This window comes from Flavobacterium sp. Arc2 (assembly GCF_041431385.1).
Lineage (GTDB): Bacteria > Bacteroidota > Bacteroidia > Flavobacteriales > Flavobacteriaceae > Flavobacterium.
Genome location: NZ_JASMRH010000026.1, coordinates 1 through 57,671, shown reverse-complemented (window position 1 = coordinate 57,671; position 57,671 = coordinate 1). Strand labels below are relative to the sequence as shown.

General features: G+C 33.8%; 44 protein-coding genes (1 of these 44 running past the window's edge). 19 read left to right on the top strand and 25 right to left on the bottom strand.

The genetic code is table 11. The annotated features are described in order from the left end of the window. Window positions 1-1,273, top strand: the 3' portion of a protein-coding gene (locus QO182_RS16220; RefSeq protein WP_371536914.1) for an amidase. It extends 353 nt beyond the left edge of the window; only the last 1,273 of its 1,626 coding nucleotides appear in the window; the start codon falls outside the window, past its left edge; the stop codon is at window positions 1,271-1,273. A 253-nt stretch (window positions 1,274-1,526) separates the two neighbouring features. Here the strand turns inward: QO182_RS16220 and QO182_RS16215 are convergent, their stop codons facing one another. From QO182_RS16215 to QO182_RS16200, 4 genes are all read right to left on the bottom strand, one after another. Further along, a complete protein-coding gene (locus QO182_RS16215) occupies window positions 1,527-2,555 on the bottom strand; it encodes an isoaspartyl peptidase/L-asparaginase family protein (RefSeq protein ID WP_371562767.1) in 1,029 nt (342 codons plus the stop codon). 42 nt (window positions 2,556-2,597) lie between these two features. After that, window positions 2,598-3,212, bottom strand: coding sequence for an endonuclease III (gene nth / locus QO182_RS16210; protein ID WP_371536910.1), 615 nt, complete (start codon window positions 3,210-3,212; stop codon window positions 2,598-2,600). Between the two features lie 120 nt (window positions 3,213-3,332). Next, window positions 3,333-3,722 carry a peptide-methionine (R)-S-oxide reductase MsrB gene (gene msrB, locus QO182_RS16205; protein ID WP_371536908.1) on the bottom strand — a complete coding sequence of 130 codons (390 nt, stop codon included), beginning with the start codon at window positions 3,720-3,722 and terminating at the stop codon, window positions 3,333-3,335. A 15-nt stretch (window positions 3,723-3,737) separates the two neighbouring features. Further along, window positions 3,738-4,613 carry an alpha/beta hydrolase gene (locus QO182_RS16200; protein WP_371562765.1) on the bottom strand — a complete coding sequence of 292 codons (876 nt, stop codon included), beginning with the start codon at window positions 4,611-4,613 and terminating at the stop codon, window positions 3,738-3,740. A gap of 186 nt (window positions 4,614-4,799) precedes the next feature. Here QO182_RS16200 and QO182_RS16195 point away from each other — a divergent pair, with 186 nt between their 5' ends. From QO182_RS16195 to QO182_RS16170, 6 genes are all read left to right on the top strand, one after another. After that, entirely contained in the window at window positions 4,800-6,221 is a 1,422-nt protein-coding gene (locus QO182_RS16195) for a glycogen synthase (protein WP_371562763.1), read from the top strand. Beyond that, window positions 6,218-7,498, top strand: a complete 1,281-nt coding sequence (locus QO182_RS16190) for a glucose-1-phosphate adenylyltransferase (RefSeq protein ID WP_371536900.1) — start codon at window positions 6,218-6,220, stop codon at window positions 7,496-7,498. The genes QO182_RS16195 and QO182_RS16190 overlap by 4 nt, the downstream gene beginning before the upstream one ends. A 66-nt stretch (window positions 7,499-7,564) precedes the next feature. Next, complete coding sequence (gene glgB / locus QO182_RS16185; RefSeq protein WP_371562761.1) at window positions 7,565-9,472, top strand: 1,4-alpha-glucan branching protein GlgB; 1,908 nt, start codon at window positions 7,565-7,567, stop codon at window positions 9,470-9,472. A 197-nt stretch (window positions 9,473-9,669) separates the two neighbouring features. Then, entirely contained in the window at window positions 9,670-12,069 is a 2,400-nt protein-coding gene (locus QO182_RS16180; RefSeq protein WP_371562758.1) for a glycoside hydrolase family 31 protein, read from the top strand. Window positions 12,070-12,158: 89 nt separating this feature from the next. Then, complete coding sequence (locus QO182_RS16175) at window positions 12,159-12,977, top strand: M48 family metallopeptidase (protein ID WP_371536892.1); 819 nt, start codon at window positions 12,159-12,161, stop codon at window positions 12,975-12,977. Between the two features lie 139 nt (window positions 12,978-13,116). Further along, window positions 13,117-14,418, top strand: a complete 1,302-nt coding sequence (locus tag QO182_RS16170) for an MFS transporter (protein WP_371562755.1) — start codon at window positions 13,117-13,119, stop codon at window positions 14,416-14,418. A gap of 71 nt (window positions 14,419-14,489) precedes the next feature. Here QO182_RS16170 and QO182_RS16165 read toward each other — a convergent pair whose 3' ends face one another. Further along, window positions 14,490-15,218, bottom strand: a complete 729-nt coding sequence (locus QO182_RS16165) for a head GIN domain-containing protein (RefSeq protein ID WP_371562752.1) — start codon at window positions 15,216-15,218, stop codon at window positions 14,490-14,492. Between the two features lie 463 nt (window positions 15,219-15,681). Between QO182_RS16165 and lon the strand changes: the two genes are divergently transcribed. The 7 genes from lon (at window position 15,682) to QO182_RS16130 (ending at window position 24,863) form a co-directional block, all read left to right on the top strand. Next, entirely contained in the window at window positions 15,682-18,132 is a 2,451-nt protein-coding gene (lon, locus tag QO182_RS16160; RefSeq protein ID WP_371562779.1) for an endopeptidase La, read from the top strand. A gap of 171 nt (window positions 18,133-18,303) precedes the next feature. After that, window positions 18,304-19,323 (top strand): type IX secretion system protein PorQ, encoded by a 1,020-nt coding sequence (porQ, locus tag QO182_RS16155; RefSeq protein ID WP_371536881.1) that lies wholly within the window; start codon window positions 18,304-18,306, stop codon window positions 19,321-19,323. Between the two features lie 7 nt (window positions 19,324-19,330). Then, a complete protein-coding gene (gene cmk / locus QO182_RS16150; RefSeq protein WP_371562749.1) occupies window positions 19,331-20,026 on the top strand; it encodes a (d)CMP kinase in 696 nt (231 codons plus the stop codon). A 71-nt stretch (window positions 20,027-20,097) separates the two neighbouring features. Continuing rightward, on the top strand, window positions 20,098-21,351 hold the full coding sequence (locus QO182_RS16145) for a nucleoside permease (RefSeq protein ID WP_371536876.1): 1,254 nt from the start codon (window positions 20,098-20,100) through the stop codon (window positions 21,349-21,351). A gap of 408 nt (window positions 21,352-21,759) precedes the next feature. Next, a complete protein-coding gene (gene rpsA / locus QO182_RS16140; protein ID WP_371536874.1) occupies window positions 21,760-23,538 on the top strand; it encodes a 30S ribosomal protein S1 in 1,779 nt (592 codons plus the stop codon). A gap of 110 nt (window positions 23,539-23,648) precedes the next feature. Further along, window positions 23,649-24,116: a hypothetical protein gene (locus QO182_RS16135; protein ID WP_371562746.1), complete on the top strand. Its 468-nt coding sequence runs from the start codon at window positions 23,649-23,651 to the stop codon at window positions 24,114-24,116. A gap of 192 nt (window positions 24,117-24,308) precedes the next feature. Further along, window positions 24,309-24,863, top strand: a complete 555-nt coding sequence (locus QO182_RS16130) for a fasciclin domain-containing protein (protein WP_371562743.1) — start codon at window positions 24,309-24,311, stop codon at window positions 24,861-24,863. A 125-nt stretch (window positions 24,864-24,988) separates the two neighbouring features. Here the strand turns inward: QO182_RS16130 and pheT are convergent, their stop codons facing one another. After that, on the bottom strand, window positions 24,989-27,409 hold the full coding sequence (gene pheT / locus QO182_RS16125) for a phenylalanine--tRNA ligase subunit beta (protein ID WP_371562740.1): 2,421 nt from the start codon (window positions 27,407-27,409) through the stop codon (window positions 24,989-24,991). 264 nt (window positions 27,410-27,673) lie between these two features. Here pheT and QO182_RS16120 point away from each other — a divergent pair, with 264 nt between their 5' ends. Together QO182_RS16120 and QO182_RS16115 are read left to right on the top strand one after the other, a co-directional pair. After that, on the top strand, window positions 27,674-29,179 hold the full coding sequence (locus QO182_RS16120) for an aldehyde dehydrogenase family protein (protein ID WP_371562737.1): 1,506 nt from the start codon (window positions 27,674-27,676) through the stop codon (window positions 29,177-29,179). A gap of 102 nt (window positions 29,180-29,281) precedes the next feature. Then, complete coding sequence (locus QO182_RS16115; protein WP_371562776.1) at window positions 29,282-29,656, top strand: DUF779 domain-containing protein; 375 nt, start codon at window positions 29,282-29,284, stop codon at window positions 29,654-29,656. Between the two features lies 1 nt (window position 29,657). Here the strand turns inward: QO182_RS16115 and QO182_RS16110 are convergent, their stop codons facing one another. From QO182_RS16110 to QO182_RS16065, 10 genes are all read right to left on the bottom strand, one after another. Further along, a complete protein-coding gene (locus QO182_RS16110) occupies window positions 29,658-30,575 on the bottom strand; it encodes an AraC family transcriptional regulator N-terminal domain-containing protein (RefSeq protein WP_371562735.1) in 918 nt (305 codons plus the stop codon). A gap of 330 nt (window positions 30,576-30,905) precedes the next feature. Then, window positions 30,906-31,148 (bottom strand): DUF1059 domain-containing protein, encoded by a 243-nt coding sequence (locus tag QO182_RS16105; RefSeq protein ID WP_371562733.1) that lies wholly within the window; start codon window positions 31,146-31,148, stop codon window positions 30,906-30,908. Between the two features lie 378 nt (window positions 31,149-31,526). Then, on the bottom strand, window positions 31,527-31,949 hold the full coding sequence (locus QO182_RS16100) for a hypothetical protein (protein WP_371562731.1): 423 nt from the start codon (window positions 31,947-31,949) through the stop codon (window positions 31,527-31,529). A gap of 75 nt (window positions 31,950-32,024) precedes the next feature. Further along, window positions 32,025-32,858 carry a hypothetical protein gene (locus QO182_RS16095; RefSeq protein WP_371562729.1) on the bottom strand — a complete coding sequence of 278 codons (834 nt, stop codon included), beginning with the start codon at window positions 32,856-32,858 and terminating at the stop codon, window positions 32,025-32,027. A 301-nt stretch (window positions 32,859-33,159) separates the two neighbouring features. Further along, window positions 33,160-33,810, bottom strand: coding sequence for a peroxiredoxin-like family protein (locus QO182_RS16090; RefSeq protein ID WP_371562727.1), 651 nt, complete (start codon window positions 33,808-33,810; stop codon window positions 33,160-33,162). A gap of 31 nt (window positions 33,811-33,841) precedes the next feature. After that, window positions 33,842-34,756, bottom strand: coding sequence for a septum formation inhibitor Maf (locus QO182_RS16085; RefSeq protein WP_371562725.1), 915 nt, complete (start codon window positions 34,754-34,756; stop codon window positions 33,842-33,844). Between the two features lie 294 nt (window positions 34,757-35,050). After that, window positions 35,051-35,479, bottom strand: coding sequence for a PH domain-containing protein (locus QO182_RS16080; RefSeq protein ID WP_371536841.1), 429 nt, complete (start codon window positions 35,477-35,479; stop codon window positions 35,051-35,053). A 184-nt stretch (window positions 35,480-35,663) separates the two neighbouring features. Further along, window positions 35,664-36,464: a haloacid dehalogenase type II gene (locus tag QO182_RS16075; protein WP_371562722.1), complete on the bottom strand. Its 801-nt coding sequence runs from the start codon at window positions 36,462-36,464 to the stop codon at window positions 35,664-35,666. Between the two features lie 226 nt (window positions 36,465-36,690). After that, window positions 36,691-36,843, bottom strand: coding sequence for a YqaE/Pmp3 family membrane protein (locus tag QO182_RS16070; RefSeq protein WP_371536836.1), 153 nt, complete (start codon window positions 36,841-36,843; stop codon window positions 36,691-36,693). 22 nt (window positions 36,844-36,865) lie between these two features. Next, window positions 36,866-37,891, bottom strand: a complete 1,026-nt coding sequence (locus QO182_RS16065; protein WP_371536834.1) for a hypothetical protein — start codon at window positions 37,889-37,891, stop codon at window positions 36,866-36,868. A 1,079-nt stretch (window positions 37,892-38,970) separates the two neighbouring features. Here QO182_RS16065 and QO182_RS16060 point away from each other — a divergent pair. Beyond that, entirely contained in the window at window positions 38,971-39,501 is a 531-nt protein-coding gene (locus tag QO182_RS16060; protein WP_371536831.1) for a fasciclin domain-containing protein, read from the top strand. Window positions 39,502-40,027: 526 nt separating this feature from the next. Here the strand turns inward: QO182_RS16060 and QO182_RS16055 are convergent. The 9 genes from QO182_RS16055 to recG form a co-directional block, all read right to left on the bottom strand. After that, on the bottom strand, window positions 40,028-40,567 hold the full coding sequence (locus QO182_RS16055) for a hypothetical protein (protein WP_371536829.1): 540 nt from the start codon (window positions 40,565-40,567) through the stop codon (window positions 40,028-40,030). A 133-nt stretch (window positions 40,568-40,700) separates the two neighbouring features. Continuing rightward, entirely contained in the window at window positions 40,701-42,842 is a 2,142-nt protein-coding gene (locus QO182_RS16050; RefSeq protein ID WP_371562718.1) for a DEAD/DEAH box helicase, read from the bottom strand. Then, complete coding sequence (locus tag QO182_RS16045) at window positions 42,842-44,155, bottom strand: ATP-binding protein (RefSeq protein WP_371562715.1); 1,314 nt, start codon at window positions 44,153-44,155, stop codon at window positions 42,842-42,844. Before QO182_RS16045 ends, QO182_RS16050 begins: the two co-directional genes overlap by 1 nt. After that, complete coding sequence (locus tag QO182_RS16040; RefSeq protein ID WP_371562713.1) at window positions 44,152-46,224, bottom strand: tellurite resistance TerB C-terminal domain-containing protein; 2,073 nt, start codon at window positions 46,222-46,224, stop codon at window positions 44,152-44,154. Before QO182_RS16040 ends, QO182_RS16045 begins: the two co-directional genes overlap by 4 nt. Window positions 46,225-46,739: 515 nt before the next feature. After that, window positions 46,740-47,597, bottom strand: coding sequence for a bestrophin family protein (locus QO182_RS16035; protein ID WP_371562710.1), 858 nt, complete (start codon window positions 47,595-47,597; stop codon window positions 46,740-46,742). Window positions 47,598-47,626: 29 nt separating this feature from the next. Continuing rightward, complete coding sequence (locus QO182_RS16030; protein WP_371562773.1) at window positions 47,627-48,937, bottom strand: TolC family protein; 1,311 nt, start codon at window positions 48,935-48,937, stop codon at window positions 47,627-47,629. A 4-nt stretch (window positions 48,938-48,941) separates the two neighbouring features. Further along, on the bottom strand, window positions 48,942-52,037 hold the full coding sequence (locus QO182_RS16025; RefSeq protein ID WP_371562708.1) for an efflux RND transporter permease subunit: 3,096 nt from the start codon (window positions 52,035-52,037) through the stop codon (window positions 48,942-48,944). A gap of 76 nt (window positions 52,038-52,113) precedes the next feature. Then, window positions 52,114-53,172 (bottom strand): efflux RND transporter periplasmic adaptor subunit, encoded by a 1,059-nt coding sequence (locus QO182_RS16020; protein WP_371562704.1) that lies wholly within the window; start codon window positions 53,170-53,172, stop codon window positions 52,114-52,116. A 307-nt stretch (window positions 53,173-53,479) separates the two neighbouring features. Continuing rightward, on the bottom strand, window positions 53,480-55,588 hold the full coding sequence (gene recG / locus QO182_RS16015; RefSeq protein WP_371562701.1) for an ATP-dependent DNA helicase RecG: 2,109 nt from the start codon (window positions 55,586-55,588) through the stop codon (window positions 53,480-53,482). A gap of 212 nt (window positions 55,589-55,800) precedes the next feature. On the opposite strand from recG, the gene QO182_RS16010 reads away from it, so the two are divergent. Beyond that, window positions 55,801-56,997 (top strand): hypothetical protein, encoded by a 1,197-nt coding sequence (locus QO182_RS16010; protein WP_371562699.1) that lies wholly within the window; start codon window positions 55,801-55,803, stop codon window positions 56,995-56,997. 96 nt (window positions 56,998-57,093) lie between these two features. Continuing rightward, on the top strand, window positions 57,094-57,612 hold the full coding sequence (locus QO182_RS16005; protein WP_371562696.1) for a hypothetical protein: 519 nt from the start codon (window positions 57,094-57,096) through the stop codon (window positions 57,610-57,612). Window positions 57,613-57,671 lie beyond the last annotated feature (59 nt).

Here is a 57,671-nt window from a genome sequence, read left to right as displayed (position 1 = left end):
GCATGGTATTCCAATACTGATAAAAGACAATATTGACACAGGGGATAAAATGCAAACTACAGCAGGCTCATTGGCACTTGCAGGAAATATTGCGAGCAATGACGCTTTTGTCATCAAAAAAATAAGAGAGGCAGGAGCCATATTAATAGGTAAAACGAATTTAAGCGAATGGGCAAATTTTAGGTCCACATCTTCTTGTTCCGGTTGGAGCAGTAGGGGAGGGCAAACTAAAAACCCATATATTTTGGATCATAATCCATGTGGCTCAAGCGCAGGTTCGGGAGTGGCTGTGGCCGCTAACCTTTGTGTTGTTGCCATAGGAACAGAAACAGACGGGTCTGTAGTATGTCCTGCTTCCGTAAGTGGAATTGTAGGAATCAAGCCAACGGTTGGATTGGTTAGCAGAACTGGTATTATTCCAATTTCAAGTACGCAAGACACGGCTGGGCCTATGGCAAGGACAGTTACTGATGCTGCGATTTTATTGGGGGCCATGACAGGTGTTGATGATAAGGACCTTGTTACCCTGGAAAGCAAAGGAAAGGCCCATAACGATTATACTGTCTTCCTGGAGTTGGGTGCCCTAAACGGAAAAAGAATTGGAGTGGAGCGTAAACCGCAAGGCAAAAATCAATTTATGCATGCACTTCAACAAAAAACAATTGATTTGCTGAAAAGTAAAGGTGCCACGATTGTAGAAATCGATTATCTGGATGAAATTGGCAAATTGGGGGAAGATGAGTTCGAAGTGATGCAATTTGAGTTCAAAACCGGACTGAACAGTTATTTAAGTTCTTCTAATGCCAAAGTGAAAAGCTTGAAAGAAGTTGTTGATTTCAACAATGCTAACGAAGACAAAGTAATGCCATACTTCAAGCAAGAAACCCTGATCAGTTCAAATGAAAAAGGGACTCTTACCGATAAAAAATACATTGAAGCACTTAAAAGGTGCCATTTAGGTTCAAAAGAAATAATTGATAAAGTTATTGCAGTAAATAAACTGGACGCCATTTGTGGTTTAACTATGGGGCCGGCTTGCAGTATTGATATGATTTATGGAGATCGCTGGGGAGATGTTTTCTTAACAATGCCAGCGGCAGCCAGTGGCTATCCACATATCACTGTTCCCTGCGGTGTTGTTTATGACTTACCAGTTGGGTTTTCATTTTTTGGACCGGCTTATTCAGAGCCTAAATTAATAAGTATAGCTTACGCTTATGAACAAGCGTCAAAAAAAAGGACGCAACCTAGTTTCAAGAAGTCATTTTTGTAATATTTATTTATCCTTTGAAATCTGTAGATAATTAATCCACTCAAAAGCGCTGTCTTGTTTTTGTTGTATCATCTTTAAATACAGATTTCGAGGTTATATAAAGACGAAAAAAGTTATGTCGGAGCGGGGAAATTTTAAATTTGATAAAAAGCGAACTAAATAAGGAGGAGTTTGATACTATTTAAACAAAAAAAAGCCTTTTAAGTCATATTATTATGAGTTAAAAGTCTTTTCAGTTGGTAAGCACTGTTTATTACTTCTTGTAAATTCCAATCATTAATTTTCCTTTGGTATCTATTGAAGCCCTATACATTCCGGCAGTGTTGAATTCCATTGTGATATTCCCGTCTTTGTCCATTGCTACGATTCCACCGTCACCACCAAGTTTCGTTAGCTTTTTTTGAATTACTTCCTTAGCGGCGTTCTCGAGAGATAATCCTTTATACTCCATTAGAGCCGAAATATCATAAGCAACCACGTTGCGAATAAAAAACTCTCCCCATCCTGTTGAAGAAACTCCACAAGTAGTATTATTAGCATAAGTTCCGGCGCCAATTATAGGTGTATCACCGATGCGACCCCATTTTTTGTTGGTCATCCCACCAGTAGAAGTACCTGCAGTAAGATTTCTGTTTTTATCTAAGGCTACGCAACCTACAGTTCCAAATTTATTGTCTTTGATGTACGGGTCATAAAATGAGGTGCTTCCAGAATGATCTAGCTCTGTTTTTTCCTTTTCTTGTGCTTTTAGTAATGATTGGTATCGGTTTTCCGTATAAAAGTATGCAGGGTTTACTATTTCTAGTCCGTTTTCTTTTGCAAAATTTTCAGCTCCTTCTCTCGCTAATAGTACATGTTCTGATTTTTCCATTACCGCCCTTGCCAAACTAATAGGATTTTTAACAGTAGTAACCCCAGCAATTGCACCTGCCTTTAAGGTCTTTCCATCCATTATTGATGCGTCTAACTCATTCTTTCCTTGATTAGTGAACACGGCACCTTTTCCTGCATTAAATAATGGGGAATTCTCCATTACATTAATAGTTTTTTCTACCGCCTCTATACTTGATCCGCCATTTTTTAACACTGCATAACCTACTTTTACAGCTTCTTCAAGCTTTGCTTTATATTGTGCCTCTAATTCTGGAGACATGTTCTTTTTCAATATGGTTCCAGCACCTCCATGAATTACTATGGCAAAATTATCGTTAGTGGTCGGTTTTACACTTTTGCATTGAACAAATACAAAAAGGATTATTAAAAGGGCAATAGCTTTTTTCATAGAAAGTTATTTCATAAGGTTTAATTGTAAATGTATAGATAATCAAAACGTTGCGCAAATTGTTGCTGGCTGTTTTTGTGAGAAGGTGATAACGATTTTAAAATAATGGGGCTGCAGTACTTGTTTACTATTTATAAGATTCACTGTAATATTTACAAATCGAATTAATGGGACATTCAGGCATTTAGGTGTTGGGCGACAAATTTCTCTTCCCAGAAATGAAATTGCCATTCCAATTTCATCCCATATCTCATTAGGGAGCGCTTGCATGAGTTGTTTTTCAAATTTTATTTCGTCTTTGGTTTCTGTGGTTAATCCAACTCTGGGTGCTACTCGAATGACGTGTAGATCAACAATTATTCCTACTGCTGAAATTTTAGCTTCACGCATGATGACATTTGCTGATTTTCGTCCAATGCCTTTTAAAGCAGTCAAAGCATCCATTGTTAGGGGAATATTCTCGTCTTTTTTAATGGTTTTTGCGATTTCTGGTAACCAATTGGCTTTGGTACCAAAATTTTTGACTTTGGAGATATAGGGTATTAATCTTTCTACATTCGAAACTGCCAAACTTTCCATATTTGGATACACTTCAAATAGAGCTTGAGCGATTTTATTGATATTAGCATCAGAATCCTGAGCAGACAGCACTACCATAACTAAATGTTGGTATTGATTATGATAGTCTAAGAGGTGTTTTCTTTCTTTATATTTTTCAAGAATTGGTTCTAGTTTTTTTATCTAATCACTTGATTTTCCGAATAAATCCAATCTTCTTTATTTTTTAAAATCTACTGATACCGAATTTACACAATAACGCTGGCCAGTAGTAGTTGGTCCATCATTAAAGAGATGTCCCAAATGGCTGCCACAATTTGCACAAACTATTTCAGTACGAATCATTCCGTGCGTTTTATCTAAAATATATTTGACTTTTCCGGGAATTGAATCATCAAATGACGGCCAGCCACAGTGTGCGTCAAACTTTGAGTTACTTTCAAATAATGGTTCTGAACAAGCGCCGCAGCAATAGGTGCCTTCTTCGTAATGTAAATTGTAAGTTCCAGTGTGTGGACGTTCTGTTCCTTTTTCACGCAAGACACGGTATCTTTCTTCTCCCAGTTCTTGTTTCCATTGGGCTTCGGATTTTTCTAAGGGGTATTTCATTGTATTGATGTTAGATTAATTATTAGAGTGAGTAGTTACATATTCAACCGTTCTTTTAACTACTTCAGAATCACCTAAAATTTTTCGATGACCCAAACCTTCTGTTATCAGGAGCTCTCCGTTTTTTAAATGTTCATAAATGTTCCTGCTTGCTTTTACAGGCACTTCAGGATCATCTTTGTCATGAATCACTAAAATGGGTATCGTTATTTTTTTGGCTGCTTGATAACCAGAGTAATCATTCATTTTTCCACCATGCTTTTTCTCAAAATATAGTCTCAAAGTGGTAGCATAACTTGGCTTTAGCTCTAATTTAGCAATAAAATCTTCGATAATATCTTGAACAATATCCCCACTGCCTATAATTACGGCAGTATTTAACTCGAGACCTTCTTTTACTGCATTTAGTACCGACATTCCGCCCAGAGAATGACCAACAGCGGATTCAAAAGGACCGTACTGCTTGTCGATTTCTAAAATTGCAGCGATAAATTCAGTCATGATACTTTGATTACCAGGTGATTTACCATGTGCAGGAGCATCAAAACTAATGGTAGAATAACCGTGCTTTACTAATGCATCGGCTATTTTCACTAGTTGTGTACCTCGTCCTGACCAACCATGAACTAGCAATACTTTCTTTTCACTTTGGCCGTATTTGTAAACAACGATCTCTTTATTTATTGAGGGAACAAGGAGTTTTTTTTGCTCACTTTTTTCATCCATTTCAAACTCTCTTTTGGGAATCTTATGTTTTATAGGTGTTGTAAATAATTTAGCGGCGAACAATGTTGTTAGTTTAGGCGAAATAAAAGAGATTAATTTACCTGCAATAAGAATAGGCTTAGGAATTTTTAATGATTGAGTATGAATTGAAGGTATTTTTGTCATATTGATAAATTTTTAAGACCGCTTTTATTTTATAAAATTTTCACTAAATTTAGAAAAACATAAAAGTAGTATATTTAATAAAATTTTATTGTCTATTTAAGTATTTACATTAAAGAAATAATGGTCTTAATAAAAAAGAGAGTGTCAACGTTACTACAAAATTTGAAGAATAACAAAATTTAACAAATGGAAATATTTCATATTAGCGCAGAGTGTTATCCCGTAGCAAAAGTAGGTGGTTTAGCAGATGTTGTAGGAGCTTTGCCAAAATACCAGAATAAAGCCGGTCATCTTGCAAGAGTTGTAATTCCTTGTTATGACACAAAATTTAAAAAAGAAAATAAATTTGAATGTGTCCATTGGGGGTTTGTTAAATTGGGAAAATTCAATTTTTCATTTAATGTCCTTAAGGAGACAACAGATAAATTGGGATTTGAGTTATACCTCATTGAAATTCCCGAATTGTTCGACAGAAAAGAAGTATATGGATATGAGGATGATATCGAACGATTTTTATCTTTTCAAATAGCCACTTTAGATTGGATAATTGGCCGTGATGAAATGCCAGATGTTATTAATTGTCACGATCATCATACTGGTTTAATTCCGTTTATGATGTTGTATTGTAACAAATATAGCAAAATCCAAAATACACCTTCAATGATTACGATTCATAATGGATTGTATCAGGGGCAATTTGGATTTGATAAACTACACTATTTACCAGAATTTGATCTGTCCCACGTAAATGTATTAGAATGGGATCACTGTATTAATTCATTGGCTGTAGGTATAAAATGTGCTTGGGCAGTGACTACAGTTTCGCCTAATTATTTGAATGAGATTAATTATTCAGCAAATGGATTAGAGTCACTATTTAATATCGTACGCTACAAATCTAAAGGAATATTAAACGGAATCGATACTGAAATCTGGGATCCTTTGAAGGATAAAATGTTGGAAAAAAACTATTCTATTGAAAATTTTGAAAAGGGAAAACAACAAAATAAAGAGATATTATGTACTTTATTTAATTTAGATCCTACGAAACCACTTTTTAGTTTTATAGGGCGGTTATTAGAAGAAAAAGGAGGCGATTTGCTACCACAGGCATCGGCGTTAGCCTTGTCTGAAAATTATAAGGAAATCAATATTCTTATTTTAGGTTCTGGAAATCAAGATATAGAAAACGATTTAAATAGTCTATTGGTAGATTATAAAGGAAATTATAACACTTTTATTGGATACAACGAAGAATTAGCACATTTAATTTATGCAGGAGCTGATTTTTTATTGATGCCATCAAGGGTAGAACCATGTGGGTTGAATCAAATGTACTCGCTGCGATATGGTACAATTCCCATTGTAAGAAGAACAGGAGGATTAAAAGATACCGTAATTGATTTTGGAGATAACGGTAACGGTATCTGTCATGATCAATCTTCTATTGGAGACATTTGTTACTCTATCCAAAGGGCAGTAAACTTGTATAAAGATAAAGAACACTTAAATAAGATTAGAAAATTAGGGATGACCACAGATCATTCGTGGGAAAAAGCATGTCAAGAATATATAGAGGTTTATAATTTAATAATTAACAAAGTATGAAAGCTAACAAGAAAAACGTTATTGCAATTATTTTAGGAGGGGGCCAAGGGTCTAGATTATATCCATTGACTGAAAGTAGATCTAAGCCTGCAGTACCAATTGCAGGGAAATATAGATTAGTTGATATCCCAATCTCAAACTGTATGAATTCAGACATTAAGAGAATGTTTGTATTGACCCAATTTAACTCTGCTTCTTTAAATGCACATATAAAAAACACCTATACTTTTAATGCGTTTAGTCAAGCTTTTGTTGACATTCTTGCTGCCGAACAAACTCCTGATAATCCAACTTGGTTTCAAGGTACATCTGACGCAGTGAGACAGTGTATGCCTCACTTTTTAAATCATGAATTTGATTATGTTTTAATTCTTTCTGGAGATCAATTATACCAGATGGATTTCAATGAAATGATTGAAGAACATATCAAACAGGAAGCTGATATAACAGTTGCCACTTTACCGGTTAACGCTAAGGATGCACCAGATTTTGGAATTTTAAAATCAAATAGCGATAGTTGTGTAGAGTCATTTATTGAAAAACCGGTTAAGGAATTGTTACCAGAATGGGAGTCGGATGTAAGTGAGGAAATGAAAAGTGAAGGTAAAATTTACTTAGCTTCAATGGGAATTTATATTTTTAATAGACAGCTATTAATTGATTTAATGAAAAATCCTGATACAAAGGATTTTGGAAAAGAAATTATTCCGCAAGCTGTGGGTAAACAAAAAATACTAAGTTATCAATATGAAGGGTATTGGACTGATATAGGAAATATAGATTCATTTTTTGAAGCCAATATCGGTTTGACAGATGATATTCCTAAATTTAATTTATTTGACAATGATAATAAAATTTACACACGTCCAAGATTACTACCTCCGTCAAAATTTCACCACACTTTAGTAGAGAAATCATTAATATCTGATGGTTGTATTATTCATGCTAAAGAAATAAAAAAATCCGTTATAGGAATTCGTGCTCGAATAGGTGATGGGACTGTTATTCAAAACACCTACGTTATGGGGAATGACTATTATCAAAGTATTGATGATATGAATGAAGATAAAGCTAAAAATAATATTTTAGTAGGTATCGGTGATAACTGTTTTATTAATAATGCTTTAGTGGATAAAAACTGTAGAATAGGAAACAATGTTTATATCAATGGAGGTAAGCATTTAGAAGATGTTTTACATGAACTATACGCTATTAAAGAAGGAATTGTTGTAATTAAAAAAGGTTCTGTAATTCCAGATGGCTATAAGATAAATTAAAATCAAAAGTTTTTTTAAAGTTAATATTCTAATTTATTCCATAAGTTTAGAAACATACCAATATATATGAGCAAAGTTCTCACACATTCCCTTTTTACTGATTTTGACATTGACTTATTTAAAGCTGGAAAACATTACAGATTATATGAGAGACTTGGAGCACATCTGATTGAATTAGATGGTGTAAAGGGCGTGTATTTTGCCGTTTGGGCACCGACTGCCCATTCTGTATCTGTAGTAGGAGATTTTAATTTCTGGACTCAAGGAGAGCATTTGCTTCAGGTAAGATGGGATTCATCTGGTATATGGGAAGGGTTTATTCCCAATATCGAAAAAGGAGCTACCTATAAATATAAAATACAATCGAATAACGATGGAATAGTTACCGAAAAAGCAGATCCTTTTGCTTTTTACTGTGAAAAGCCACCACATACCGCATCTGTAGTTTGGGATCTCGATTATAAATGGGATGATACTAAATGGATGGAGAATCGTCAGGATCATAATGCGCTTGACAAACCGTACTCTGTTTATGAAGTTCATTTAGGGTCTTGGAAACGACATGTAGAAGATAATCGATTTCTGACTTATCTAGAATTTGCAGAGGATTTGGTTGCTTATGTAAAAGAAACTGGGTTTACACATGTTGAGTTTATGCCTATTATGGAGTATCCGTACGACCCTTCATGGGGATATCAGCTCGTTGGTTATTTTGCACCGACCTCCCGTTTTGGAAAACCACAAGAATTTATGGTATTGGTAGATCGACTGCATCAGGCTGGAATTGGAGTTATTCTGGACTGGGTTCCTTCTCATTTTCCAGATGATGCACATGGACTAGGATTCTTTGATGGCTCTAATCTTTTTGAACATCCAGATCGTAAAAAAGGATATCATCCAGACTGGAAAAGTCTAGTGTTTAATTATGGTCGAAATGAAGTGCGCTCCTTTTTAATTAGTAACGCCTTGTTTTGGTTGCAACATTATCATGCTGACGGACTTCGCGTGGATGCGGTAGCTTCGATGTTATACTTAGATTATTCAAGAAAAGAGGGCGAATGGGAACCTAATATTTATGGTGGACGTGAAAACCTTGATACTGTAAGTTTTTTAAAAGAATTCAATGAAGCAGTGTATTCTAATTTTGAAGGTGTCCAAACGATAGCTGAAGAAAGCACTTCGTTTCCTATGGTTTCTAGACCAACTTCCATTGGAGGATTAGGATTTGGAATGAAATGGATGATGGGTTGGATGCATGATACCTTAGAATATTTTCAAAAAGATACTGTATACAGGAAGTACCATCAAAATGATTTGACCTTCTCCTCAACCTATGCTTTTTCAGAAAATTTTATGTTGCCACTTTCTCATGATGAAGTGGTTTATGGTAAAAAATCTATACTTGGTAGAATGCCTGGTGATGAATGGCAAAAATTTGCAAATTTGCGACTGCTTTACGGTTATATGTTTACACATCCAGGTACAAAATTACTGTTTATGGGATGTGAATTTGGACAAAGTGCCGAATGGAATTTTGAGGGTACCCTTGATTGGCATTTAAATGAGTATCCTTACCATGAAGGGGTTAGAAAGCTGATAACAGATTTAAATGGGTTGTATAAAAAAGAGCCGGCGTTATATGAAAAGCAATTTAGTCCAGATGGATTCGAATGGATTAATTATTCAGACCATCAAAACGCAGTTATATCCTATGTACGAAAAGGAGAAAAGGTAAAAGATGATGTAATTGTAGTTTGTAATTTTACTCAGGTAGTTCGTGAAAATTATCGAATAGGTCTTCCAAGAAAAGGAAAGCTAAAGGAGATTTTTAATAGCGATGAAAAAAATTATGGCGGTAGCGGATTAAAGAATGCAACTAAATTAGTAATAGAAGCGACGCCATATGATGGACGCGACTATTCAATAGAACTAACATTGCCACCTTTAGGCGTAACTGTTTTTAAAATTGTATAAAAATTCACATTAGACTTGTGTACTGTTTTTTAAAATTCTTAATTGTGCAAACTCTATTGATTCATAGAATTAATAGAGTTTGTTTTTTAATAAAACCGTCACTTTTATTTTGTAAATAGAATTGTTTTTCAGGAAAGCAAATATACTTTTTTGTATGTTTGAAAATATAAAAAGGGCTTAATATAATAAGGTATAACATGATTACAAATACAGAATTAGAATTCAAAGGGGATTTATATCCATCAAAAATAGTTTCTTTTGAACAGGACGTTGATTCCATTTATTTTAATACAGACAATAGTGTAGTTTTAAAAGTTACGATATTAAGAGACAGTTTAATACGTTTTAGGTACACAACAAAAGGTTATTTTAGTAATGACTTCTCCTATGCTATTGATAAAAGTCATTTGCATGGATATAATTTTCTTGAGGTCACAGAAGAAGGGGATTATTATCAAATACAAACCAGTAAAGTAATATGTGTCATTCAAAAAATAGATATGAGAGTAGCTATTTATGATTTAAACGGAAATATATTACTTGAAGATGAACTGGGATTCCATTGGGAGGAAAGTTACGAGTATGGCGGTAATATCGTTAAAATGAGCAAGACTTCAAAAGATGGGGAGTGTTTCTATGGCCTTGGCGATAAAGCCACCCAAATGAATTTGAAAGGGAAAAGGTTAGAAAACTTTGCTACCGATCAATATGCATTTCAGAAAGATCAAGAACCTTTATACAAAGTAGTTCCCTTTTATATTGGTTTACAAAATAAACAAGCCTATGGTATTTTCTTCGACAATACATTTAGAACTTTCTTTGATTTTTGTCACGAAAGAAGAAATGTTAGCAGTTTTTGGGCAGAAGGAGGGGAGATGAATTATTACTTCATCTATGGTCCTCAAATGGAGAATGTTGTTGCTAGTTACACTGACTTGACGGGTAAGCCAGAATTACCACCATTATGGGCTTTAGGTTATCATCAATGTAAATGGAGTTATTTTCCAGAGAGTAACGTAAAAAAAATCACATCAAAATTTAGAGAATTAAAGATTCCATGCGATGCCATTTATTTAGATATTGATTACATGGACGGCTTTAGATGTTTTACGTGGAATAAAGAATATTTCCCAGATCCAAAAAGGATGGTTGCAGAATTAGCAGAAGACGGTTTTAAAACCGTTGTAATCATTGATCCAGGAATTAAAATTGACAAGGAATATTCAGTATATAAAGAGGCTTTAGAAAAAGATTATTTTTGTAAACGTGCGGATGGTCCTTATATGAAAGGTAAAGTTTGGCCGGGAGATTGTAATTTTCCTGACTATACTAATCCCGAAGTGAGAGAATGGTGGGCGGGATTATTTAAAGAACTAATATCTGAAATTGGGGTAAAAGGAGTTTGGAATGATATGAATGAGCCAGCTGTTATGGAGGTGCCAAATAAAACATTTCCTATGGATGTTCGTCATGACTATGACGGAAACCCATGTAGCCATAGAAAAGCACACAATATTTACGGTACACAGATGGCAAGAGCCACGTATCATGGAGTAAAAAGATTTGCTTATCCTAAAAGACCTTTTATAATCACAAGATCAGCTTATGCAGGAGCGCAACGCTATACTTCTTCCTGGACGGGAGATAATGTGGCTAGTTGGGAACATTTGTGGATTGCAAACATACAAGTGCAAAGAATGTCAATTTCTGGAATGGGCTTTACGGGCTCGGATATTGGTGGATTTGCAGAACAACCTTCAGGAGAATTATATGCTCGTTGGATTCAATTAGGTGTTTTTCATCCTTTTTGTAGAACACATTCTTCTGGTGATCACGGAGATCAGGAACCTTGGGCATTTGATGAAGAGGTTATTGATATTACTAGAAAATTTATTAACCTGCGTTACCAGTTGCTACCTTACCTATATACTATGTTCTGGCAATATATCGAAGAGGGAATTCCTATGCTTAAACCCTTAGTTTATTATGATCAAAGTGACATACAAACGCATTATAGAAATGACGAATTTGTTTTTGGAAACCAAATTTTAGTATGCCCTATTTTGGAACCGAATGCTTTAGGAAGAAGAATGTACATTCCTCGTGGTCAGTGGTATAATTACTGGACTAATAGCTTAGTGACTGGAGGTAAAGAAATTTGGGTAGAAACGAAATTCGATGAAATTCCAGTATTTGTAAAAGCGGGTGCTGTTATTCCAAAATATCCTATTCAACAATATGTGGGAGAATTAGAATTTGATGAATTGACCTTAGATTTATTCTATAAAGAAGGAAAAGAGAAGTCGGTTGTGTATGAAGATGCACAAGATGGCTATGATTATAAAAAAGGAAGATACAGTTTCTTGACTTTTATAGTAACAGGGAAAGAAAAAGAATTTAATATCCAATTGCATAAAGAAGGTAAATACGATACAAGTTATTCTAATTATAAGATAAACCTAATAGGATTTCCTTTTAAAGTTAAAAGCATAGAAATTGACAATGAAAAAGTTTCGTTTGATAGAGCCAAGTTTGAAGAGGATAACTACCTTATAGTAACTAAGGAATTTAATGTTTTGCATATCATTGGAGAATAAGAAAACCAAAAATGTTGCAACATTTGGTTTTAATTTTGCAAATAGGATATCTATAATTGTTGTATTTTTGTTAAAATAAAAATAGCACCATGAAAAAACATTCAATATTAGTAGGTATTTGTACTTTGGGATTATTAGTCTCTTGCGCAACTAATCCGCTTACAGGAAAGAAAACATTAAATTTTGTTTCGAATAGCGAACTCTTCCCTTCTTCCTTTGCGGAGTATGGAACTTTTTTAAAGGAAAATAAAGTAATTACAGGTACAGCTGATGCTAGAAGAGTTGAATCTGTAGGAACAAAAATAAAATTGGCAGCCGAAAAATATTTAAATTCTTTAGGGCAAAAGCAATATTTGGATGGTTATGAATGGGAATACAAGCTAGTAGATAGTAAAGATGTAAATGCTTGGTGTATGCCTGGAGGAAAGATTGTTGTTTACTCTGGAATTTTACCTGTTACTAAAGATGACGCAGGTTTAGCAACGGTAATGGGACATGAAGTGTCTCATGCGCTTGCAAATCACGGAGCACAACGTATGAGCGCTGGACAACTTCAACAAGTTATTGGTGCGGGAGTTTCTGTTGCAACTTCAGGAAAAAGTGAACAAACACAACAAATATGGAATCAAGCTTATGGAGTGGGTACTCAAGTAGGAGTGATGTTACCTTTTAGTAGAAGTCATGAAACAGAGGCTGATAAAATAGGATTAGTTTTAATGGCAATAGCGGGATATAATCCAGAAGAAGCAATTGCTTTCTGGACTAGAATGTCATCAAATTCTGATGGACAAGCGCAACCAGAGTTTCTTAGCACACACCCATCTGATGCAACCCGAATTGCTAATTTAAAAGCAATGATTCCAGAGGCTAAAGCAACTGCTGCAAAATTCGGAATGATTTATAAATAATAATTATAGATACATATTAAAGAAAAGCCAATTCATTTGAATTGGCTTTTTACGTTAGTAAAAGATCAAGTTTTCAATATTCTAGTTATTTTAGATGTTTCCTACGGAAAAATAGATAAATTCGTATAAAAATAATTCTATGATAGCATTGCAAAAAGGAGATAAAAAGTTAATAAATGCATGGGCCTTTTATGACTGGGCTAACTCTGTTTATAGTTTAGTTATTGCTACTGCAGTATTTCCCATATACTATGAAACGGTAACTAGTGATAATAACGGAATAGTTCAATTTTTAGGTTTTGAATTTAATAATTCATCACTTTTATCTTATTCTTTATCATTTTCATTTTTGATCGTGGCTTTAATGTCTCCCATCTTATCCAGTATTGCAGATTATACAGGAAATAAGAAACGATTTCTACAATTCTTTTGTTATTTAGGGTCACTATCTGTGATGAGTTTATTCTTTTTTAAAGGACAAGGCACCTTATGGATTGGAATTTTAGGGACCGTTTTAGCAAGTATTGGTTTTTGGGGAAGTATTGTTTTTTATAATTCCTATTTGCCAGAAATTGCTTTTCCTGAACAACATGATAGGGTTAGTGCAAAGGGTTTTATGTTTGGCTATGCGGGTTCTCTATTATTACTCGCTTTCAATCTTACTATGGTAATGATGCCTCAATGGTATGGAATAACTGATGGTTCTTTGCCAGCTCGTATTTCTTTCTTATCCGTAGGAATCTGGTGGATGGGTTTTGCACAAGTCACTTTTCATTACTTGCCCAATAATGTTTTTCATAAAAAACCAGAGAAAGACTATATTTTTAAAGGACTGAGAGAGCTGAAAGTAGTTTTAGATAGTTTGAAGAGCATGAAGGATTTAAAACAATTTCTAACTGCTTTTTTTCTTTATAGTATAGGTGTTCAAACTGTAATATTATTAGCAGGTCTTTTTGGGAAAAAAGAATTAGGGATTGATACCAGTAAATTGATAATTATAATTTTATTAATAAATGTGGTAGCTATATTTGGAGCTTTTTTATTTTCAAGAATATCTGAGAAAATAGGTAATATTAAAACGCTAAAAATTACAATAGTAATTTGGGGATTTATTTGTGTTGCGGCTTATTTACTGGATGCCAAAAGTGAGTACATTGATACTCAGTTTTATGTTCTTGGAGCAACGATAGGAATGGTTTTGGGAGCAATTCAGACTTTATCCCGTTCTACTTACTCCAAATTATTACCAGACACTGAAGATCACGCTACCTATTTTAGCTTTTTTGATGTAACTGAAAAAATATCGATTGTAGTAGGGACCTTTGTTTTTGGATTTGTCGCAGCAATTACAAACTCGATGAGAAATTCATTTTTCATTCTGGCGGTTTTCTTTTTACTTGGATTTATTGTTCTAAGTTTTATAAAAAAAAATAAAGAATAGATTGCAGATTTAATATTATAAGAAAGGTGTTTTTAAGAATTCTTAAAAACACCTTTCTTATTTAGTTATCTTTATTTTTGTGTTATGTCGCCAGATCCCATGACTTTAGTATCTTTTGTTTTTGGGTTTCCTTTATAGTTAATATCTCCAGAACCAGAAACGCGTGCTTTAAGATTACTTGAGCAATATACCGTTGCATCTCCTGAACCCGTAACAGAAACATCTGTATTTTGTGCCTTTAATTCAGCGGTATCGATATCTCCAGATCCCACTAATTTAGTAATTAGACTTTCAGTATTACCTTTTAGAACAAGGTCACCTGAACCATTCAAGTCGGCTTGTATTTCATTGGCATCTACTGATAGTGTTAGATCACCTGATCCCGCTAACTTAGTTTTAAATTGATTGGTTTTAATGGTGTTTTTAGTACTGACATCACCGGATCCAGATAGTGAAACAGCATTGATATTTTCAAAAGGAATAGTGATTAACATTTTCTTATTAGTGCTGATATTTATGTTTTTTTCAGTAAAAACTTTTAAAACACCTTTCTCCGTTTCGGTTTTAATGTATTGTATTAAATTTTCTTCTCCTTGAATTGTAATGTTTCCTTCTTTTCCTGAAACCAATTCAACGTCAAAAAATCCAGCTATTTTTATTTCGTCATAATCAGCTGTTATCCTTTTTTCGCTGGTTATAGTACCATTTCCTTTTATCCTGTTTTTAGAATGCCATTGAGCGTTTGTTATTGTCGTAAAAAGCAAACTGCAATACACTACTGATTTTAATAGTTTTTTCATTTGTTCTCGTTTTTTGATTATTCTATTTATCTAATGATTAAATCCTTTTTAAGTTTGTAACCGCTAAATCTTTTAGAGGTATTTGTTTCATGGTTATTTCTAAGCCATTGGTTAGTAAAATTCAAATAGAGCTTATGAGTTTATCGTTTCTTAATGTTAATGTCTTTGTTTAAATAATATTTAATTATTTGTAAATAACACATATAAAGATAGTTTTTATTATTACTTATAGATTGAGAAATGAATAATTTCTTTTTTTAGGAAAGGTGATAAAGTAATAAATTTAATACATTTTATTTAACTAACTTTAGCTTCTATAATTTCTCATTTCTTTAAAATGGCATAAAGATTGCATTTTTATAAAGCATAATAAATTATGAGGTTTAATTCAAAATTAAACAGTTGAAACCTTATATTTGTTATCTACATGAAATTTTTAATGACAAAAAGACTCAAAAATAATATGTCAAATCATAAAATACTTACTATTGACAATATGTCACTACAGGAATATGACTCAGAAGCGGAATTAATACCATTATTGACTCCAGAAGATGAGGAGGAAATGATTAATGAAGAATTACCTGATTCTTTACCTATTTTACCGTTGCGTAACATGGTTTTATTTCCAGGAGTTGTAATTCCCATTACTGCCGGTAGAGATAAATCGATTAAGCTAATTAATGACGCAAATGCGGCAGGAAAAATCATTGGGGTTGTGGCTCAAAAAGACGAGTCTGACGAAGACCCTACTAAAGAGGATATTCACACCATTGGTACTGTAGCTAGAATTTTGCGCGTTTTAAAAATGCCTGATGGGAATACAACCGTTATTCTTCAAGGGAAAAAACGTTTTGAAATTGACACTGTTACTTCCGAAGATCCTTATCTTACTGCTAATATCAAAGATTTTCCGGAAAATAGACCGGATAAATCAGACACAGAATTTTTAGCAATTCTTGAATCGATAAAAGAATTAGCAATCCAAATTATAAAAGAAAGTCCAAATATTCCGACTGAAGCAACATTTGCGATTAAGAATATTGAAAGTCAATCTTTCTTAATCAATTTTGTTACTTCAAACATGAACTTGTCTGTTAAGGAAAAACAAGATTTGTTAGCGATTAATGATTTAAAAGAAAGAGCACTAGAGACGCTTCGTTATATGAATATAGAGTTGCAAAAGCTCGAATTAAAAAACGATATCCAGTCGAAAGTTCGTTTTGATTTAGATCAACAACAAAGAGAATATTTTCTTCATCAGCAAATGAAAACGATCCAGGAAGAATTGGGTGGTTCTACGCAAGAGGAAGAGATAGATGAAATGGTGGTTAAGGCGAAGACTAAGAAATGGGATGAAAAAACCAAAAAACATTTCGAAAAAGAATTGTCTAAGATGCGCCGGATGAATCCACAGGCTCCTGATTTTGGGATTCAAAGAAATTATTTGGATTTGTTTTTAGAGTTACCGTGGAATGAGTTTTCTAAAGATAATTTTGATTTAAAACGCGCTCAAAAAATATTAGACCGCGATCATTTCGGGTTAGAAGATGTAAAGAAAAGAATGATAGAGCATTTGGCAGTTTTAAAATTGCGAAATGATATGAAATCACCCATTATCTGTTTGACAGGACCTCCAGGAGTGGGTAAAACCTCTATAGGACGTTCAGTAGCAGAAGCATTAGGTAGAGAGTATGTGCGTATTTCACTTGGTGGTTTACGTGATGAGTCTGAAATTAGAGGACATAGAAAAACCTATATAGGCGCTATGCCAGGTAGGATTATTCAAAGTTTAAAAAAGGCTGGGACATCAAATCCAGTATTTGTTTTAGATGAAATCGATAAATTATCGGTAAGTAGTCAAGGTGATCCATCATCTGCTTTGTTAGAAGTATTGGATCCCGAGCAAAACAATTCTTTCTATGATAATTTTCTGGAAATGGGTTATGACTTGTCTAAAGTGATGTTCATAGCGACTTCAAATACGATGTCATCCATTCAACCAGCATTAAGAGACCGAATGGAGATTATAAAGATGTCTGGTTATACTATCGAAGAGAAAGTAGAAATTGCCAAACAACATTTGTTTCCAAGACAATTAAAAGAGCATGGTTTGACTTCTAAAGAGTTAACGATTGGAAAAAAACAATTGGAAAAAATTGTTGAAGGATATACTCGTGAATCTGGTGTTCGTGGATTAGAAGCAAAGATTGCACAAGTAATCCGAAATGCTGCGAAATCAGTTGCGATGGAGGAAGATTACAATAAAAAAGTAACTGACGAGGATATCTTAAAAGTGCTGGGTGTTCCAAGATTAGAACGTGATAAATACGAAAGTAATGATGTTGCTGGAGTAGTTACTGGGTTAGCTTGGACAAGTGTAGGTGGCGATATTCTTTTTATCGAATCCTTGATTTCTCCGGGTAAAGGAACAATGACTATTACTGGAAATTTAGGTACGGTAATGAAAGAATCAGCAACAATTGCATTAGAATATATTAAAGCGAATGCAAGACTTATGGGTTTAAATCCTGAGATCATCTCTAAGTATAACATTCACTTACATGTACCGGAAGGTGCAACGCCTAAGGACGGACCAAGCGCAGGTATTGCCATGTTGACTTCTTTAGTTTCTGTATTTAGTCAAAAAAGAGTAAAGAAAAATATGGCAATGACAGGGGAGATTACTTTAAGAGGAAAGGTATTGCCTGTAGGTGGAATAAAAGAGAAAATCTTAGCTGCAAAAAGAGCTAATATTAAAGAGATTATTTTGTGTCATGAAAATAAAAGTGATATTGACGAAATAAAGCCAGAATATATTCAAGGTCTTACGTTTCATTATGTAAAAGAAATGAGTGAGGTTTTAAAAATTGCAATTACGGATCAGAAGGTAAAAAACGCCAAAGTCTTGTAAGTAAAAGAGTTTCAAAAATGAATTAATTCCAAAATCAAAGCCTAATCTTATTAAGCGATGATTTTGGAATTTTATTTGTTTGGAATTTGAAGATGTAAAACGAGTGTTTATTACCATTATAATTTTATCTTCGCAATTGCGTTTTATTTTACGAAAATACAGCTGTAAAACATGTTCAAAAAACTTTTATTATACGTTTTTCTTTTCTTTTGTACTGTAACTTACAGTCAAATAGGAGGTAAGTATACCTATCAGTTTTTAAATTTGGTAACATCTCCTAGGCAGGCAGCATTAGGTGGAAAAACCATTACAATCTATGACGACGATGTGAATCAGGTTAATTTTAATCCTGCAACATTAAATGTTGAAATGGACAACCATTTGGCATTAAATTACGGTAGCTATTATGGAGAAATTACCTATGGTACTGCTTCTTACGCCTATACGTATGACCGTCATTTACAAACTTTTCAGGTGGGAGTGAATTATGTAAATTATGGTAGTTTTGAAGGCTATGATGAAGCGGGGCAGTCTACGACTTCATTTACGGGTAGCGAAATTGCGCTTTCGGCAGGTTATGCCTATAATATTCCATACACGACGATACATATTGGGGCTAATGCAAAATTAATTTCTTCTACATTAGAAAGCTATAATTCATTAGGTGGGGCGATTGATCTAGGGGCTGTTTTTATTGACGAAAGAAATGACGTAAATTGGGGTTTGGTGATCAGAAATATAGGTACTCAGTTTACAAGTTACTCTGAGGTTAGGGAAAAATTACCGCTTGAAGTAATTGTGGGGGTGTCTCAAGAATTAGAACATGTACCGCTTAGATGGCATCTTACATTAGAGAATTTGCAACAATGGAATATTGCTTTTTCTAATCCTGTTCGAGCTGAATCGTCTCTTGACGGTACTTTTACAGAGGAAAAAGTGTCATTTGTAAATAATGCTTTGCGACATGTTATTTTTGGCGTGGAACTTTTTCCTCAAAAATCCTTTAATCTGAGATTAGGATATAATTTTAGAAGAGCCGAAGAATTACGAATTCTGGAACAGCGAAATTTCTCGGGCGTTTCACTTGGTTTTGGATTAAAATTCAATAAATTAAAATTTAATTACTCCTACTCAAGATATACTTTAGCAGGAAATACGAGTCTTTTTGGTTTAACAATTAACTTTCAATAATATTATTTTGAATAAAAAAATAACAATTGCAATAGATGGGTTTTCATCCACAGGGAAAAGTACTTTAGCCAAACAATTAGCCAATCATTTAGGCTATGTGTTTGTAGATACCGGTGCTATGTATCGTGCTATCACATTATTTGCAATGCAAAACAAATATATAGGAGCTGAAAATTTTGACAAAGAATCTTTAATAAAAAGTCTTCCGGCTATTCGACTACAATTCAGATACAGTCCAGAATTGGGTTTAGCTGAGATGTATATGAATGATGTCAATGTTGAAAATGAAATTAGAACCATTGAAGTTTCAAGTTTTGTAAGTAAAATAGCCACGATAGCCGAAGTGCGTGCAAAATTAGTGGAACAGCAGCAAGAAATGGGGAAAGACAAAGGAATTGTTATGGATGGTAGAGATATTGGAACCGTTGTTTTTCCTGATGCCGAACTTAAAATATTCATGACTGCGAGTGCAACTACCCGAGCACAAAGACGATACGATGAATTGAAGCAAAAAGAAGATGCCATAACTTATGAAGAGGTCCTTAAAAATGTAGAAGAAAGAGATTATATTGATACCCACAGAGATAATTCGCCATTGGTAATCGCAGAAGACGCCATCGAGATTGACAATTCGCATCTTACGCGCGAAGAACAATTTGAGATTGTATTAGGGTTGATTAATGAAGTTGCTAAAACAGAGTAATTTTTTTGTAGATATCAATTTTAATATTAGATTTACGGGCTTTTGTTATTTAAAATATAAGAATTCATTTTATGGGAATTAAAAATAGATTGACGGTAATGAGTTTTCTTCAATTCTTTGTTTGGGGAGCCTGGTTGATTACCGTTGGAAATTACTGGTTTGGAACAAAAGGATGGAGTGGTGCTGAATTTGGGGCCGTGTTTTCAACTCTGGGAATTGCGTCAATAATAATGCCTGCACTAACAGGTATTATTGCCGATAGATGGATTAATGCCGAAAAATTATACGGGATATTACATATATTAAGTGGCTTTGCTATTTTTTATATACCGCAAGTTGACAATCCTACACTTTTCTACTGGGTTATATTTTTGGCTATGATGTTTTATATGCCTACAATTTCGTTATCAAATTCAGTAGCTTACAATATATTGAAAAACAATAATTTTGATGTTGTAAAGGTTTTTCCACCTATTAGAGTATGGGGAACTGTTGGTTTTATCGCTGCGATGTGGATAACTAATCTTTCAGGTAATAAGGCGTCAGTTAATATGTTTTATATTTCTGGATTTGCTTCTTTAGTTTTAGGTATTTATTCTTTTACATTACCTAAATGTCCTGCGCAAAAACAGGTTGTGAAAAATGCGACTTGGACTGAAAAACTAGGTTTAGATGCGTTTAAGTTATTTGGAACTTATAAGATGGCATTGTTTTTTATATTTTCCATGTTTCTTGGTGGAGCATTGCAATTGACTAATATGTATGGAGATACTTATTTATCAGAATTTGCAAATACTCCTAAATATGCAGATTCTTTTGTAGCCAAATATTCTACTATTATAATGTCGATTTCTCAAATTTCTGAAACCTTATTCATTTTGGCAATTCCTTTTTTCTTGAAGCGTTTTGGGATTAAACAGGTAATGCTGATTTCAATGTTTGCTTGGGTTTTACGTTTTGGATTGTTTGCTTACGGTAATCCTGGAGATGGTTTATGGATGATTATTATGTCTTGTGTTGTCTATGGTATGGCGTTTGACTTTTTTAATATTTCAGGATCGTTGTTTATTGAAACTACTACCGACTTTAGAATTCGTTCCAGTGCGCAGGGATTGTTTATGATGATGTCTAACGGTTTTGGCGCCTTCTTTGGAGGGATTGCCAGCGGAATCGTTATCGATAATTTTTTCACTCATAATGGCGTTAGAGACTGGCATAACATCTGGCTTTCGTTTGCAGCGTATGCCTTGGTAATTGCGATTGCTTTTGCTGTGTTGTTTAAACACAAACATCATGCAGAAGATGTTGTTGCTGTAACTCATTAATAATCAAACAATTTTTATAAATATAGTACCCGATGTGTCATAAGCATCGGGTTATTTGTTTCTTAGAAGTTCTATGTCAAAGATATGAGCCCTGATGGAGCCGATATCCTCGTAATGAAATGGAGAGATAAAGGCGAGAGCAGGAGGGAACTCGATTAGAATGTACTGTGTTTATGCTCCTGAAAAACAGTTGTTTATATTAATTTAGTGTTAAATTAGTATTCGTCGCTCTTTAAATGAGTATCGGGGTGTCATTTATTTTGTAGTTAAATAAAAAAGTATTAATTTTGCACACCTTTTGGTGAGTAAGAGTTTCCTTTGGGTATCAATTAATTATACAAACAACTTCTGTTGTTTTCTGTCACATTAAGAAACTCGAGAGAATACAGAATACAAATTTTTATCAGCATGTCTGAACAAGTACAATCACAAGAAGAGTTTTTAGCAAATTTTAACTGGCATAACTTTGAAGAAGGTATTGATCCAGTTAATCAAGAAAACTTAAAAGAATTCGAAGAATTAGTTACAAAAACATTTATTTCTACTGATCAAGAAGAAGTAGTTGATGGAACTGTTGTTAGAATTACAGATAGAGACGTTATCGTTGATATCAACGCAAAATCGGAAGGTGTTATTTCTTTAAACGAATTCCGTTACAACCCAGCATTAAAAGTAGGTGATACTGTTGAAGTATTAATCGACATCCGTGAAGACAAAACTGGACAACTAGTTTTATCTCATAGAAAAGCACGTACTATCAAATCATGGGATAGAGTTATTTCTGCAAATGAAACAGGAGAAATCGTTAATGGTTTTGTAAAATGCAGAACTAAAGGTGGTATGATCGTTGACGTTTTCGGAATTGAAGCGTTTTTACCAGGATCTCAAATTGATGTTAAACCAATTAGAGATTACGATGTTTACGTAAACAAAACAATGGAATTCAAAGTTGTGAAAATCAACCACGAATTTAAAAACGTTGTTGTATCTCACAAAGCGCTTATTGAAGCGGATATTGAAGTACAGAAAAAAGAGATCATCGGTCAATTACAAAAAGGACAAGTATTAGAAGGTGTTGTTAAAAACATTACTTCTTATGGTGTCTTTATTGATTTAGGTGGTGTTGATGGATTGATTCACATTACTGACCTTTCTTGGTCAAGAATCAACCACCCATCTGAAGTTCTTGAATTAGATCAAAAATTAAACGTTGTAATCCTTGATTTCGATGATGAGAAAACAAGAATTCAATTAGGATTGAAACAATTAAACGCTCATCCTTGGGATGCTCTAGATGCTAAATTAGCAATTGGAGATAAAGTAAAAGGTAAAGTAGTTGTAATCGCTGATTACGGTGCTTTCATCGAAGTTGCTGAAGGTGTTGAAGGTTTAATCCACGTTTCTGAAATGTCTTGGTCTACTCATTTACGTTCTGCTCAAGATTTCGTAAAAGTAGGTGATGTTGTTGAAGCTGTTATCTTAACATTAGATAGAGATGACCGTAAAATGTCATTAGGTATCAAACAATTATCTCAAGATCCTTGGACTGATATTACTTCTAAATACCCAGTAGGTTCTAAACATTCTGGTATCGTTAGAAACTTTACAAACTTTGGTATCTTCGTAGAACTTGAAGAAGGAATTGATGGATTAATTTACATCTCTGACTTATCTTGGACTAAGAAAATCAAACATCCATCTGAATTTGTAAATGTTGGAGAGAAACTTGATGTAGTAGTATTAGAATTAGATGTTGACGGACGTAAATTATCTTTAGGTCACAAACAAACTACTCCTAATCCTTGGGATCAATACGAAGGTTCATTTGCTGTTGGAACTGTCCACACAGGTGAAATCGCTGAGATTGTTGACAAAGGAGCTACTGTAGAATTTGGAGATGATATCGTTGCTTTCATTCCTACTCGTCACCTTGAAAAAGAAGATGGTAAGAAATTGAAAAAAGGAGAATCTGCTGATTTCAAAGTAATCGAATTCAACAAAGAATTCAAAAGAGTAGTTGCATCTCACACTGCTATCTTCCGTGAAGAAGAAGAGAAAAATGTGAAAGCAGTTACTGAAAATAATTCATCTGCATCTACAAACAATGCATCTGCTTCAACTTTAGGAGATAGCAATGATGTTCTTGCAGCATTGAAAGCTAAAATGGAAAAAACAGAGAAAAAATAATTCTCAATCTTTCTTATAATAGTAAAGCCCCACAGTGATGTGGGGCTTTTTTTTGTTGAAAGTTAAATTTTGAAATAAAATACTTATATTTAAATCTTAAAAAATATAACATGGAAGAAAATTTTACAGAAATGGTCTCAAAAAAGAATTTTGAATTATCAGAAGAATCGCAAGGATTTTTAAAGGAAATAGCCAAATGGGCCTATTTTTTGTCTATTTTAGGATTTGTAATGATGGGTTTAATGGTGGTGTTAGCGCTTTTTATTGGCACAATTTTTTCAAAGCTAACTAGTATGAGTGGCACGATGAATCCGATGATGGGGGTGGGCACAGGATTTTTTTCTGCGATATACCTACTTATTGCTTTATTGTATTTTTTTCCAATCTATTATTTGTTTCAATTTTCGTCTAAAATAAAGATTGCTTTTAGGGATGATGACAACGAGCAGCTAAATGCTTCCTTTAAATATTTGAAGTCGCATTATAAATTCATTGGAATAATGGCATTAATTTTTGCTTGTTTTTATGGTTTTATTATTTTTATGGGCTTAATTGTAGGTCTTTTTTCTGCTTTCTGAATATAATTTTCAAAAAAACATATAACCTCCGCTTCTTTTTTTAAGAATCGGAGGTTTTTTTGTAAAAATAAATACTGTGTAACTTGTTAATATATAGGTGTAATTAAATTATTTTTAATTTTATTTAGTTATTCTAAAACCATAACTGCTTTTGTGGCGTAAATACTTTTATATAACTTAATAAATAGATTTATGAAAACTAGAAAATTTTTATCAGTGGCCTTTATGGCATTAGTATTTGGAGCAACATCATTTGCTCAAAAAACAGTAATGGTTGGTGGGGCAGCAATGTATCCTTCAAAAAACATTATCGAAAATGCGGTTAATTCAAAAGACCATACGACATTAGTAGCAGTAGTTAAAGCAGCTGGTTTAGTAGAAACATTACAAGGAAAAGGGCCTTTTACTGTTTTTGCTCCTACAAATGCAGCTTTTGATAAACTACCAATGGGAACAGTAGAAACATTATTGAAACCTGAAAATGTAAAAATGTTACAAACTATTCTTACTTATCATGTAGTAGCTGGGAAAATGAATTCTGCTGATATCGCTAAAGCAATTAAAGCAGGAAATGGAAAAGCTAAATTGAAAACAGTTAGTGGTGGAACTTTGACTGCATGGATGAAAGGTAAAAAAATATACATTACAGATGAAAATGGTACTATGTCGCAAATTACTATTGCTGATGTGAATCAATCAAATGGTGTTATTCACGTTGTGGATGCAGTTGTTTTGCCAAAAAAATAATTTCAATTAAGAGGTTAGATTTGTTTGTTGATTTAAAAGTCTCGCATATGTGCGAGACTTTTTTATACAAAAAAATCCCAATTCTAATTTTAGAATTGGGATTTCTGATTTTATAATATCGTGTGTTATCGTAAACTTGCTCCTAGTTCTGTTTCAAAATTCTTTTGAAGTTTCCCCATGATTTTATCAATTTGAACATCGGTCAAAGTTTTTGCGCTGTCTTGTATGATAAAACTTAATGCATATGACTTTTTACCTTCAGGCAGATTGGTTCCTTCGTAAACATCAAACAAATTGACGTCTTTTAATAGGTTTTTTTCGCTCTGTTTTGCAATGGCATAAATACTGTCGTATGTTACGCTTTCGTCTACTAGCAAGGCTAAATCTCTTCTTACTTCTGGGTATTTTGGAATTTCTGTAAATTTGATTTTATTGGATATCATTTTTATAATCACATCCCAATTAAAGTCGGCGTAAAACACTTCTTGTTTTATTCCAAAATGCTTTAGAATTGATTTTTTTACAACTCCAAATTCAACCAGAGCATTATGACCAGCGCCTATTGCAATTCCTTCCGAAAAAACGTCAGATGTTGCAGGGCTGTTTTGTGTTTTTTGGATTCCAAATCTTGCAAGAACAGCATCTACGTAACCTTTAAATAAAAAGAAATCAGAAGGTTTTTGTGTTGTAGTCCAACTTTCTTTGCTTCTGTTTCCTGTTAGAAACAATGTTAGGTGTTTGTGTTCTTCAAAACCTGATAAAAATTTATGGTAGCTTTTTCCAAATTCAAATAATTTCAAATCACTGTTTCTGCGATTGATATTGTAGGATATGGCTTCTAGTCCTGAAAACAATAAAGATTGTCGCAGTGTTGCTAAATCATTACTCAACGGATTCAACATGGTCACGTTGTGTTCTTCTTTCAACATTTCTGAAAGTTCAACGTAAGAAGCAGTCGTTAATGAATTGGCCATCATTTCATTAAATCCTTGTGAATTCAATTGTGTGGCAACTATATTTTGTAATTTATAATCTTCATTTCTAGGAGAATTAGATACGGTCGCATTCAGTTTATTAGAAAAGCTGATGTTGTTATATCCGTAAACTCTTAATATTTCTTCTATTACATCAATTTCTCTTTGGACATCAACACGATAAGCAGGAATTGTTAAACCTAGGCCTGTTTCTGAAAAGCTATTTACTTTAATTTCTAATGAAACTAAAATTTGCTTAATAGTATCTTTTGGTATTTCTTGCCCAATTATCTTGGCAACATTTGCGAAGTTTAAGAATACGGAGAAATCTTCGATTTTCTTTTGGTAGACATCAATCAAATCAGATGTAATGTCACCACCTGCCACTTCTTGGATTAACAAAGCGGCACGTTTTAATGCGTAGGCAGTAATTGTAGGATCGATTCCTCTTTCAAAACGGAAAGAAGCATCGGTATTCAATTGGTGTCTTTTGGCTGTCTTACGGATGCTCACCGGATTAAAATAAGCACTTTCTAGGAAAATAGAAGTAGTATGCTCTGTAACACCTGAATTTTTACCGCCAAAAACTCCAGCAATACATAAAGGTCCTTTTTCGTCACAAATCATCAAATCTTCTTCATGAAGCGTTCTTTCAATATCGTCTAATGTTGTGAACTTTGTTCCAGAAGGTAATGTTTTTACAATTATCTTTCCATTAATTTTTGTAGCATCAAAAGCATGTAGTGGCTGTCCCAATTCATGTAGAACATAGTTAGTTACATCTACTACATTATTTTTAGGAGTGATTCCTATTGCTTTTAAACGATCCTGCAACCAGTTAGGAGAAGGTTTTACCGTAATTCCTGAAATGGTAACACCGCAATAACGTGGTGCCAGAAGTATTTCTTCTACGTTAACGTCAATTTTAAGTGTTCTCATGTCGACTCTAAAATTGCTGACATAAGGAGTGATTAATTCAACATTTACTCCACTTTGCAGTAAACCGGCTCTTAAATCGCGAGCTGTTCCTAAATGACTCATCGCATCGGCACGATTAGGTGTAAGTCCGATTTCGAATACTTCGTCATTTTCTATTTTAAATACATCTGCCGCTTTTGTTCCTGCCGCAATTGAATTGTCTAATATCATAATTCCGTCATGACCAGTTCCAAGACCTAACTCATCTTCGGCACAGATCATTCCGTGACTTTCCTGTCCGCGAATTTTTCCTTTTTTGATAGTAAAAGAACCACCTTCTTTGTCATACAAAACGGTACCTATTGTTGCTACTGGAACTTTTTGTCCAGCATCAACATTGGCAGCTCCACATACAATTTGTAGCGGTACTCCGTCTCCTAAATCAACAGTTGTTATTTTTAGTCGGTCTGCATCGGGATGAGGAATACAAGTAAGTACATGCCCAACTACTATGCCTTCTAAGCCGCCTTTTACAGACTGGTATTTCTCAACAACTTCTACTTCTAGACCTAGATCCGTTAGTAATGCTGCTGTTTCTTCGGAGTCCCAGTCTATTTTTATGAATTGTTTTAACCAATTATAAGATATTTTCATCTGTCAATTTTAATAAGATTGCAAATATAAGGATTGCAGTTTGTAGTAAGAAACTATTTTTTTGGTTTTTTAACACAGTATTGATATATTTTATAAGTATTCTTAATGGGATATTATTAATCTAAGTTAAAGCTATTTACGAATAACATAAAAAAATAACTATAAAAAAGCACATATGAAAATTTAATGCTATTTTTTGGTGGAATAGTGCTATAGTATTAAGATGTATCAATCTATATTTGATAAAATTTAAATTAATAAGATATGAGTAACATAGTATCAAGACCTGAGTTTAAGGCAAAGTACGATAATTATATAGGTGGTAAATTCGTAGCCCCCATTAAAGGAGAATATTTTGATGTTATTTGTCCGATTGACGGAAAGGTATTTACACAAGCCGCACATTCCACGAAGGAAGATTTAGAACTTGCTGTGGATAAAGCCTATGAAGCCTTTCAAACTTGGGGAAAAACTTCGGCTACAGAAAGAAGTAATTTATTGAATAAAATTGCTCAAAGAATAGAAGACAACCTAGAGTACATAGCTACAGTAGAGACGATAGATAATGGAAAGGCTATTCGCGAAACAATGGCAGCTGATATTCCTTTAGCTATTGACCATTTCAGGTATTTTGCTGGAGTGATACGTGCTGAAGAAAGTTCGATTGCTGAATTAGATTCACAAACCGTATCTATAGCATTGAGCGAACCTTTAGGTGTAATTGCTCAAATTATTCCTTGGAATTTCCCAATATTAATGGCTGTATGGAAACTGGCACCTGCGTTGGCAGCAGGAAATACTGTGGTATTAAAACCGGCAGAAAGCACTCCTATTTCGATATTGGTGTTAATGGAATTGATAGGAGACATTCTTCCTCCGGGAGTTATCAATATTGTAAATGGTTTTGGTGCAGAGCTGGGAAGAGCTTTGGTAACAAACAAAAAAGTATCAAAAGCCGCATTTACGGGTTCTACACCCACAGGACGTTTAGTGATGCAATATGCCACTGAAAATATTATCCCTGTGACATTAGAACTTGGTGGTAAATCCCCTAATATTTTTATGAAATCTGTTGGTGATGCCGATGATGATTTCTTTGACAAGGCGATTGAGGGAGCAGTAATGTTTGCTTTAAATCAGGGAGAGATATGTACCTGTCCGTCAAGATTATTAGTTCATGAAGATATATATGACAAATTTATAGCTAAAGTAATTGAAAGAACCGAGGCTATAAAAATGGGTAACCCATTGGATAAAACTACGATGATGGGAGCACAGACTTCATTGGTTCAGCAACAAAAAATTCTTAACTATATTAAATTAGGAAAAGAAGAAGGAGCTGAAGTATTGACTGGAGGGGAAGAGAATCATTTAGAAGGAGATCTTTCAACAGGATATTATATCAAGCCTACTCTTTTTAAAGGGAATAATAAAATGCGTATTTTTCAGGAAGAAATCTTCGGACCCGTTTTAGCAGTGACTACTTTCAAAACAACAGAGGAAGCTATTGCTATTGCAAATGATACTATGTATGGTTTGGGTGCTGGGCTTTGGACACGTGATGCCCATGAGATATATCAGGTTCCAAGAGCGATTCAAGCAGGGCGTGTTTGGATCAATCAATATCACTCTTATCCTGCAGGTGCTCCTTTTGGAGGATATAAACAATCAGGAATTGGACGTGAAAATCATAAAATGATGCTTGCACATTATCAACAAACAAAAAACATGTTGATTTCGTACGATAAAAAGAAATTAGGTTTCTTTTAGAATGTAGCACTAAATAAAGAAAAAGGTGAGTTGAAAGACTTGCCTTTTTTTATATGATGGGAATAAAGGGAGATTAAAGATTTAAATTTTAGAAAACAAATGATGACTAGAAGAATTGACGCAACCGAAAAAGCAATAGAACTAATAAAAATCTTGCAGGAAAAACACGGCGACTTGATGTTTTATCAGGCCGGAGGATGTTGTGAAGGTTCGCAGCCGCAATGTTTTGAAAAAGGAGGTTTCTATCAAAGATTGGGTGATGTTTGTATTGGTACAATAGAAAACACTGAGTTTTGGGTAGACAAGGATTTATTCGAATATTGGAAACATACGCATTTTACTTTGGATGTAATTGATGCTTTTGGAGTGGGAGGGTTTTCTTTAGAAACACCATTAAAAAAGACATTCCAGATTGAATATAGAGTCTTTACTCCTGAGGAGGAAAAAGATTTAGAACCCGTGAAATATATTGAATAAGCTAATTCACGTACAACAGCTGGTATTGTTTTGGCGTAATGCCTTCGTGCTTTTTAAACAAACGAATGAAGTAATTACTGTCTTCAAATCCGGATAAATGACACACTTCATTAATTTGAATCGCTGGATTTTTCAGTAACTGCTTCGCACATTTTATTTTTTCTCTAATTACAAACTCAATTGGAGTCATACCTAACTCTCTCTTGAAGAAACGATAAAAGGACGTTGTACTCATACAAGCTTTTTCGCTCAAGTTTTTAAGACTTATGTTTTCTTTGATGTTTACGCGAATGTATTCCACTACTTGTGCTATAGGACTATTAGGATCTGAGTAAAGTCCGTCCTCAATAGATTTAGCTGTTTGGGTCTGTATAATTCTAATTAGCAATTCTTGTAAGGTCAAATCAGCTAATACATCCTTTGTTATTGACGTACTCATACACTCTTTAATCAATTTATTGATGGTTGTAGCTAATTCTACATTGTTGTAGAAATAGTAATTTTGGTGGTTTAAATGCCAGAATTGGCTATTGCCTTCCTTAGGATAACGATCATTTAAAAAATGCAGTGTTTCATTTATTTTTTGTTGGTCTATTGCCAAAGCTAAACATTGGGTAGGATTATTTTTTGTTGCTTCAGGGAAATCAATTTTCATTTCTACATTAGAAGGAATAACTACAGTTTCACCTGGCAAATATTCAAACCCAGGATCATCAAAAAGATGCATCACTTTCTTTCCTCTCAACATACTGGTTACTACCAAATCATTAAACTTCAAGGGTACTAATTGTGATTCTTTGTATGTTTCAAATAGATTTAATTCACAATGATTTAAATTGTAAACTGTTCTATTTTCAACTAATGTTTTTAACGATTTTTCACTCGACAAATTAGGAGGATTGATGTAGTTGCGATTCATAGAAGTAGTTTATAAAGAAAGAGTTATAAACTTAAGAAAAATAAACGAATTAGTTAAATCTTACCTTGTTAAAATGGATATAATTTTCATCTTAGGAATCAAATTATAGAAAATTTTAAATCAACTATTTTGCAAGTGGAGTCATGTAGTTTTGAAAAAGGAATAGCTTGCAAATACTACCACAAATTAGTAATAGATTTAAGTTCCATCCTTAAGGGTGCCGCCCATCATAAATTGTTAGACAGCGTCAAGGATGAAATTTCGTAAAAGCGGAGTAGTTTACTGCATATATAATGATTCTTGATTCATGCGGGTAACAAAACATATTTTTTAATTTTGAGATCTTGGTAGGCATTCAAATGTTTTTCTTTTGTTTTCGTACCATGCATTCATACCTTGTGGGAAGTGCATTAACTCTTGCATTTCTCTTAATGCTTTAGTATGTGCATCATCCTTTTTTTCAATCATTTCCAAAGCGTGGTTTTTACTCATTTCAGCGATTTCTTCAAAAGTGTGAGCATGAAATTTTTCTTCACATGCTCCGCCAAGTTCTTTACAAGTCATTGTTTTCATAAAATTGTTTTTAATTAATATAGAACTAAATACGAAGAGTCGATATTCAATTTAATGCAAAATTCAACACGTATTTTAGTCCTTTAATAGCGTTATATCGTAAATATAATGGAATTAAATGACAATTTGGTAGTTTTTCAAGAAAAGTGTTTGTCGATCTAACATTGTAAAAAACTTAAAAAAGGCTTTCAGTTTTCCCGTAAAAGGTTTTGTATTTTGATTTTGCAGCATGTTTTTTTTGGGGAACCGCGTTGCAAACGCTACGATCCTTCTTCTAATTTAAGTAGGTACTCGTTGCAAAAGAGCACCAGGCTGATAATCACAGGTTTTATCAATTCCGAGTGGATTCGGACATAGTCAAATCCATCGTAATTGCGGTTATACATTGTCGCGTGTAGTTTTTTTATTCATTATGTATTCAGTTATTTTTCCAATTCCAAAAACAAAAAATGCTATAGTTCCCGAGAAAATCAATCCAATTATAAACGAAATATTTCTTCCAGTATCAGAAATATAGCTTCTCATTGCGGCTTTCTGTTCAGGCGTTATTTCATTTCCGCTAAAAAAACCGTCTCCATTCAAGTCAAATTTTTGCAAAGTCAGCTCCGATGAAATATTAGAATAAGTTGCTCCACCAACTATTAAAAGATAAATAGTGAAAAATACAGTCAGGCTTATCCAAAACCATTTCCATTTTCCGCTTTTAAACAAGGTTTTCCTTTTATAAAAGACTATTCCTAAAATCAGAATAGAAATTATGGATGGAATAATTAAATGGTATGGTAAACTTACTTCATTCATTGAATTTTCTTGGTTTAGTCAAATAGCACAAAATGTCAGTCTGTCTAAAAAACTCCAAACTGTATGTACTATTGCTTATTTTTTAAAATCAGCTTTAGTTAAATCAGTATTAAATTTTATATCGGACCAATTCACGAGTGTCCATGGCTCATTTGTAACCTTTGCATCCCAATTAGATTTTTTATATTTACGTTTTGTAGGTAACAATAAGCCTTCAATATTCTCGTATTCCAATTTCATTAAAAAAGGCTCCATTTTACCAAAATCAACCACTGTAAAAAGAAATTGATCTACTAAATGAGTCTCTTTATTGATATACAATTGATAGGTATCTTTGGGTTTATCATCTTTAGATTCAAAAGTGACTTTTACAACGTCATATTTTATACCATCAATTGTTTTCTCATCTAGGTATTCATAAAACAATCCATTATCCAATAATTTTTGCATCATTGTAAACCAATAAAAATTAGTTGGTCTATTAAAAATCACCGTTTTTAATAGGTCTTGATCCTTTATAATTTTCCCTTTATGCTTAAGCCAATATTCATTACCGTCATATCCTTGCTCCACTAGTCCGTCTAGGTTTGCTAAGGTACGTTCGTGCTTTTTATAAGCGCCGTAAGACAATTCTCCTTCAAAGATATACTTCTCTGTAACACTATCGGTTTTGTTATCTGGCGTTTGGTACGTATACGTATATACTACATTTTTTTTATCCAAAAGTGCATTAAAATTGCCCACTTTTTGAACCATATTATATACTAATTCATGCCCTTTATTTGCAAATTTTGGCGTCGTCGAAGTAATAGAATCAGTTGGGATTTGTTCTTTTGCAGATTGGTTATCGTTTTTACACGAAACCAAGAGAAAACCTAAAGTTATGCTGACTAGTAATTTGATTCTCATAGTATTTATTATTTTGAAAGGTATTGTTGATGATTGTGTTTTGATTTATAAAAAATGTGGTACGATAGTTTGCATTGAGTCGAAGCAGCTAATTTATGAAATACGTAACAAATAGAAGATTCTTGAGAATTTTTTATAATTAAACTAGAACTATAAAATAAAAAGTATTAACCGCGGCCTTCGTGAAGCTTTATTCATTTTGAAAGTTAAGAAAACGAGTGTTTTAGGACAAGAAAAAATATCAAAATAATTTTAATAAAACTATATATTAAAGTAAGAGGATAAGCTGTATCAGTTCTTATTAAACAAGGTTTTTTAGTGCTTCAATTATATCTTCCGGTTCAGAACGTGTTCTATAATCAACATTAACGTAATTCCAAGTAATGATTCCGTCAGTTCCAATGATGAAAGTTGCGGGAATAGGTAGAACGCTGCCGTTGCCATTGTTGATTTTCTCTAAATCTAAGTTGCGATCCACGCGCATGTGATCTAACAAAAATTCAGGAACCTCCCATGCAACACCGTATTGCGATGCGACTTTTGCGTTTTGATCTGATAAAACGGTAAAATTCATTTCGCTGATCTCACTTTTTGTTAAGGAACCGTCAGGAACTTGCGGACTTATAGCAACGAGAGTAGCACCTAGCGCTTGAATTTCTTCTAATCTTGCTTGTAATGCTCTCAGCTGTAAATTACAATACGGACACCAATCACCACGGTAAAAAGTGATTACCACTGGACCTTTTGATAGTAAAGTTTGTAATGATACTGATTTTCCTTCTTGATTTGGTAATTCAAAATCAATGGCTTTTTGTCCCACTTTTAATGCGTTGGCTCCTTGTTCAAATTCTTTTGCTTTATTTATTGCTGCGTCGACACCTTTCATGAATTCAGGATTTGCTTGGCGTCCTGCTTCAATTTTTGCATCTGTTTGTTCTTTTAATGTTTTCATGTTATTATTTTAAATTGCTTTAAGGGCGTCTTTATTTCTGTAATTGTAATTCTTCTCTTTTTGACTCGTCTGAAGTCTTTTTTTGATTCCAATACGGTTCGTTTAGGGTCTTCTTTAATTTTGCTTCAGTAATTAATCCGTCGCCATCGTCTTCTGTCCAAGATTCAATTTTGTAGGGAAAAGCTTTTTGTACTGCAATAGTCACTTTTCGATCGTATTTAGCATATTGAATAGTGTAATTGATCAAATTATCTGATTCGGTTTTACTAATCGTAGCTTTTGTAGCTTCAAGTTTTTTATAAAAAAAGCGACTATAAACCGTGGGAAAAATCATATCCACTTCACCTAGAGGAAGCTGTGCTTTGTTGATTCGCAAGCGCGTCATTAATTCTTCTTCAAGTAGTGCAACAGGAATGTCTTTCTCAGTATCGCCATCAGCTTCAAAATAAGAGAATTGCTTCATGTGATAGTTATTTTTACCAAGGTTGAACTGTGTAAAAGTATGACCACACCACTCTTGTATGCTTGTGTTTGATTTTAAAGTATGCGGATACTGACCTAAATCTACGGGCGTAAAGGTAGAGCTAACGATAGAATAATCGTAAATCCCGGTCGTGAATTTTCTTATTTGGTTTAACTTCATCACCGAAATATTGTCTTTACCCGCTTTTTCTGGATCATCTAATTTGACTTGTTTTTTTAACGAAAAAGGTTCCGTTACAAATACCAAAACTACTTCGCCATTACGAATTTCGCCATAGCGAGATTGTTTTAATGTGTAACTATCCAATTCCGCTTTTCCAGAATACCAATAATCATTAAACTCTTTTGTTGTAGTGCCGCTATTTGCAGTGCTGTCCTGATCTTTGGATAACTTTTGGTCTGACTGACAACTAAATAAGGTGACAATGCTAATGCAGCACAATGTTTTTAAGAATGAATTCATAAGTGTCTATTTTTAAAGCAGTAATTTTTTTAAATTTCTAAAATGCTTGTTACTCGTTGAAGAAGTTCAGCGGCTATTTCTTTATCTAAATTATAGTCACTTAAATTTAATATAAGGCTACTAATAACGATTCCTTTTCATAATTACGGGAATAATTTCTTCTGTTTAAACTAATTAGTTATTACCTGGGTTAACAGTTGTCATTGTAAGTGCGTTTTAAGCTAAAAATCTGCGATTATTTTCGTAGGTATGCTAGAATAAGCAGTTACCTATTGCCATTGTTGTCGAACGTTTTTATTCAGTTATTTTATTTTTTATTCTTGGATTTATTTTAGTTAAATCCTTTGCAAAATGAAACTTGTCTTTTGGTGAAATTATAATAGCATCAAATTTTCCATATTTGATTTTAATTCGGTCAAATGATGGTGCAGGTGAAGAGATGATACTTTTAGTTTTTGATATTTCTTTGATTTCATCAATATCAATCGGTTCATACGAAAATATTCCGGTTTTTATTTTAAGTTTATCATTATCTATGGTGTATTGGGTTTTTAAAAAAAGATGCGCAATAAAAGCAAAAACTACTGAAAGGAATACTATTAATCCAATCGTTTTTGCATTAATATTTCCATTAATTAAATCAGGAATCAATGGTCCATAAAACACCAAGAATACAAAAGTCAGTAATCCGTATGATACTTTTGATGGATATGTTTTTGTCATAAAAATTTTATATTCATTAATCTTTCCAATCTTGTTTTTGGTTTAAAAAAGTTCCAGACCGAAGATCGCCAAAGTTTTTGACAATCACGTATTTCTCTTTTGCTATTTGCTCATCGTTGCGCGTACTAACTGTTGCAATTCTGCGCGAACGTTTACGCATAACTGCGCGATCGGGTCATCTTTTTCATTTTAAGGAAATTAATTTTTTAGTGACTAATTCCAGATCACTTTCACTGATTTCTGGTTTTGGAGCAAGAGGGTACAATTGAGCACCTGGTCTACTAATAAAAGCACCTCTCCAGCCAGCCCAAAGTGCACCGGCAATATCCCATCCGTGTGCTGCTACTAATAGACATTCAGAAGGTTTTACACCCATTTTCCTTGCTGCCCAATCGTAGGCATCTGCATGAGGTTTAAATTTTCCTATATCCTCAATACTTAATCTTTCTTCAAAATAGTCTAATAATCCAGCATTTTCAAATTGTGTTTTCACCCCCTTATTTGATGAATTGGTAAAGGAAACTAATTTGTATCCAGCATCTTTTAATTGCTGTAAAGACGCTTTGACTTCGGGATGTGCCGGTAGGGAGCGGATGGGAACCAAAATAGCTTCTTTAGCTTCATTTTCAGTAATAACGATACCATTGTTAGCTGCGACCATTTGTAGTGCTGCCGCTCCAATTACTCCAAAATCATTGTATTGTCGTCCTACGGTAGAGACTAAAGAATACTGCAACATGGTGGTAAACCATAACGGTAATAATTCACTTCGGCCTCCAAGTATGTTTCCAACGCTTGTCTTCATTGCTGTTAAGTCTAGTAAAGTCTCATTAACATCAAAAAATAATACTTTGGGTCTTGTCGATAACTCTTTTGATTCCAATTCGTTCGCAGCGGTTGCAGCAAATCCAAAATAAGGAATTGCTGTACCTGCAATTCCAAGTAAAGCGGTGTTTTTAATAAAATTTCTTCTATTGTTTTTCATTGTTTGTGTATTTATGTTAAAACATTTTATGAGGTATGTTTTCGAAGTAAAAAAAAAATTATGGTTTTAGTTGATTTAGGTATAATGATAAACCAGAAATATATTGAACTAGAATAATCTCTTTATCATATAACTTTGTAATCTGCGCGAACGTTTAAGTATAACTGCGCGATCGGGTAGCCATCAATAATGAATGATGGCTATCTCAATCCTATTGAAATTAAATTTAGTCGTTCACGATAAATGCGTGAATTACTCCTGGTAGCCATCCTATAATTGTGAGGATAATACTTATCAGAAATGTTCCACCAATTCCGTGTTTCATAAAAACTGCTAATGGTGGTATTAATATATTTAGTATAATTATTAATGGTGACATATTTTATGTTTTTTAAATTACTTTAAATTTTATCTTCAATTTGTTCTTCCTCGACCGTTAAAAATGGTGAGCCAATCGCACCTCCTGCAAATGCAGCTCCAGCGCCTAATAAGAATAGAAAAAATGCTATAATGCTGTATTTTCCTGCTGCATCAGCTGCTTCATCCGTTACTTTAATTGCTTTCTTTTTTGCTTTTGCATAGTACTTTTCTGCCTTGTTTACAGCTTTGTCTATCTTTCTGTCCCATTTTTCAATTACTCCGTTGATTTCAGCTTCTGATAATTTGGTGTTCTCGGTTAGATAATTCTTAATCTCTTCTTTATTTAGAAGTTCATCTGCGCCATCTGCGTTAATCCTTAAATTCCCGTCTTTATCTAAATCAACAGATAGTTCATTAAAAAATTCGTCAATATTCTCGTCAAGATTTAGGTCCTTTAAAAATGCTTTAGAATCTCTTTGGGCTTCGTTCATTGTGCTTCTGATCTCTGCTGATGCATCGTTTGGTAAAATATCATTTCTTTCAGCAGTATTAATGAGTTGAAAAGCTTGTTTTTTAATTGTTTCCATTGAAAATGTTGCGTCATCTGTTCCTTTGTTTTCAGCTTCTTTTAATGCTTCAGCGACATTTGTTGCTGTAGAATCTGAAAAAACTGAGCTTGCTGCGCTTGCCATCCCGTTGAAAATTCCTCCAATAGTAGATGTTACAAGATATATCGAAAGTATTAAATAAAGAGCCCAAGCAAGAAATCCGTGAAGTCCGCCGTCACTATTTGCTGGCAATCCGCTCATACGACCAGCTACCATACCACCCATAAAGAGAGCAGCAAGATTTGAAATTCCCCACCATACTATCGTTCCAGTTCCCAAACCGTCCATTGGATTGGCTTCGGTCATTGGGTCAATGGTGGTAAGTCCAATACCCAATCCGAGAAGATTAAGTAGAAATGCTACTGTAATTGCGGTAAGAGTACCTGCGATGATTGCTCCCCAAGATATTCTTGAAATTTTTGGAAATTTATTTTGAATGTCAATGTATTGATTTCTCATTGTATTGGTTTTTAGTGTTTTACAAATAAAGTTAGTTAAAAAAGGTGGTTAAAAGACTCTATTTTGAAAAAACTTTGATGCTATCAATTTCATCAAAATTTAATTTTGCTACTCTTTTCCTTGTATTAGTGATGTCAGCGGTGGCAAAAGGCTCTTTTATTTTTTGTGTGGTTGGTGGTGCGTTTTTGGCAAAAAACAAATGTGCCTTTCGAGTATTGGCTTTTTTTAGCCTTGCACATAACTTGTATATACTCGCTACTCAATAGCGACTATACACCCCAAATCAGTTAGATTGTCGCTATTGAATAGCGCATTTTTCAGTTATTCAAATATATAAATTTACCGAAAAATCTGATGAATTAATTTGAGTTGAGTTGTTCCCGATAGCGCGAATTTTCAACAAGTGCCTATTCCAATTATCAATTGCAATTTATTTTTAACGGTTCTTTTTGAACTTTTCACTTCTCAGTTTCACGCTTGTTTTCTCATTGTTGCGGGCACAGAATGCAATTCTGCGCTAACGTGGTTCCACACGAAAGGATTCGTGCCTTTACTTTATGTTTGATAAAAAGAGTAACTTTATTCAAAGGAAAACAGAGGTGAAGATTAGGTAATGGAATCAGGAGATTCCATTTTATCTGGCTTCGACATGACTTTCAGAACAAGTCGAAGAGCTTACTTTCTTAATTTTGATTGGTTAGTGAAGACAACCAAGGTATGAGGTAGGTTCCCAACATTCCTAATATAGGCAAACAGCACAAGGTTGATTTTTCAAATCTGTTTCCGACCAGGCATAAAAAAAAAACTTGATCATCAACACGGGTTAAACTATCCAATGATTATCACGATATGTGAATTGTGTAAAAATACTTCAAAATTACGTAACATATTGAATAAGAATGATTTATCTTTGATATAGTTAAGAACAAAAAACATTATTATAATTTAAGAAACTTATTTTTTCAGTTATGTTCGCTAAATTCCCGAAAAATCGCTAATTCAACAGACTTCTTCTTTGGAAATAATAGATTCTTTAAATAGAAATACGAAAACAAATAATTCACACTAAAATCAATATTATGAAAACTAATTTCTTTAAAATCATCACTATCTTGACAACATTTATGTTAAGTTCAAGCGTTTCTGCCCAGGTGGATGGACCTATCCTTAACGGAGTAGACAACACCAGCGAGTATAAAACAATCGAGTTAATAAATATGGACAAAGATCTCTCGACCTTTGCAAACTTGCTGACGCTTTCTGGGCTCAATCTTTCTTTGGCGCTTACCACAGAACCCCATACACTGTTAGTTCCTACCAATGAAGCTTTTTCCAAAATGTCCATAAAACGGTTTGTGGAATTGACCAATCCAAAGAACAAGACAGAACTGATCAAATTTATGACTGACCATTTTTTATCAAAAAAATATAATAGTTATGAGTTTAAGCAGGCTGATATCATCAGTACTGGAAATAACACCAAGATTAAACTTTATAAGGATGATTATTATTTGTCTTTTGGAGGAGCAGAAGTCATTCAAGCAGATATCAAATCTAAAAACGGAATGATTTTTATAATAGATGGCTTTATAGAACCTTCCCGTTTTTAAGAGCAATTCAAGTTTTTGATACTATAAACCTCACAAGGGCTTTACTTCAAATTTCAATAGAAATATGTTGAAGGAAAGCCCTTTTACTATGTCTGTGATAAGTTCAATATTTAACACAAAACGAGCGCTGTTAAAATGATATTTCAACAAATTTTAAAATAACGGCTCGCCTTTTAATCCCTCATTGTGGGTTTAATTCCCCAGGGCTTGCCTCGCAATCAAAATATATTTTTATAATCAACAACCTCGTGGCTTGCCCCGAGGTTGTTGATTATGAATTGTTTTAATTAAAGTTTATTATCCCGATAACACGAATTTGTAATCCGTACCCATGCCAATTATCAATTGCAATTTATTTTCACCAGTTCTTTTTGAACTTTTCACTTCTCAGGTTTACGCTTGTTTACTCATTGTTGCGGGCACAGAATGCAATTCTGCGCTAACGATGGGAAAAAATATATCCGAGCAGTCAGGGCCAACGTTTGCGCTAAAATATCGGTTCGGTCGGTTTATTTAACTGCTGGCTTTACCATTTTCTTGTTATATAATATTCTGCTATTCTAAATAATACAAAACATGTAAAAGCAATAACTAATTTGATTAAAAATTTAGATTTCGGTTGTTGAAACTTATTGAAATTCATTAATGCCTTTATGCTTTGAATAACTTTTTCTTTATTTAACCATAAAATGATTAGTATTAACAATTGGTACAGAATCGCTGCTTTTAGAGCTCCATAATGCACTTCGAAATATATGTCTTGTAAGATCACATTGACAAGTATAGTAGAGGCAATTAAACAACCAATAAGTCTAGTTCTTTTTATCAAAATCAAAGCCCCTCCCATTATTTCAAAAAGTCCTAAAGTTATTGCATATGATTTAGAATAACCATAAAAAGCCCACATCAATTGCATTCCAGTCATTTCTGAAACTGTTTTCTCAATCGCACTAGCTCCTTCAAATTGTAATGCTTTTCCGCCACCATAAACAAACAAGCCAAATACTACAATCCAGCTAATTGCATTTTCAAATATTTCTATTTTATCTTTTCTGTCGAATTTCATTCTTTGTGTTTTCTAGAAGTTTATTACAACTTTCTTGATCGGTTCTTTTTAAATTGAGTTTACTGTAAATATAAAATCTTTAGCTTTTTTAAATAGCTACCACGCGAAAGGATTCGGGCTGTAGCGGGGGTAATTACTTATTTACTATTAACTTCATTGTTGTTAAAAGTTGTTGTGTTTTTTCGATGTCAAAGTATTTATCTTTTATAAGCTTTACTTTATAGTTCACCGGTAAATAAATACCCCATTTAGAAAAATCTAATAATGCTGGATTTACTCCTAAAAGTATAGAAATATGACTATCAATATCGGTTAATGGGAGAGCTATAGAACTCCATTTTGAGATTAATTCTTCTTGAGGAATCTCTATATAAAACAGACACTTGGATTCTCTCTCATCAAGGGAATTTTTTATTCCTGCAATATTTAAGAGTAATTGTATAGTCCTGTTTATCCGTGTCCCTGCAAAAGTGAATAGTTGCAAGTTTCTTTCTGTTAAAAATAAAGGACGGTCAGTGTGCAAATCAAGTATTTCGAAAACAGAAAAATCTTTACGAAGAATTTCTATTTCGTTACAACTTGGTTGGTCAAGAAAATCGTAGTTTGTTTTTGAGTAAAGAATTTCGAGCATTTTTTCTCTAATTCTTAGATGTAATGTTGCCCCATTACTCGAAAATTTAGGTGGTTTTCCATCATTTGTAGGCACTACTTCTATCTTTTTAGCCTTGTGGTCAATGAATTTAATTTTCCAAATTTTAGCAGATAGCAAAATATTTTCATCTTCAATTATTTGTAATGAAAAGGGTATTTCTCCAATTTTATTACCTGCATTTACTATTTTAAAATTTTCTTCAGTTTTAAATACGCTATAAAAATCACGACTATTTACGACTTTTTCTCCTTCTACACCGATTATAACTTCGTGTTGTAATTTTTCAAGGAAATCAATTTCAATTAAATGATTAAGGATTTGTTCTATTTCAGATAATTCAATTTGTTTAAACGCAGCATTTTCTTTTAGTTGATTTATTAAATCCGTTAATTTAATACCTGAATATCCTTTTGTTATCGATAAGGCCTGATGGACTAGAATATCATAGGGCTTTTCGTTTTTTTGAGGTGCTTCAATAAAACCTTCTTTGTATAATAACCAACAAGCAATAGATTGAAGTAAGCTCCATTTATTTGTAGCATACAGAAACAAATTACTGCTTTCTCCTTCTTTTCGTCCACTTCTTCCAACTCTTTGAATCAATGAAGCAATGCTATGAGTTGCGTCAATTTGAACCACTTCATCAACTGTTCCAATGTCAATTCCCAATTCAAGTGTTGATGTGCAAGAAATGCAAAAGTTTTGTCTATTGTTGTTCTTTGCAAAATATTCAATGTACTCTCTGACTTCTCTGTCCACTGATGAGTGATGTGAAAAATAATTAGAATGCCCATTCACCCGGCCTGAAATCTTTTTAAGTTTTACCGCTACCTCTTCAGCTCGTCCTCTACTATTGGGAAAGATTAAAACCTTGTTATCTCTTGTTTCTAGGTATAAATTTTTCAAAAGTTCTAAAGGTAACTCTTCGGTTTCATTTTTGAAGTAGCGAAATTGAGCATTAATTTCTTTGGCGGTTCTGTCAATTAATATTTTAGTCTTCTCAGCATTACCAGTAAATTCTTTTACTTCTGAAAATTTATTTTCTTCACTCATTGTAGCTGATAGACCAACAATGCTGTACGCTTTAGAATTCAGCTGTTGTAGTCTTGATAAAATAGATTTTAATTGAATTCCTCTGTCTGTACCGATAAATGAATGTATTTCATCTATAACTACATATTTGAGATTTGAAAACAACTGTTTTATATTGAAAGGCTTATTCACAAACATTGCTTCCAATGATTCAGGCGTAATTAATATTATTCCGTTTGGTTGTTTTATTAGTTTGTCTTTCAATGTTTTGTTGGCCTCACCATGCCACTTTGTGACAGTTACATCGAGATTTTTACAAAGTTCTTCAATGCGAAAAAACTGGTCGTTTATTAAAGCAATTAAAGGCGAAATGTAGAGTACTTGAACACCAGATTCGTTAAAATCAACTTTTGAAAGGATTGGTAAAAAAGCAGCCTCTGTTTTTCCTGATGCCGTTCTTGACACTAAAATAAAATTGTCTTCAGAAGAAATAATTTTAGTAATAGCAGCATTTTGAATTGGGCGCAATTGTTCCCAATGCATATCACGAACATATTTTCGTATTGGCTCTGAAAGTAAATTAAACGACATTATAATTCTTCAATGCTATCTAATGAAAATTCAGCAGGTCTTTCATCTGAAATTTCTAAATCTCCAAAAAGCTTCTTTTTGTCTATTTCTGGATTTTGTCGAAGAATATTGAGTATGTTGAGAAAATCTCGAATAACTTCTCTTGGCGTTAAAAATTCTGAGGCTCCAGGTTTGTTAAATAACTCTTCCATAAACTGTTGAATATCTTCATCATTGATTGATATTTCCGTTTTGTAATTGTAATCAAATATAGCTTTCAACTTTTTAAGCAATACAAATATTTCATTATGGTCAAGAGGAAGTAGACGAATCACCGGTTGCGCAAAATCTCTTATTTCGGCTGTTTCATATTTATTAGTTATTAATCTTGTTTTTAGAGCGTCATAACTAAAAAAGCCTCTGCGTTGATTTTCTAAAACTTCTTTTGTACCCGCAAAGTTGAAAAATAAATTAGTGACTTTTCCTTGAAAACAATCGTTATAAATCGTCAATATTTTTTCGTAATTCTTCTCTCTAACAGCAGAATTTGAAATTTTGTAAAGATTAATAGCTTCATCTAAGTTCACCATAAAGCCGCTATAGCCCATACTTACAAATAATTTACAAAAATTTTTGAGCATATCATAGTAATTCAAATCATTAATGACTTCTCTTACTCCTAAATCTTGTCTCGCTTCGGTTTTCGTTTTGTATTCTCCTTTGAGCCACTTCAAGGCATTTCTTCTTAATTGCTCATCATCAGTTATATATCCTTCGTAATATTTCATTACAACCACTCCAAAATCGAAACCACCAACATCTGTGATGTCATTAATGGTTTTCATAATATTGCTTTGTATAAGCTTCAAATATTGTTCGTTACGAATATCTATTAAGGAAATATTGTTGTCTTCTGCAGTTTTAGAAATCACTTGTTCAATCCATTTTTCCAATAAAGTAGGTAAAGCTCCACCTTCAGGTTTGGTCTGAATAGATACATTATCCATAATGGCAGCGTATAATGCAACACCTTTTCCGTCATTGGAATACAGACGATTGTCGGGAGTGAAGTCAGCATTTGCTACGACAAATTTCTGTTTTAAAGCAACAGTATTAAGCAAATGAAGCATAAAGGATTTACCTGACCCAAAGTCACCAATCCAGAATTTCACCATGCTGTGTCCATTCTTTACATCTTCTAATGCAGAAACAACTGCATTTATTTCTTCCGAACGTCCAACAGCAATATGTTGAACGCCAATTTTTGGAACTACGCCCCCAATTAATGAATTGATAATTGATGTAGCTTCTTTAGGTTTAATGTTATTTATCATATTGTAGATATTTTTTGAAAGTAGTTAATGTTGATGGTGTAGTAATCGTCTTCTTCCTCAATCAATACATCATCCAAAAACTCGTAACAAGTATCGTTAATACTTTCAATCAATGAGTTTTTAAAGACTCCTTTTGATTTGGCAAATACTTCAAACTCCTCTTGAGGTATTGAAAAATTGCTTTTAGCAAATAGTTCTAATGCCGTTGTATGTATTGTTGTAAAAGATAATTCACTAACAAAAGCGGACTGCTGAGCTTCTTCGTTTTTTTGAGTTATCTCAATTTGGATTTCTTCATTGCTTATTTCTTGCGATTTTATGGCGTTGTTTTCATCTTCAAAATCATCCTTTAAATATTCATTCAGTAGTTCAACTGTGCCGGAATGTTGTTGCTGAACTTCATTGATTGATGCCGTGTTAAGCTTTATTTTTTTACGTTTAACCTTATACAAATTAGAGACGTCTTCCAGAGCTTTATCTATATCCTTGTCTTTAATTAGTTCACTAATAATTTTTTCAAAAGCGTGTAATTGTTCATTTGTTTTGAACAAGTTTTTCTGGATGGTTTTGGTAAGTTGTTTATTGTTGAAAGTGGTGGATTCCAAATCGCAGTATAAATAAGAAACATAAAAAGTGAGCGCAGATTCCTTATCATATTTAGAGATAAACTTTGAAGCTTCAAAAAAGATGTTCTCAATTGACGGATTCTTTTCGTTTAGTAATGCAAGAGAATGAATTGAATCAATAAACTCGTTTGAATTTTCATTATAGTTTGCTATTAATTCTTCAAACTTAATTTTCCAACGATTTGTATTTTGTGAGTATAGCTCGATCTCTGTCGCTTTGTCCGGAGGACTTGCTTTCAAAATTAATATTGGTAACAATTCAGTTACTTTAGAGATTATTTTTGTTTCAAACTCTGTTATAACTTCTTCATTATTATAATAAATATTAGTATTTAGTTTTCGCTTATGACTATAATATTCACGAACTGCATTTTCACAATATTTGAAAATAAGAGAATAGAATTCTCTAGGTGTCGATTCAATAATGTACCTGTAATTCGGACTACCATTTCTATATTTGAATTGCTTCCTTGCAATTATATCTGAAATAATTAAGAATTGTTGATCAATAGTCGTTTCTTCTTGAATATATTTTTGTTTTAACGCTGAAATTACGGCAATATAAAGTTTTAGGATTTCAAGACCACAATACTCAATGTTGAAAAAGTTATTACTTGGATAATAAATATTGTTAAGGAGTTCTACATCCTTATCATTCAATATTAACTTGTCTTTGTATTTGCTCCCTAATTCCCAATATTGCTCATAGGAATTGATATAAGAATAAGTATCCGCTTCTTTCGATAAAGCAGTATTGTTTTTTAATTTTTGTTGAAGAAATGATACTGCGTATGACTTTGTTTTAGGATAGTATTGCCCCAAAGTTTTAAGCTGGTTCTCAAGTTTAGGAATGTCTTTAGAATTATCATATTCAGCGAGTAAGTCAAATAATAGAATGAAAGCATAATTTGTGTTTCCCTCTAAATCATAATACTCATTATTTAAGAAGCTGTTTTTGAAAATACTATAAAACTTCTTTTGTTCGCTTGAAGCTCTATTTATCTCTTCATACGAGTAAACATATTGATGTTTCCATGCAGGTACGTCGACATTGTGTTTTAAATTACTTATTGGTGGTATTGTGTAAGACTGATCCGAAATATCAATTACTGAGTCGTCATTAGAGTTATTTGAAAAACCTGAAGTTGTCACGGTTGCTTTGATGTTGTTAACGGGATTTTGCACTAAATTTTGTGGCATTACCTTCTCTTTTTTATAATTAGAATTTACATTTTTTGTTAATGGATTGTATTTAAGATTAAATTTTTCTTCAGACATAGTTAGAAAAATTATAAAATCAATTATACTTATAAATAACGGAATATAGGTCCAGAAAAAAATTAGAGAGAATATACCTTTTGCTGTTTGTCCTAAATAAAATCTATGAATTCCAATTCCACCTAAGAATAATGCCAAGAAAGAAGCAGTATTTTTACTTTTCATTTTTTACTTTTATATTGTAACGTGAAAAAATTGTACTTGTAGTGGCATTTCTTTCTTATTAAAAGCTACAAATATTAATATTCCAATTTTTATTAGTGCTGTCATTAGTGTTCTGAATGTCAAAAGCATTAATTTTCAATCAACTTTTATATACTCACTACTCCATTGTGACTATACACCCCCAAATCAGGTAGATTGTCGCTATTGAATAGCGCCTTTTCAGTTATTCAAATATATGCTATTTTACCGAAAAATCTGATAAATTATTTTTTTTCAAATATAATCCCTTTTCCTCCACCTACTTTACGGAAAACCGTAAACGGGTTTTTTTAGCAGGATTTTTTTAGCCGCGGTAGTAGTGAAATCCCTTGCAGGAAGAAAACCGCTTTTTTCTGGATGGGGCAGAGTGACTGAAAGAAGCTCCTGAAACAGCCTAGAAAAAGGGTTTTGTGCCAAAAGGATTGTAACGAATGACGGGAATTGCTCCTGAAAAAAAAGGATAAAAAGTGTTCGTTTTAAAGTAATTCCTCGACGTGTCTTTTGATGTTCTCGGCTATTTTTTTTGTGGGTAAATCGTTAGCGTCGTTACCAAAAGGGTCTTCGATTTCTTCGGCAATTAATTCTAAACTGGCCAGAACATAAAAGATAAATACAACTACGGGAATTACATAGTACCCCAGATTAAATACATATCCAAAAGGCAATGTCATCACGTAAAAAAAGATGAATTTCTTGAGGAAAGCACTGTAAGAATAGGGGATAGGGGTGTTTTTTATGCGTTCGCAAGCGCCACAAATATCCGTGAAGGATTGTATCTCATGGTTTAAGATTATGAGTTGGTCGCCCGTTATTTTCCTGGAGTTATAAAGGTCATTTATCTTGTAAAACAATACTTTGGCCACCTGATTGGGTCTGTGCTTGTGGTGTTCTATGACGATATCGTCAAAAAGCTGCTTGCTGGTTTCTTCGTCTTTTAAATGTTTGTTCAGGATAGAGGCGTAGCTGGGTATTATTTTCCTGAAAAAAGCGCGGTCTGATTCATCAGTTAAAATTGCGGACAGCTTTATGGCCAGATTACGAGAGTTGTTCACTAAACTGCCCCATATTTTTCGTCCTTCCCACCAGCGATCGTAAGCGGTATTTGTTCTGAAAACTAGTAATAAAGAGATCACAAAACCCAGCATTCCATGCATGATGGAAATGTTCTTGACATGACTGTCTTCGGGCAAATCCCAATATTCTATTTCAAGGTAGGCAATCGCAGCGGAATAGGCTCCTATGAAAATCATCATAGGAATCAGTTGGCGGAAAGTGTCGGCTTTGTGAAAACGAAAAATAAAAGTAATCCAGTCTTTTGGGTTGTAGGTAATCATTAATGCGAAATTTTTTTCACAAATTTAATTTAAAAATTAAGATTCCCTGCTAATTCTCTTAAAGCAATTTCTGATAATTTTGCCTGAAATTGGGCATTACTGTACCGTACTGTAGCATTTACATAGTTCAATTGTGCCGTTCTAAATTCTAAGGTGGTTATTGTTCCTATATGGAATTTATCTAAGGTAATGTCTAGATTTTGTTTGGCAATAGCCTCGTTCTTTTCTTCTAGCTCAATTAAATCTAAGTTGGTCACATAAGTTTGATAGGCTGTTGCTAATTGTGCATGAAGTGCTACACTTTGTTGTTCTATTAAAATACTGGAATTGTCAACTTGTAAGGCGGCAATTTTTTCATTGCGCTTTTGTGCAAATCCATCAAACAGATTTAGAGAAGCGCTAAAACCATAATTAAGTCCTCTAGCAGAGGATTGTGTTGTAAAACCAAGGCTCGACTCTGTATCAGTAAAGTTATAGCCTGTATTTACCGTTACGGTAGGATAACGACCTGATTTTATTTTTTTAAGTTCTAATTCAGCTACTTTTTTACTAATGATAAGTGCTTCGACTTGTGGATTTTGCTTCTCAGCTAACCCTTTTAACTCAGTAAAATCTAATTGTTTGTCCATCACAAAAACAGCAGCTACTTTAAAATCAGTAGTAACGTCTCTGGCCAAAATTTGATTTAGTAAGACCTTAGCATTAGCATACATTTCTTTCTGTCTCAATAAGCTTACCTTGTCTGTATTAATATCTACTTGAGCGTTTAATACTTCTAATTTAGATGCTTTTCCAATGGTAAATCTATTTTGTGCCAAAGTTACTCGCTGGTTTGAAATAACTAACGTACTATCAAGCGCAGACAATTGCTGTTGTTGCTGTACTAAATCGAAGTAGGCGGCTTGAACGTCGCTTATTTTTGTAATAACCGTAAGCTTTAGTTGGTTCTCTCCCAGTTTTTGCAACTCTTTTAGTTGGTCTCTCATGGCAAACATTCTCATCCCATCAAAAATAGTCCAGCCTAAGGTCACGCCATAGTTTAAGCTATTGCTTTTAGCATTATCGAGGCTGTTTGTTGTTCCATCAGTACGTGTTTGTGAAAGATTTTGTATGTTGTTGTTATTGACAATTGATGCGGTTGCAGTAGGTAACATTCCGGCATTTCCTGCACTGACGTTAGTTTCATCAATTTTCAAATCGTTTTTGGCAATCTTAATTTCGTAATTATTTTCTAAAGCGATTTGTACCGCATCTTTGAGCGTTAGTAACTCCTGTGCGTTTCCTTTTAGAACACAAAAAAAGAAGATAAGCAGACTTTGAAATAGTGTTTTAGAAGACATAATTTTATTTACTTTCATTTTCATATTCTTCGATGTGTTCAAATTCTGGATAATGTTTTTTGGCTTTAGACCACATAAAATAAAGTGCAGGAATAACAAATAAGGTTAGAACCAAAGAAAATATAGTTCCTCCTACAATAACGACTCCCATACCAATTCTACTGGTAGATGCTGCACCAAGTGACAAAGCAATAGGTAAGGCACCCAATGAAATGGCTAAACTAGTCATTAAGATAGGTCTTAAACGTGCTTCTGAAGCTTCCAGAATGGCTTCCAGTTTTGGTTTTCCCTGTTCTCGGAGTTGGTTAGCAAATTCTACAATTAAAATTCCGTTTTTAGTTACTAATCCAATTAGCATGACGGTTCCAATTTGGCTGAAAATATTCCAAGTTTGATCAAATAACCATAAGGAGAATAAAGCACCTGCAACGGCCATAGGAACGGTTAAAATAATGATAAACGGATCTATAAAACTTTCAAACTGGGCTGCCAGAATTAAGAAGATTAATAACAAAGCCAGTCCAAAGGCAAAAGAAGTATTAGAACTACTCTCAACAAAATCTCTTGATTCTCCCCCTAAATCAGTGGTGAATGTATCATCGAGGACTTTGGCTCTAATTTTTTCCATTGCTTCAATTCCGTCACTGATACTTTTGCCGGGAGCGAGACCAGCAGAAACAGTTGCCGACATGAATCTATTATTATGATACAACTGTGGAGGCTTGCTTTGCTCTTCAATACTTACAATGTTGTCCATTTGAATAAGATCCCCTTTGTTGTTTTTTACATACATCGAGGTTAAGTCCAATGGTTTTGAACGGTCTTGCTGATCAAATTGTCCAATTACTTGATACTGTTTTCCTTGTTTCATAAAGTAACCAAAACGCTGCCCACTCAAGGAAAGTTGTAAGGTTTGGGCGATATCAATAACAGAAATTCCTAAACTCTCTGCTTTTTCACGATCAATAGTGACATTAAGCTCGGGCTTGTTGAACTTTAAATTTACATCAGACATTGAAAAAGTGGGGTCATTGTCCACTTCTTCCATAAACACGGGAATTTTATCTTCTAGCTTACTAAAGTTTTGCGTTTGAATAATGTATTGGATCGGCAAACCACCACGTCTATTTACAGATATAGTGGGCTGTTGCGTAACAGATGTTTTAGCATTTGGATATTGTTTGGTCCATTTGGTTAATTTGTCTGCAATTTCTTCTTGAGACAACTTTCTTTCACTAGGTTCTTTAAGCGACAGACGCACAAAACCACTATTTACTGAAGAAGATCCAAATCCAGGAGAGGTAACCACTAAACTCACTTTTTTCTCAGGGATAGAGTCATCAACTAATTTAGAGATTTCTTGCATGAAACGATCTGTATATTCGTAGCTAGAGCCTTCCGGAGCAGTGATTCGTAGTATCAAAGAGCTACGATCGTCATAAGGCGCGGTTTCTTTTTGGATCAAATTATAAAAGACAAAAATCAATCCAAAACAAGCGAATAAGATGGGGAAACTCCACCATTTTTTAGCCATAAATCGTCCTAATGCAGCTGCATAATTGCTGTTTAATTTTTTGAAATAAGGTTCGGTTAAATTGTAAAATTTTGATTTTTTTTGTTCGCCGCCTTTCATTAAATAGGCATTCAGCATAGGTGTTAAGGTCAACGATACAAAAGCCGAAATTAAAACGGCTGCACCTATGACGACACCAAATTCCCTAAACAATCGGCCCACGAATCCTTCCAGAAATATAACGGGTAGAAATACGGCTGCCAGCGTAATTGAAATAGAGATTACTGCAAAAAATATCTCGTTTGATCCTTTAATAGCTGCCTCGATAGGCGTCATACCTTCTTCTACTTTTTTAAAGATATTCTCGGTTACTACGATTCCGTCATCGACTACTAACCCGGTTGCTAATACAATAGCTAGTAAAGTCAATACATTGATAGAAAATCCAAACAACCACATGATAAAGAAAGTAGCAATTAAGGAAACAGGAATATCAATTAAAGGCCTAAAAGCAATTGCCCAGTCTCTAAAGAATAAATAAATAATAAGAATTACTAAGAATATTGATATTCCCAATGTTTCAGCTACTTCAAGCACTGATTTTTTTACAAAAATAGTGTTGTCTAAAGCAATATTTAATCGGATATCTTGTGGTAAATCTTTTTTTAATGCCTCGTACTGCTCGTAAAAAGCCTTAGAAATATCTAAATAGTTTGCTCCTGGACGCGGAACAATTGCCAGTCCTACTAGGGGCAATCCTGATTGACTTAATTTGGTTTCAATATTTTCAGGACCTAATTCGGCTTTTCCAATATCACTCAAGCGAACAGTTTTTTCTCCTTCTGTTAGAATGATAATATTATTGAATTCTTCGGCTGTAGCCAAATTACCAACGGTTTTCACTGTCAATTCAGTATTGGCACCCGTCAATTTCCCAGATGGCAATTCGACATTCTGTGCATTTAAAGCAGTACGCACTTCGGCAACGGTTAAACCGTAAGAAGCTAATTTAACTGGATCAATCCAAAGACGCATGGCATAACGCTTTTGTCCCCAAATTTGAACACCACTCACACCTGGAATGGTTTCCAGGCGTTGCGAAATCACATTTTCGGCATAGTCGCTCAGTTCGAGCGGTGAGCGCGTATCACTTTGTACCGTCATAGAAATAATTGCATCACTATTGGCATCAGCCTTAGAAACAACAGGCGGCGCATCAATATCCTGCGGTAAACTCCGAATGGCTTGTGATACTTTGTCACGAACATCATTTGCGGCTTCTTCAAGATCTTTGTCTAAGTTGAATTCTACCGTAATCGAACTGCTTCCCTGCGAACTGGAAGAGGTGATATTCCTAATTCCATCAATAGAGTTAATCGCTTTTTCAAGCGGTTCCGTGATTTGGGATTCAATAATATCTGAGTTGGCTCCCGTATAATTAGTCCGGATGGAAACCTGCGCAGGATCGATTGAGGGAAATTCACGTACCCCGAGATAGGTGTATCCTATAATACCAAACAATACGATTGTTAAATTCATAACAATGGTCATCACCGGTCTTTTAATGCTTAATGTAGATAAACTCATTTTTTATGGGATTAATAAGATATCGTTACTAGGTGAGGAGTTTGCTAATGCTTTATCCCGTCCAAATAACTTTAAATTATTTGATGATTATTTTTACAGGAGTTTCATTTTTTAAAGACATAACACCACTGGTGATTACGGTATCACCCGCTTTTAATCCAGATAAAATCAAGAGAGAAGCATCTGTTCTTGTAGCTGTTTCTACCATGATTTCTTTGGCTTTACCAAAATCAGAAATAAATACTTTATTTCCGTTTTGCACTGGGATTACGGCTTGTGTGGGAACTACAATCGCATCTTTAATGACCGCCAATGGCAGCTCAACATCTGCAAAAGTACCGGGTAATAACTTTCCGTCTTTATTGTCAGCAATGGCACGAACTTGTAGAGTTCTCGTTGAAACTTCAACCGAAGGTTCGATAGCATAAATGGTAGCGGTATATTTTTCAGTAGATCCAGCAACTTTAAAACTTAAAATAGTATTGTTTTTTATCTGATTTGCATATTTTTCAGGTATTGAAAAAGTAATTTTTAACTTTCCAATATTAACCAAATTTGCCACTAAAATAGTAGGGGTGATATAGGTTCCCACAGAAATAGAACGCAATCCTATTCTTCCTGAGAACGGAGCTCTAACGGCTGTTTTAGCTATTTGTGCCTTAATCAACTGGCTTTGTGCCTTCATTGAAGCATATTCAGCTCTGGCGACTTCATATTCTTCTTGACTGATGGCTTCTTTTTGCAATAAAAGTTTGGCTCTTCTTTCATTTTCTGAGGCTAGGGTTTCCTTTGTGTTTGCCTGGCTCAACTGTGCTCTTAATTCTCTGTCATTAACTTTAAAAAGTAATTGTCCTTTACTAACATTACTTCCTTCTTGAAAATTGATGCTTTCTACAATACCTGAAACCTCAGAACGGATCTCTACTTGCTCATTGGCCTCAATAGAACCAGAAAGAGACAAGTTATTATCAAAAGTTTCTGGCTGAACCACAATCCCTGCTAAACGTATTGCTTTTGGTTTTCCTGATTTGCTGCTGTCTGGTTTTGCATCTCCTTTGTTTTCAATAATTCGGTAGCTGATGAAAGCACCAAAACCAACAATGAGTAGGCCGTAAACTAAGTATTTTATTTTCATGGTTATGTAGTAAAGTAGGATTAGGTTTCAAATTTTTTTGTTAAAAAAACAAATTTAAGTTTTACAATTGAAAAACATAATAGGTTTGTTTTTATTTAACAATTGTACATACAACTATTTTTTAAAAGCCATATAGAAAAGCCTAATCGTTCAAATAATGACGATTAGGTTATTGTTTTAAATAAATTAAAAAGTAAAAAACAGCAAAAAATAAATTGTTCACTATTTTAGACTTCACAATAAGACGTTAAAAATAGACAAAGGTTTAATTCGATTCTCAAAAAAAACTAAATTTTATGAAAAAATATCAACTGATGTAATTCCATATGTTTTTCTTTTTAGTCAACTCAATGTAAACACTTCTTAAAGTAGCGTGTTCTGGTTTTTGCAAAGGGGCATCAGCAGTTAGGATTTTTATGGCTTTTTCTCTGGCTAAAGCCAAAATGTCTCTGTCCCTAACAATGTCGGCAATTTGAAGGTTTAAAACGCCACTTTGCTGCGTTCCCATCAGGTTTCCCGGACCACGGAGTTTTAAATCTACTTCGGCAATTTCAAAGCCGTCATTAGTACTCACCATCGTTTCCATTCGGGTTCTACTATCAGAGCTTAATTTGTGGCTCGTCATCAAGATGCAATAACTCTGGTCAGCACCACGACCCACACGACCGCGCAATTGATGCAATTGTGAAAGTCCAAAACGCTCAGCACTTTCGATAATCATTACCGAAGCATTAGGAACATTTACCCCAACTTCAATAACAGTTGTAGCAACCATAATGTTAGTTTTTCCATCCGAAAAACGTTTCATTTCAGCATCTTTGTCGGCTGGTTTCATTTTTCCGTGCAAAATAGAAATGGAATAATGGGGCAAAGGAAAGTCGCGGGAAATACTTTCATAACCGTCCATTAAATCTTTAAAATCCATTTTCTCGGATTCTTGTATCAGCGGATAGACAATATATATTTGTCGGCCTAGACCAATTTCGTCTCTTATAAATTTCCAAACTTTTAGTCGATTACTATCAAAACGATGCACGGTTTGAATGGGTTTTCTTCCCGGAGGCAATTCGTCAATAACTGAAATATCCAGATCGCCGTACAAACTCATCGCCAGCGTTCGCGGAATAGGAGTGGCAGTCATTACCAAAATGTGTGGCGGAATTTCGTTTTTCTTCCACAATTTAGAACGCTGTTCTACCCCAAAACGGTGCTGCTCATCAATTACGGCCAATCCTAAATTTTGAAATTTCACTTTGTCTTCGAGTAAGGCATGTGTACCAATCAGTATTTGTAAGCTTCCGTTTTCTAACTCTTCATATATGATTTTTCGAGCTGACGTTTTGGTTGATCCCGTCAGTATTCGAATGTTTATGTTTAGTTCGTTTGCCAATTCTGACAATCCAATAAAGTGTTGATTGGCTAGGATTTCTGTAGGTGCCATCAAGCAGGCTTGGAACCCATTATCGAGCGCAAGTAACATACTCATAAAGGCCACAATCGTTTTTCCAGAACCTACATCGCCTTGTAATAGCCGATTCATTTGGGCGTTACTTCCCATGTCAGTTCTAATTTCTTTAATCACCCTTTTTTGTGCTCCGGTGAGTTGGAAAGGAAGGTGGTTCTGATAAAAATCATTGAAATTGTCACCCACTTTAGTAAACGGATGCCCTTTTATTTTGTGTTTTTGAACTAGGTTTTTGGTAATTAATTGCAATTGGATAAAGAACAATTCTTCAAATTTTAATCGGAATTGGGCTTTCGCCAACGCTTCAGCGCTTTTGGGAAAATGAATATTGAATAAAGCGGCTTTTTTAGGAATCAGTTGCAATTCCTGCAATAGATACTCCGGTAGGGTTTCAGTAAACAGCGCCTGAGTCTCCATAAAAAGCTGTTGCATTAATTTATTGATTACCCGGTTTGAAAGCCCGCGGTTGTTCAGAGTTTCTGTCGACGGGTATACAGGTTGCATCGCAGAACGCAAACTTTGCTCGTGCTCGCTCATGGCTTCAATTTCTGGATGTGCCATATTGTAGGCTCCGTTAAACGAAGTGCACTTCCCGAAAATCACGCTAATTTCGTTTAGCTTCAACGATTCCCGAACCCATTTTTGTCCCTGAAACCATACCAATTCCATCTGCCCTGTATCGTCCACAAAAGTGGCGACGAGGCGTTTCCTGCCTTTGGCAAATTCGACGGTTTTTATATTGACGATTTTACCAATGATTTGTACCTCGGCAACATTGTTTTGCAACTCGTTGATTTTGTAATAACGCGTTCTATCAATATAGCGGTTGGGGTATAAATTGATTAAATCCTTGTACTTATGAATCCCCAATTCCTTACGCAATAATTCGCCCCGACTAGGGCCAACGCCTTTTAAGTATTCAATAGGAGTAAGTAGGAGGTTGTTGGACATTTTAAATTATTTGGAAAATAGAGTAAAGATTGAAAATAGAATATAGAGCAAAGAATATAGCTGTTTCGTGTCTTTTTTCTTTGTTCTATTTTCTTTACTCTTAATTAAAAGCGAAGATAGGTTTTTGTTGGGAAATTTGGAAATGAGATTGTTTGAAAGTGATGTAAGAAAAAAGTGTATATTTGAGTAGTTGAACTTAAATGTAAAAATCTATGAAACAAGCTTTAGCCATTTTAATATGTATAATTTTGATTAGTATCGAAATGAATGCTCAAAATAAAAAAGAAATTTATAAGTTTTCTGAAGATATAAGTAATAAGCTGCAAAAGGACACTGTTCCTTGGCGATTTCAATCTGCTGCTGTAGATTTTTCAATAAATGGAAATTATATTAAAGCACTGCAAGCTTGGGATATGCAAGGAGCTAAAAAACAATCACTTTCTGAAAAAGACAGCTTGTATTTTAATGAATTTAAGCCACAGAATGCTAAAGATTACATCATAAAACGATCTCAAAAAGAAAGGGTAATAATAATAAATGAAGCCCATAATAATTCTAGGCATAGAGTTTTTACTACCTCTTTATTGCAAGGTCTATATAAAAATGGTTATAAATATCTGGGAATTGAGGCATTAGAAGATACATTGATTAACTCCCGTAATTTTGCAAATTTGGAAAGTGGTAGTTTGTATTTACATGAATCACAATATTCTAATTTAATTAAAGAAGCCCTGAATATTGGTTTTGTTTTATTTAATTATGAATATACGTATGTCAAAGGGAAGACTGGAAAAGACAGAGAGATGGAGCAAGCTGAAAATATTGCTAAGATGATGGCAAAGCATCCCAATGATAAGTTTTTAATTCACTGCGGGTATGATCATCTTAACGAAGGAATTCCAGGGATTAGTAGTTGGGAAAAAGCAATGGCAGCAAGATTAAACGATAAGACAGGAGTTAATCCATTTACAATTGATCAAATAGCTTGTTCAGAGAAGGGTTCCCCCGAATTCAACAACCCCTATATCAGTATTGCAAATCAAGTTAAACCTGTAATTATGGTTAATGGAAAAGGGGAGACATTTAATGGTAGTAAAGATAATGGTGTTGCTGATTGCAGAATAATTCATCCAGTTACAATTTATAAAAACGGTAGGCCAGATTGGTTGACTTTAGAAGGAAGAAGAAAAGCATACCGCATTGCTACAGAATCTATTTTAGAATTTCCTGTGTTGGCTTTAGCGTATCGAATAAATGAATTTGAAAAAGAAGGAGTTCCGGCTGATGTCATTGAAATTGAAAATAAAGACCAAGAAGCTCATTTTATTTTGGATAAAGGAATGTATCGAATAATTATAAAAAATAGAGAATATAAAACGGTTTCAGACTACGAAGCGAAAATTAAATAAAAAATACTTATTTGTTTTATTCAGTTTTTTTGTTTTCAATCCAAATTATGAAAAGGATAGAATTTTGTAAAACAGGAACTCATACCTAGATATACTATGAATAATATGATTCTTTGTTTTTTTTTAATTTTCTCATTTTCCGTTTGCGCTCAGGATTTTGAAGGGGAAATAAAATATAAACTATCTTATTATCAAAAAGATAACAAAACTCTTATTGAATCTCCGGAACTTATTAGATTGTTTGGTGATACTTCTATATTTATTGCTAAAAAGGGATCTTATAAACAAGTTACTAATTCTCAGTATATGGCCTATCAACTTTATGAACCGCTTACAAATAGATTGTATTTGAAGAGTCAAATAGAATCGGATACTTTGTTTTATATTGTTGGATCAAAAATTAAAAACACTAAGTTTGAATATGAAATCACTAAAAATGCAATTACTATTTTGGGACATGTTTGTGATAAATTAACTGTTAAGGACGATTTAGGAAAACAAGATTATTATTATTATTATTATACAAAGGACTTGAAAGTAAGCCCCAAATATTTTCGAAATTTTAGTGCTTTCAATAAAAATGAAATTACAGATATATATTTTAGCCCCTTATAAGTTCGGAGTGATATTTTAAATTTCAAATAGTACATTTGAGATATGAAATACAAGAAATG

Coding starts and splice junctions, on each gene's coding strand:
- QO182_RS16020 (WP_371562704.1), bottom strand. CDS start 53,172: ATGAAAATAAAATACTTAGTTTACGGCCTACTCATTGTTGGTTTTGGT.
- QO182_RS16085 (WP_371562725.1), bottom strand. CDS start 34,756: ATGAATTCATTCTTAAAAACATTGTGCTGCATTAGCATTGTCACCTTA.
- QO182_RS16005 (WP_371562696.1), top strand. CDS start 57,094: ATGAATAATATGATTCTTTGTTTTTTTTTAATTTTCTCATTTTCCGTT.
- QO182_RS16175 (WP_371536892.1), top strand. CDS start 12,159: ATGAAAAAACATTCAATATTAGTAGGTATTTGTACTTTGGGATTATTA.
- QO182_RS16040 (WP_371562713.1), bottom strand. CDS start 46,224: ATGAAAAGTAAAAATACTGCTTCTTTCTTGGCATTATTCTTAGGTGGA.
- QO182_RS16080 (WP_371536841.1), bottom strand. CDS start 35,479: ATGACAAAAACATATCCATCAAAAGTATCATACGGATTACTGACTTTT.
- QO182_RS16095 (WP_371562729.1), bottom strand. CDS start 32,858: ATGAGAATCAAATTACTAGTCAGCATAACTTTAGGTTTTCTCTTGGTT.
- QO182_RS16060 (WP_371536831.1), top strand. CDS start 38,971: ATGAAAACTAATTTCTTTAAAATCATCACTATCTTGACAACATTTATG.
- QO182_RS16035 (WP_371562710.1), bottom strand. CDS start 47,597: ATGATTACCTACAACCCAAAAGACTGGATTACTTTTATTTTTCGTTTT.
- QO182_RS16180 (WP_371562758.1), top strand. CDS start 9,670: ATGATTACAAATACAGAATTAGAATTCAAAGGGGATTTATATCCATCA.
- msrB (WP_371536908.1), bottom strand. CDS start 3,722: ATGAAATACCCCTTAGAAAAATCCGAAGCCCAATGGAAACAAGAACTG.
- QO182_RS16195 (WP_371562763.1), top strand. CDS start 4,800: ATGGAAATATTTCATATTAGCGCAGAGTGTTATCCCGTAGCAAAAGTA.
- recG (WP_371562701.1), bottom strand. CDS start 55,588: ATGTCCAACAACCTCCTACTTACTCCTATTGAATACTTAAAAGGCGTT.
- QO182_RS16145 (WP_371536876.1), top strand. CDS start 20,098: ATGGGAATTAAAAATAGATTGACGGTAATGAGTTTTCTTCAATTCTTT.
- porQ (WP_371536881.1), top strand. CDS start 18,304: ATGTTCAAAAAACTTTTATTATACGTTTTTCTTTTCTTTTGTACTGTA.
- glgB (WP_371562761.1), top strand. CDS start 7,565: ATGAGCAAAGTTCTCACACATTCCCTTTTTACTGATTTTGACATTGAC.
- QO182_RS16070 (WP_371536836.1), bottom strand. CDS start 36,843: ATGTCACCATTAATAATTATACTAAATATATTAATACCACCATTAGCA.
- QO182_RS16010 (WP_371562699.1), top strand. CDS start 55,801: ATGAAACAAGCTTTAGCCATTTTAATATGTATAATTTTGATTAGTATC.
- QO182_RS16100 (WP_371562731.1), bottom strand. CDS start 31,949: ATGAATGAAGTAAGTTTACCATACCATTTAATTATTCCATCCATAATT.
- QO182_RS16215 (WP_371562767.1), bottom strand. CDS start 2,555: ATGAAAAAAGCTATTGCCCTTTTAATAATCCTTTTTGTATTTGTTCAA.
- QO182_RS16200 (WP_371562765.1), bottom strand. CDS start 4,613: ATGACAAAAATACCTTCAATTCATACTCAATCATTAAAAATTCCTAAG.
- QO182_RS16170 (WP_371562755.1), top strand. CDS start 13,117: ATGATAGCATTGCAAAAAGGAGATAAAAAGTTAATAAATGCATGGGCC.
- lon (WP_371562779.1), top strand. CDS start 15,682: ATGTCAAATCATAAAATACTTACTATTGACAATATGTCACTACAGGAA.
- QO182_RS16105 (WP_371562733.1), bottom strand. CDS start 31,148: ATGAAAACAATGACTTGTAAAGAACTTGGCGGAGCATGTGAAGAAAAA.
- QO182_RS16165 (WP_371562752.1), bottom strand. CDS start 15,218: ATGAAAAAACTATTAAAATCAGTAGTGTATTGCAGTTTGCTTTTTACG.
- QO182_RS16110 (WP_371562735.1), bottom strand. CDS start 30,575: ATGAATCGCAACTACATCAATCCTCCTAATTTGTCGAGTGAAAAATCG.
- nth (WP_371536910.1), bottom strand. CDS start 3,212: ATGGTAGTGCTGTCTGCTCAGGATTCTGATGCTAATATCAATAAAATC.
- QO182_RS16115 (WP_371562776.1), top strand. CDS start 29,282: ATGACTAGAAGAATTGACGCAACCGAAAAAGCAATAGAACTAATAAAA.
- QO182_RS16135 (WP_371562746.1), top strand. CDS start 23,649: ATGGAAGAAAATTTTACAGAAATGGTCTCAAAAAAGAATTTTGAATTA.
- pheT (WP_371562740.1), bottom strand. CDS start 27,409: ATGAAAATATCTTATAATTGGTTAAAACAATTCATAAAAATAGACTGG.
- QO182_RS16190 (WP_371536900.1), top strand. CDS start 6,218: ATGAAAGCTAACAAGAAAAACGTTATTGCAATTATTTTAGGAGGGGGC.
- QO182_RS16025 (WP_371562708.1), bottom strand. CDS start 52,037: ATGAGTTTATCTACATTAAGCATTAAAAGACCGGTGATGACCATTGTT.
- rpsA (WP_371536874.1), top strand. CDS start 21,760: ATGTCTGAACAAGTACAATCACAAGAAGAGTTTTTAGCAAATTTTAAC.
- QO182_RS16050 (WP_371562718.1), bottom strand. CDS start 42,842: ATGTCGTTTAATTTACTTTCAGAGCCAATACGAAAATATGTTCGTGAT.
- QO182_RS16090 (WP_371562727.1), bottom strand. CDS start 33,810: ATGAAAACATTAAAAGAACAAACAGATGCAAAAATTGAAGCAGGACGC.
- QO182_RS16075 (WP_371562722.1), bottom strand. CDS start 36,464: ATGAAAAACAATAGAAGAAATTTTATTAAAAACACCGCTTTACTTGGA.
- QO182_RS16045 (WP_371562715.1), bottom strand. CDS start 44,155: ATGATAAATAACATTAAACCTAAAGAAGCTACATCAATTATCAATTCA.
- QO182_RS16055 (WP_371536829.1), bottom strand. CDS start 40,567: ATGAAATTCGACAGAAAAGATAAAATAGAAATATTTGAAAATGCAATT.
- QO182_RS16030 (WP_371562773.1), bottom strand. CDS start 48,937: ATGTCTTCTAAAACACTATTTCAAAGTCTGCTTATCTTCTTTTTTTGT.
- QO182_RS16065 (WP_371536834.1), bottom strand. CDS start 37,891: ATGAGAAATCAATACATTGACATTCAAAATAAATTTCCAAAAATTTCA.
- QO182_RS16120 (WP_371562737.1), top strand. CDS start 27,674: ATGAGTAACATAGTATCAAGACCTGAGTTTAAGGCAAAGTACGATAAT.
- QO182_RS16130 (WP_371562743.1), top strand. CDS start 24,309: ATGAAAACTAGAAAATTTTTATCAGTGGCCTTTATGGCATTAGTATTT.